The sequence below is a fragment of the Paenarthrobacter sp. NPDC057981 genome, assembly GCF_042886835.1.
In the GTDB taxonomy this organism is placed as follows: domain Bacteria; phylum Actinomycetota; class Actinomycetes; order Actinomycetales; family Micrococcaceae; genus Arthrobacter.
The window spans coordinates 1-44,568 of sequence record NZ_JBHVQI010000033.1 but is presented as its reverse complement, the minus strand read 5'-3'; the positions used below and the strand labels follow the sequence as shown (position 1 = coordinate 44,568).

The 44,568-nt window shown below is 62.8% G+C and carries 43 protein-coding genes; 20 read left to right on the top strand and 23 right to left on the bottom strand.

The window, feature by feature from the left end; genetic code table 11:
* Positions 1-44 precede the first annotated feature (44 nt).
* From ACFVSI_RS20390 to ACFVSI_RS20365, 6 genes are all read right to left on the bottom strand, one after another.
* Entirely contained in the window at positions 45-1,052 is a 1,008-nt protein-coding gene (locus tag ACFVSI_RS20390; protein ID WP_387827791.1) for an agmatine/peptidylarginine deiminase, read from the bottom strand.
* Between the two features lie 8 nt (positions 1,053-1,060).
* Positions 1,061-2,050: a nitrilase-related carbon-nitrogen hydrolase gene (locus ACFVSI_RS20385; RefSeq protein ID WP_387827788.1), complete on the bottom strand. Its 990-nt coding sequence runs from the start codon at positions 2,048-2,050 to the stop codon at positions 1,061-1,063.
* Between the two features lie 84 nt (positions 2,051-2,134).
* On the bottom strand, positions 2,135-2,740 hold the full coding sequence (locus ACFVSI_RS20380) for a TetR/AcrR family transcriptional regulator (RefSeq protein ID WP_387827785.1): 606 nt from the start codon (positions 2,738-2,740) through the stop codon (positions 2,135-2,137).
* The gene (locus tag ACFVSI_RS20375; protein ID WP_387827782.1) at positions 2,733-4,247 is read right to left on the bottom strand and encodes a purine-cytosine permease family protein; all 1,515 of its coding nucleotides are present in this window, start codon (positions 4,245-4,247) and stop codon (positions 2,733-2,735) included. Before ACFVSI_RS20375 ends, ACFVSI_RS20380 begins: the two co-directional genes overlap by 8 nt.
* A gap of 194 nt (positions 4,248-4,441) precedes the next feature.
* On the bottom strand, positions 4,442-5,005 hold the full coding sequence (locus tag ACFVSI_RS20370; protein WP_387827780.1) for a hypothetical protein: 564 nt from the start codon (positions 5,003-5,005) through the stop codon (positions 4,442-4,444).
* Between the two features lie 31 nt (positions 5,006-5,036).
* On the bottom strand, positions 5,037-5,540 hold the full coding sequence (locus ACFVSI_RS20365; RefSeq protein WP_387827777.1) for a MarR family winged helix-turn-helix transcriptional regulator: 504 nt from the start codon (positions 5,538-5,540) through the stop codon (positions 5,037-5,039).
* Positions 5,541-5,627: 87 nt separating this feature from the next.
* Between ACFVSI_RS20365 and ACFVSI_RS20360 the strand changes: the two genes are divergently transcribed.
* Positions 5,628-6,527 carry an EamA family transporter gene (locus ACFVSI_RS20360; protein WP_387827774.1) on the top strand — a complete coding sequence of 300 codons (900 nt, stop codon included), beginning with the start codon at positions 5,628-5,630 and terminating at the stop codon, positions 6,525-6,527.
* Between the two features lie 37 nt (positions 6,528-6,564).
* Here the strand turns inward: ACFVSI_RS20360 and ACFVSI_RS20355 are convergent, their stop codons facing one another.
* Positions 6,565-6,882 (bottom strand): hypothetical protein, encoded by a 318-nt coding sequence (locus ACFVSI_RS20355; protein WP_387827771.1) that lies wholly within the window; start codon positions 6,880-6,882, stop codon positions 6,565-6,567.
* On the opposite strand from ACFVSI_RS20355, the gene ACFVSI_RS20350 reads away from it, so the two are divergent.
* Positions 6,881-7,900 (top strand): serine hydrolase domain-containing protein, encoded by a 1,020-nt coding sequence (locus ACFVSI_RS20350; RefSeq protein WP_387827769.1) that lies wholly within the window; start codon positions 6,881-6,883, stop codon positions 7,898-7,900. The two genes, ACFVSI_RS20355 and ACFVSI_RS20350, sit on opposite strands and share 2 nt — an antisense overlap.
* Before the next feature lie 214 nt (positions 7,901-8,114).
* Here the strand turns inward: ACFVSI_RS20350 and ACFVSI_RS20345 are convergent, their stop codons facing one another.
* Positions 8,115-9,317, bottom strand: coding sequence for a YDG/SRA domain-containing protein (locus ACFVSI_RS20345; RefSeq protein WP_387827766.1), 1,203 nt, complete (start codon positions 9,315-9,317; stop codon positions 8,115-8,117).
* Positions 9,318-9,866: 549 nt separating this feature from the next.
* On the opposite strand from ACFVSI_RS20345, the gene ACFVSI_RS20340 reads away from it, so the two are divergent.
* Both ACFVSI_RS20340 and ACFVSI_RS20335 read left to right on the top strand, forming a co-directional pair.
* Entirely contained in the window at positions 9,867-11,258 is a 1,392-nt protein-coding gene (locus ACFVSI_RS20340) for an APC family permease (protein WP_387827764.1), read from the top strand.
* Positions 11,259-11,327: 69 nt separating this feature from the next.
* Positions 11,328-11,528, top strand: coding sequence for a hypothetical protein (locus ACFVSI_RS20335; RefSeq protein WP_387827762.1), 201 nt, complete (start codon positions 11,328-11,330; stop codon positions 11,526-11,528).
* Between the two features lie 25 nt (positions 11,529-11,553).
* Here ACFVSI_RS20335 and ACFVSI_RS20330 read toward each other — a convergent pair whose 3' ends face one another.
* On the bottom strand, positions 11,554-12,096 hold the full coding sequence (locus tag ACFVSI_RS20330; RefSeq protein WP_387827760.1) for a hypothetical protein: 543 nt from the start codon (positions 12,094-12,096) through the stop codon (positions 11,554-11,556).
* A 230-nt stretch (positions 12,097-12,326) separates the two neighbouring features.
* Between ACFVSI_RS20330 and ACFVSI_RS20325 the strand changes: the two genes are divergently transcribed.
* The 3 genes from ACFVSI_RS20325 to ACFVSI_RS20315 all read left to right on the top strand — a co-directional run bounded on the left by ACFVSI_RS20325 (position 12,327) and on the right by ACFVSI_RS20315 (position 13,572).
* Positions 12,327-12,947, top strand: a complete 621-nt coding sequence (locus ACFVSI_RS20325) for a dihydrofolate reductase family protein (protein ID WP_387827758.1) — start codon at positions 12,327-12,329, stop codon at positions 12,945-12,947.
* Between the two features lie 118 nt (positions 12,948-13,065).
* On the top strand, positions 13,066-13,341 hold the full coding sequence (locus ACFVSI_RS20320; protein WP_387827756.1) for a hypothetical protein: 276 nt from the start codon (positions 13,066-13,068) through the stop codon (positions 13,339-13,341).
* Positions 13,342-13,572 (top strand): hypothetical protein, encoded by a 231-nt coding sequence (locus ACFVSI_RS20315; RefSeq protein ID WP_387827753.1) that lies wholly within the window; start codon positions 13,342-13,344, stop codon positions 13,570-13,572.
* Positions 13,573-13,621: 49 nt separating this feature from the next.
* Here the strand turns inward: ACFVSI_RS20315 and ACFVSI_RS20310 are convergent, their stop codons facing one another.
* Both ACFVSI_RS20310 and ACFVSI_RS20305 read right to left on the bottom strand, forming a co-directional pair.
* Entirely contained in the window at positions 13,622-14,860 is a 1,239-nt protein-coding gene (locus ACFVSI_RS20310) for a flavin-containing monooxygenase (protein ID WP_387827750.1), read from the bottom strand.
* A gap of 50 nt (positions 14,861-14,910) precedes the next feature.
* Positions 14,911-15,234, bottom strand: a complete 324-nt coding sequence (locus tag ACFVSI_RS20305) for a hypothetical protein (RefSeq protein WP_387827747.1) — start codon at positions 15,232-15,234, stop codon at positions 14,911-14,913.
* A gap of 541 nt (positions 15,235-15,775) precedes the next feature.
* Between ACFVSI_RS20305 and ACFVSI_RS20300 the strand changes: the two genes are divergently transcribed.
* The 3 genes from ACFVSI_RS20300 (at position 15,776) to ACFVSI_RS20290 (ending at position 20,265) form a co-directional block, all read left to right on the top strand.
* Positions 15,776-15,979, top strand: coding sequence for a cold-shock protein (locus ACFVSI_RS20300; RefSeq protein ID WP_011773907.1), 204 nt, complete (start codon positions 15,776-15,778; stop codon positions 15,977-15,979).
* A gap of 402 nt (positions 15,980-16,381) precedes the next feature.
* Positions 16,382-18,928, top strand: coding sequence for a LuxR C-terminal-related transcriptional regulator (locus ACFVSI_RS20295; protein WP_387827742.1), 2,547 nt, complete (start codon positions 16,382-16,384; stop codon positions 18,926-18,928).
* A gap of 74 nt (positions 18,929-19,002) precedes the next feature.
* On the top strand, positions 19,003-20,265 hold the full coding sequence (locus ACFVSI_RS20290) for an APC family permease (protein ID WP_387827739.1): 1,263 nt from the start codon (positions 19,003-19,005) through the stop codon (positions 20,263-20,265).
* A gap of 236 nt (positions 20,266-20,501) precedes the next feature.
* On the opposite strand, the gene ACFVSI_RS20285 is transcribed toward ACFVSI_RS20290, so the two are convergent.
* The 4 genes from ACFVSI_RS20285 to ACFVSI_RS20270 form a co-directional block, all read right to left on the bottom strand.
* On the bottom strand, positions 20,502-20,915 hold the full coding sequence (locus ACFVSI_RS20285) for a hypothetical protein (RefSeq protein WP_387827733.1): 414 nt from the start codon (positions 20,913-20,915) through the stop codon (positions 20,502-20,504).
* 85 nt (positions 20,916-21,000) lie between these two features.
* Positions 21,001-21,588 carry a hypothetical protein gene (locus ACFVSI_RS20280; RefSeq protein WP_387827730.1) on the bottom strand — a complete coding sequence of 196 codons (588 nt, stop codon included), beginning with the start codon at positions 21,586-21,588 and terminating at the stop codon, positions 21,001-21,003.
* A 364-nt stretch (positions 21,589-21,952) separates the two neighbouring features.
* Positions 21,953-23,335, bottom strand: coding sequence for a UDP-glucose dehydrogenase family protein (locus tag ACFVSI_RS20275; protein ID WP_387827727.1), 1,383 nt, complete (start codon positions 23,333-23,335; stop codon positions 21,953-21,955).
* Positions 23,332-24,501: a glycosyltransferase family 4 protein gene (locus ACFVSI_RS20270; RefSeq protein ID WP_387827724.1), complete on the bottom strand. Its 1,170-nt coding sequence runs from the start codon at positions 24,499-24,501 to the stop codon at positions 23,332-23,334. Before ACFVSI_RS20270 ends, ACFVSI_RS20275 begins: the two co-directional genes overlap by 4 nt.
* Positions 24,502-24,680: 179 nt before the next feature.
* Between ACFVSI_RS20270 and ACFVSI_RS20265 the strand changes: the two genes are divergently transcribed.
* The gene (locus tag ACFVSI_RS20265) at positions 24,681-26,567 is read left to right on the top strand and encodes an FG-GAP-like repeat-containing protein (RefSeq protein ID WP_387827721.1); all 1,887 of its coding nucleotides are present in this window, start codon (positions 24,681-24,683) and stop codon (positions 26,565-26,567) included.
* 58 nt (positions 26,568-26,625) lie between these two features.
* Here the strand turns inward: ACFVSI_RS20265 and ACFVSI_RS20260 are convergent, their stop codons facing one another.
* Positions 26,626-27,042 (bottom strand): MerR family transcriptional regulator, encoded by a 417-nt coding sequence (locus ACFVSI_RS20260; protein ID WP_387827718.1) that lies wholly within the window; start codon positions 27,040-27,042, stop codon positions 26,626-26,628.
* A 142-nt stretch (positions 27,043-27,184) separates the two neighbouring features.
* On the opposite strand from ACFVSI_RS20260, the gene ACFVSI_RS20255 reads away from it, so the two are divergent.
* The 3 genes from ACFVSI_RS20255 (at position 27,185) to ACFVSI_RS20245 (ending at position 28,604) form a co-directional block, all read left to right on the top strand.
* The gene (locus ACFVSI_RS20255) at positions 27,185-27,607 is read left to right on the top strand and encodes an Hsp20/alpha crystallin family protein (RefSeq protein ID WP_387827715.1); all 423 of its coding nucleotides are present in this window, start codon (positions 27,185-27,187) and stop codon (positions 27,605-27,607) included.
* A 227-nt stretch (positions 27,608-27,834) separates the two neighbouring features.
* Entirely contained in the window at positions 27,835-28,230 is a 396-nt protein-coding gene (locus ACFVSI_RS20250) for a J domain-containing protein (protein ID WP_387827712.1), read from the top strand.
* Positions 28,227-28,604, top strand: a complete 378-nt coding sequence (locus ACFVSI_RS20245; protein ID WP_387827709.1) for a hypothetical protein — start codon at positions 28,227-28,229, stop codon at positions 28,602-28,604. Before ACFVSI_RS20250 ends, ACFVSI_RS20245 begins: the two co-directional genes overlap by 4 nt.
* An 11-nt stretch (positions 28,605-28,615) precedes the next feature.
* Here the strand turns inward: ACFVSI_RS20245 and ACFVSI_RS20240 are convergent, their stop codons facing one another.
* Positions 28,616-28,852, bottom strand: a complete 237-nt coding sequence (locus ACFVSI_RS20240) for a hypothetical protein (protein WP_387827706.1) — start codon at positions 28,850-28,852, stop codon at positions 28,616-28,618.
* Positions 28,845-30,314, bottom strand: coding sequence for a flotillin family protein (locus tag ACFVSI_RS20235; RefSeq protein ID WP_387827703.1), 1,470 nt, complete (start codon positions 30,312-30,314; stop codon positions 28,845-28,847). Before ACFVSI_RS20235 ends, ACFVSI_RS20240 begins: the two co-directional genes overlap by 8 nt.
* 482 nt (positions 30,315-30,796) lie before the next feature.
* On the opposite strand from ACFVSI_RS20235, the gene ACFVSI_RS20230 reads away from it, so the two are divergent.
* On the top strand, positions 30,797-32,128 hold the full coding sequence (locus ACFVSI_RS20230; protein ID WP_387827700.1) for a DUF6350 family protein: 1,332 nt from the start codon (positions 30,797-30,799) through the stop codon (positions 32,126-32,128).
* Between the two features lie 24 nt (positions 32,129-32,152).
* On the opposite strand, the gene ACFVSI_RS20225 is transcribed toward ACFVSI_RS20230, so the two are convergent.
* On the bottom strand, positions 32,153-32,602 hold the full coding sequence (locus ACFVSI_RS20225) for a hypothetical protein (RefSeq protein ID WP_387827698.1): 450 nt from the start codon (positions 32,600-32,602) through the stop codon (positions 32,153-32,155).
* Between the two features lie 11 nt (positions 32,603-32,613).
* Here ACFVSI_RS20225 and purN point away from each other — a divergent pair, with 11 nt between their 5' ends.
* Together purN and ACFVSI_RS20215 are read left to right on the top strand one after the other, a co-directional pair.
* Positions 32,614-33,192: a phosphoribosylglycinamide formyltransferase gene (purN, locus tag ACFVSI_RS20220; RefSeq protein WP_387827695.1), complete on the top strand. Its 579-nt coding sequence runs from the start codon at positions 32,614-32,616 to the stop codon at positions 33,190-33,192.
* A 120-nt stretch (positions 33,193-33,312) separates the two neighbouring features.
* Positions 33,313-34,248, top strand: a complete 936-nt coding sequence (locus tag ACFVSI_RS20215; protein ID WP_387827693.1) for a hypothetical protein — start codon at positions 33,313-33,315, stop codon at positions 34,246-34,248.
* Between the two features lie 57 nt (positions 34,249-34,305).
* Here the strand turns inward: ACFVSI_RS20215 and ACFVSI_RS20210 are convergent, their stop codons facing one another.
* The 3 genes from ACFVSI_RS20210 to ACFVSI_RS20200 are packed head-to-tail and all read right to left on the bottom strand — an operon-like array spanning position 34,306 to position 37,571.
* A complete protein-coding gene (locus ACFVSI_RS20210) occupies positions 34,306-35,658 on the bottom strand; it encodes an MFS transporter (RefSeq protein WP_387827690.1) in 1,353 nt (450 codons plus the stop codon).
* Between the two features lie 40 nt (positions 35,659-35,698).
* On the bottom strand, positions 35,699-36,649 hold the full coding sequence (murQ, locus tag ACFVSI_RS20205; RefSeq protein ID WP_387827687.1) for an N-acetylmuramic acid 6-phosphate etherase: 951 nt from the start codon (positions 36,647-36,649) through the stop codon (positions 35,699-35,701).
* Positions 36,624-37,571 carry an N-acetylglucosamine kinase gene (locus tag ACFVSI_RS20200; RefSeq protein WP_387827684.1) on the bottom strand — a complete coding sequence of 316 codons (948 nt, stop codon included), beginning with the start codon at positions 37,569-37,571 and terminating at the stop codon, positions 36,624-36,626. Before ACFVSI_RS20200 ends, murQ begins: the two co-directional genes overlap by 26 nt.
* 485 nt (positions 37,572-38,056) lie before the next feature.
* Here ACFVSI_RS20200 and ACFVSI_RS20195 point away from each other — a divergent pair, with 485 nt between their 5' ends.
* A complete protein-coding gene (locus ACFVSI_RS20195; RefSeq protein ID WP_387827681.1) occupies positions 38,057-38,737 on the top strand; it encodes an endonuclease domain-containing protein in 681 nt (226 codons plus the stop codon).
* Between the two features lie 362 nt (positions 38,738-39,099).
* Entirely contained in the window at positions 39,100-40,770 is a 1,671-nt protein-coding gene (purH, locus tag ACFVSI_RS20190; RefSeq protein WP_387827678.1) for a bifunctional phosphoribosylaminoimidazolecarboxamide formyltransferase/IMP cyclohydrolase, read from the top strand.
* Between the two features lie 76 nt (positions 40,771-40,846).
* Here the strand turns inward: purH and ACFVSI_RS20185 are convergent, their stop codons facing one another.
* A complete protein-coding gene (locus ACFVSI_RS20185; protein ID WP_387827676.1) occupies positions 40,847-41,842 on the bottom strand; it encodes a trypsin-like serine peptidase in 996 nt (331 codons plus the stop codon).
* Between the two features lie 318 nt (positions 41,843-42,160).
* Between ACFVSI_RS20185 and ACFVSI_RS20180 the strand changes: the two genes are divergently transcribed.
* Positions 42,161-44,380 (top strand): NADP-dependent isocitrate dehydrogenase, encoded by a 2,220-nt coding sequence (locus ACFVSI_RS20180; RefSeq protein WP_387827674.1) that lies wholly within the window; start codon positions 42,161-42,163, stop codon positions 44,378-44,380.
* The last annotated feature ends 188 nt before the right edge of the window (positions 44,381-44,568 follow it).

Here is a 44,568-nt window from a genome sequence, read left to right as displayed (position 1 = left end):
GCCGTCGTGCTTTTAATGCACGACGGCGGGCTGCCGCGACTACATCAGATGGCCGGTTGATGCTGCGTGATGCAGTGGATCCCGCCGCCCCGGGCGAAAATCGCGCGGGCGTCCACGGTGACTACCTTCCGTCCCGGATAGGCCTGCTCGAGGATCCTCCGGGCTTCGGCGTCGGCGGGGTCATCGAAGCTGCAGGCGATCACGCCACCGTTGACCACAAGATGGTTGATGTAGCTGTAGTCCACCCAATCGAGCTCGTCGCGCAGCGTGTCAGGGGCGGGTACCTCCACGATGTCCCACGCACGTCCCTGCGCGTCCCGGGTCCGGGCGAGCATCGCGATGATGTCCGCCGTGACCTCGAAGTCCGGGTGGGCAGGGTTGCGCTGGGAATGGACCAGTAGAACGCCCGGTGACGGGATGGCAGCGACGATGTCCACGTGCCCTCGCGTTCCCAGGTCCTGCCCGTCACGGGTCAGTCCCCGCGGCAACCAAATGACGTGCGTGGCGCCGATGGTTCGGGCCAGCTCGGCTTCGACGTCGGCCTTGCTCAGCTCAGGGTTCCGGAACTTGTCCAGTTGCACGGTCTCGGTGACCAACACCGTTCCCAGACCATCCACCTGGATCCCGCCGCCCTCGTTGACCAACGGGCTCTGGATCAGCTCGGCCCCGGCCTGGTGCACCACCTTCTCACCGACGTGCGAGTCCTTGTCCCAACTGGCCCAGTCCTGCTGGCCCCACCCGTTGAAGACCCAGTCCACCCCGCCCAGCCTGCCGTCGTCGCCGATCACGAAGGTGGGCCCGATGTCCCGCATCCACGCATCATCGAGGGGCGCTTCCACCAGATCAATCTCCGGCGAGAGGTAAGTCCGCGCGATCTCCACATCCGGCGGGTCCACCACCATGGTGACGGGCTCGAATTCCAGCACGGCGTGTGCCACCGCTGCCCACGCCGTGCGGGCCTCGTGGGTTTCCTCGGCAGTATTTCCTATCGAAGAACGCTCCGGCGGGAACGCGATCCAGACCCGTTCCTGGCGGGCCGTCTCGCTCGGCATCATCCAATTCATGACCGGCCCACGGTCTGAGCAGCGGACGTGGCGCCGTGCGGGTGCTCGAAGTCGACATCACGGGTGAGCTCGGCGTACGTGTCGGGACGACGGGTGGTCAGGAACGGGAACAGATCCAGCCAGTCCTTGCGCTGGTCCAAGTCGAGGTCGGCCACCAAAACGGCTTCCCGGTCCCGCGGTGCCTGGACCAGGACGCGGCCGTAGGGATCGGAGATGAACGAGGAGCCGTAGAAGGTAATGTCGCCCTCGTCGCCGGTCCGGTTGGGGACCACCATGAACGTGCCGTTCGTGATGCCGTGGCCGGTGATGACATGCTGCCACAGCGGCTGGTGGTCGAACTCAGGGAAGGTGGGCTCAGAGCCGATCGCGGTGGGGTAGACCAGGATTTCAGCGCCGCCCAGTGAATACAGCCGCGCGACCTCCGGGAACCATTCGTCCCAGCAGGTGGGGAGTCCGACGGCGGCATGGTCCAGTTCCGCTGGACGGTACACAGGGTAGGCATCTTCGGCAGGGCCGGCCCGGAAATAGGTGTCCTCGTAGTAGCCCGCGCTGACGGGGATGTGGGTCTTGCGGGTCCTTGCCAGCAGCTCGCCCTGGGGTGAGACGAGGATGGCTGTGTTGAACCCCAGGCCATCGCTTGCGTCTGCACGTTCGTAGAGGGATGCGTGGACTGTAACGCCATGCGTGCGGGCCGCGTTGGCGGCGAACTCGAAGGTGGGGCCGGTGAGCAGGTCTTCGGCATTGCGGCCGGGGTTCTTGTCGGCCCTAACGTTTGCCGGGTATTTCGAGAGGGTGAGTTCCGGCAGGAAGACGGCGGCAGCACCGGCGTCGGACGTTTGGCCGATCGCCTGGGTGAGCACCGAGGTGAGTTCGGCGGGGTCTTCCCGCCAGTGGTGCTGGACCAGGGCCACGCGGAGCGGCTTGCGGGTGGTTTCCTGGCTCCGAGCGAAGGATACGGGCGGTTCGGTGTTGACGATGATGTCCATTGTGGTGCGTCCTAACGGGACCCTAGGGGTCCTTGCATGATGGTTCGATTCCGGCGGAATCGCGTCGTTTGATGTGTGGAATGTTCATTTGCCCAGCCCCTGTGTTGCGGTTTGCTGGGGGCTCGCGGGGCGTGGTGCGGTGAGTGAGTCAATTGCGGTGGTCAGCAGCGAACGCGCGTGCTCGGTGGTGATGAATCCGTTGAGCCAGCGGCCGGAGATGCCCTCGACCAGGCTGGTGAGGATCTCCGCGGTCACTGCGGCTTCTTCCTCGCTGGTGCCTTCGTTGGCAGCGGCGAGAGCCTGTGCGATCTCGCGGTTCCACTCCGTAGTGGTCCGGGACAGCGGCTCTGCCAGTTCCTGTTCGAAGATGGTGCAGGCCCTGAGCTCGTTCCAGGCCACCGAATTCCTGCGGACGTCGGCGTCGTCCTTGATTTCGTCAAGGAGGAGGTGCCGCACGTGGCGGGAAGGATCCACGCTGTTGGGGGAGGAGGGGTCGTCCTTGCTGACCTGCTTGTTGATGTGTTCCAGCGTTGCGGCAAGCAGGCCGGCCCGGTCAGTGAAGTGGTAGTACAGCAGGCCCGGTGAAACTCCGGCCTCTGCAGCAACATCGTTGACTCGCATTCCCCGCACGCCGCTCCGGGCGATGCACGTGGTGGCGGCGTTGAGGATCCTGACTAATTTTTCACTCATGGTTTGACAGTAATACGTGCTCACCTCCTGCCTGTGCGGACTCGGTGCTGAGGGCAGTTTCCGGCCAGATCCACTCGGCGATCAGGTAGCCGGCGCCGCCTATCAGCGTGGACCCGATGAAGCTGAGGTCGATGCCCCCGGCGAGCTGCGAGAGGGGCCCGGTGTACAGGGACGTGTCTGTTGCCAGCAGGCCGAACACTGATCCGATGGCCCACGGGATGACGGCCCGCAGATTCCAGCCGTTGCTGAACCAGTACCGGCCACGCGGGCCGTTGGCGCGGAAAAGCTGCAGATCTTTGGCGTGGTACTTGCCGCGGCGGACCAGCAGGAAGCCCAGGACGTTGATGGCCACCCACGGCCCGGCGAATCCGTTGAGCACCAGCGTCATGGCGGTGATGGAGTCCACCGCGTTGAAGACGAACACCCCCAGGTAGAGCAGTCCGACGGCGATGACCGACGTGATGAGGGTGGTGTGGATGCGGCGGAGGCGGGGGAAGAGGGCTTCGAGGTCCAAGCCGCTGGCGTACAGGTTGAGCACACCCTGGCCGAGGCCGCCCGCCAACGCGATGATGAGGATCGGCAACAGGTACCAAGCCGGGGCCGAGCGCACGAGGTCCGCGACGTAGGAACCACCAAGCTCGGGGATGGCCGACGCCGTGAAAGCGCCGAACAGCGCTGTGACAAACAGGCCAAGGAAGACGCCGAGGCAGGTTGCGGCGACGACGGAACGGTCCGAGTGGTCCTTGCGGGAGATCCGCCGGCTGTAGTCGCCCAGCGTTGGGGCATAGGACAACGGCCCTCCCACGGAAATGACGGCGGACAGGATCCAGGTGGGCCAGAAGTCGCCCAGGAGGAACTCCGCGTGCACGTTCGTGGGGCTGAAGGTCGGAGCAAAAGCGACGACGCCGATGAGCAGCAGAATGCCGACGACGGGCGCCACAAATTTCTGCATGGCCACGACTGTGCCGTGGCCGAAGAGGGCTACGAGGACGATCTCCAGGGAGATCACTGCGTAGCCGATTGCCAGGGTGGTGCCGTCGATGGGTATTCCCAACAGCCGCTCGGCGGCAGCTACCAGGGCGTCCCCGGAAGTCCATACGGCGATGGCGGCGTAGGCGAGGGCGAACAACAGGGTGAGCCCGGAACCTATCAAGCGACCACGTGTACCGAAGTGCGCGGCGCTTGAAACGGTGTTGTTGGTGCCGGTCCGTGGTCCCAGCAGGGCCATGGGGGCGATGAGGGCTGTGCCCGCTACCAGTCCTGTGAGGCTGGCCGTTGCGGCGCCGACGAAGTCGAGGCCGAAGGTGATGGGAAGCCAGCCGAAAACGATGACTGAAAAAGCGAAGTTGCCGCCGAAGAAAACCGTGAAGAGATTCCGGGGGCGGGAGGTGCGTTGGTCGTCGGGAATGTACTCGATGCCGGCCGACTCAATGCGGCCAAAGCGGTCCTTGTGCGCGGATGCTGCACCGGCGGAATCCGCGTCTTTGCGAATGCGCGTGCTGATCATTGCAAGCCTTTCGTGAGCTGCATCACTCGATGCGATGGTGACAACTGTAATCCTGACTGAATTTTCAGTCAAGGTGGCACGGGTCGCTCCGACTGTCGGATGATGGGGCTATCTAGACTGCTTCCGTGCGTGGCAAAGGGCCAGGATGGGCAGCGCGTCAGCCGTGGAATGGGGAGGTTGGCGGGCCTGGGCGGCTATCGCACTCCTGGCGGCAAGCTCTGGCCGTGCCCAGCCATGAATCCGAAATCAATTCCGCCGTCGTCCGGTTTCGACTCGCGCTCCAGCTTCCGGACCTCGCTGGGCGTGAAGTAGCTTTTCGCGATTCCGCTTTCCGTTTCGAACGTGAAGGATCCGAAGATCGTCGGGTCAGCGCGGTGCCTCAGGAGGAGGGTGGTGTCCGCGCCTTTCACTTCCATGGCCATCGGATGATAGTTGTCCATGTCCCGGCCCCAGATGGGAAGGGATAGCGGGAAAGCCAACTGAACGGACTCAGGAAAAGAGCGTGGGATTTGCTCTATCGACATGACCCGCTGGCCCGCGTCAGTATCAAGAGTCAGCGTCCTCGGATCGAAGCTTTGGGTGCTTCCGTCCGACAACCGTGTGGCAGACCAGGTGAAACCTCTGGGGTTCGCCGAGATGGCGTACCGCTCAACGTGCCCACCGCCCTGGCAGAGGGACAGTGCCTCATAGGAAGTGCCGGCACCGCCGTTCATGGCCTTGCCGATGGCGATCGCCAGCTGTTCAGGGGAAGTGTCCACGCCTCATCCTTGCATGGGTGAGGCTGGCGCCTCAGGAGGGTTCGCCGTCGTTGTTCGCCAGGAGGAACTTCCGCAGGAGGTTCGCCAGCTGTTCGCGTTCGGTTTTGGAAAGGCCGTCGAGCATCTTCTGCTGGTTCTCCACGTGATGCTCCACCACTTCGTCGACCAGGGCGAGTCCCTCAGGCGTGAGGCTGACCAGTAGTTGGCGGCGGTTGTCGGGGTTGGTTTCGCGGTGAATCAGGCCGCGGTTTACCAGGCGGTCGACGCGGTTGGTCATGGCTGCGGAACCGATCATGGTCAGACTGGCGAGCCGGCCAGGGGTCAGGGGAGCCTCAGCTGCGGAGCGCCGCAGGGTTGCCAGGACATCGAACTCCCAAGGCTCCAAGCCGAACTGATTCATGAACTTCTGGATATCGAGCGATGCGAGGCGACTTGCCCTGCTCAGCCTGCCAAGGACGCCCATGGAGCTCACGTCCAGATCGGGCCGTTCCCTGTTCCATTGGTCAAGAATCGTGTCTACCGCGTCGCGTTTCATCGCCCTCCCATGCTTGACCTCAAACAGTACAACACCTACATTGTCATATAACAAATAGTTCGACATCGAAATGTATGGAAGTGAACAATGGCTAAAGCGTCTCCTCGCGACCTGCTCATCACCGCGCTTGCGCCAATGGTCTGGGGCTCCACCTATCTGGTGACCACGCAGTTCCTCCCCGCCGACCGGCCACTCCTGGCCGCAACCGTGCGGGCACTGCCGGCGGGCATCGTGCTTATGCTCGTCACCCGCACCTGGCCGCGGGGGAGTTGGTGGTTCAAGGCGGCAGCCCTGGGCGCCCTCAACATCGGTCTGTTCTTCTTCCTCCTGTTCTTCACGGCCTACCAACTGCCTGGTGGGGTGGCGGCGTTGGTTGGGTCGATTCAGCCGCTGTTCGTGCTGCTCTTGGGAGTGCCTCTGCTGGGGGAGCGGATCCGTATTGCGCACATCGTGGCGTGTGCTGTTGGCGCCGCCGGTGTCGGCTTGCTGGTCCTGCGGTCGGACGCGACGCTGACCGTCGTCGGTGTCCTCGCCGGGATGGCGGGCGCGCTGAGCATGGCGGCCGGCATTGTTCTCACCAAACGCTGGGGGAGGCCCGACGGCGTGGGGCTGCTTGGGTTTACCGGCCTTCAGTTGGCGATGGGCGGGGCGATGCTCCTGCCGGTGACGCTGGTGGTTGAAGGACTTCCGACGTCGGTTTCCTTGCCTAATGTTGCGGGCTTTGCCTACCTTAGCGTTATCGGCGCCTTGGTCGCTTACGCGGTGTGGTTTCGGGGGATCCAGCGACTGCCGACGATGGTGGTCTCGTTCCTGGGATTCCTGAGCCCGCTGGTCGCGACGGTGCTGGGGTTCGTGTTCCTTGGGGAGGCGTTGTCCCGGTGGCAGTTGGCGGGCGCGTTGTTGGTGCTGGCATCGGTGTATCTGGTGCAGCGGGCCGCGGCTGGTGCGGGTCGGCGGCAGCTGGTGAAGGAGGAAGCGCTCAGCTGACGCTGATACTTGTCCCGCGGGTGTCGTGGGAGGACGATCAACGTAGCTGCATCGCTACCTGTGCGGTGCGGAGCTGCGTTGTGGCGGCCATGAGCCGTATCCAGGAACCAGCGCTCATCGGCTCGTCGCAAGCCGGGGTCAGTGCTGGCTCCGAGGTCTGACATTCCGTCAAGGTTGGTGTGTCGATGAGCCGCCGGGGCTGGCTGATTCGGTTGACTGCACTTCTGGTTGCGACGGTTCTGGCGGGGTGCACATCGCCGGGCCCGTCGCCGTCGCCGTCGCCCTCAACCTCGTCGCCGTCGTTCGGTGACGCCGAGGCGATCGCCTCGCTGGAGTACGCGATGAAGGCCTTCATGGCCCAGGATGCTGTGGCCGTCCTGGCGCAGGTGCGCTGGCCGGGCGGTGAATGGTCGAAGGCCTACGGTGTCCGCGACCTTGACACCAGGCAGCCAGCCCAGCGGCAGGACCGGGTCCCGGTTTCCAGTGTTACCAAGACCATGACGGCGGTCTCTGTCCTGAAGCTTGTTGACGATGGATTGATCAGTCTTGATGCCCCTATCAACGGGCTGTTGGAGGGTTTCGGGGTTGGTCTCAAGCCTCCTGTCCCGATCACTTTGCGGCAACTGCTCTCCGACACGTCGGGAATGCCTTCCTATGGAGACCTGATGTTCCGGGGCGTGGATGACTTTGTATCCGGTTCCAACCAGGAGCTGACTGCGCTTGAAGCTTTGAGGCTGGCGGGCACGTTGCCTTGGGAATCGCGGACTGTCGGGCTGTTCCAGTACTCGGACTCGAACAACCTGGCGCTGGGGCTGATTCTGGAAAGGTTCCGTGGAAAGACGTACCCGCAGATACTTCGCGATGACATCATCAACCCCCTGGGGCTGAGCCACACTTCCGTCGACAAGGAGGTATCGGACGCGCCTGACTTGCTCAAGGGCTACGTCAGCATTGAGGGTAAACGTGTCACCGGCGACACCGCTTTGGAACGGCTCGGTTCCCCTATGCCCGGCGTGGTCTCGACAATGTCCGACATCAATGACTTTATGGCTGCCCTGTTTGGTGGTCGGCTCATCTCCGCCGGCGCTTTGGCGGAGATGAAGAAGGCTGTCATCGGCTCCTTCGCGCTCGGGGTCTACAAGTGGTCCCCGGACTGCAGTGGCGCACCGCGGTTCTTCGCCAAGGGCGGTTTCCTCGACTTCCGGACCATCGCACTCAGTTCCAGCGATGGGCGGTACGAAGCAACCATGACGGTTTCCCCAGCTCCTGAGCCATCGCCACGTCAGAGCCCTGGCACGCTGTACGAACGTGACCTGATGAGCAGCCAAATACTGTCGGCGCTGATGGAGGTGCAGGATCGGTTGTGTGGGTAGGGGTGAAGATGGGTGGTGAGCTAGGCCGACGGTGCTCGGAGTCGCTCGAGCCAGGCGCCCTCTGGGGACGCCCGGCCTCTGGATGGGGCCGTTGTTAGAGATATTTTCGGTAGGGAATGGCCAGTCAGAATGCCGGACAATTGCGATTGGTCCGCACAAACCGCAGCGGACAGCACCTTTCGGCCGTGCGGTAACCGCGATATGCCCGCCAGAACTAGACCCCGCGACCCGTGTCCCGACGTGCCGTGGTGGCACGTGCAGACTTTGCCGCCGAAAACTGCTCTTGATAAGCAAGGTGTTCGTAGTTTAACCCGTGTGACTCTGCCACCCTGAGCTTTCCTGTCGCAATCCCAAGATTCATGACCGTGCCGTCTGGCTGAACCGTCAGAGCATGTCCGTCAAAGAGAGCATGACAGTTGGGACAGAGGCAAAGGATGTTTTCCAAGGTGTCCGGCCCGTTATGAGGGATCCCTAGCGGGCGGATATGTGCCCCCTGGGAATATGGTCCCGCAGCTGTGACAAGCCTTGTGCTGCACATCTGGCAGGTGTTGTCGTATAAGCGTTTCACCGACTCAGCTACGCCGTAGTCGCGGATGATTTGATTTACGTGCATGCTGCGGCGAGCCGGCGCCACGTCTTCTCCTCGGACGAGTGACATGGCAACCTCGGACGGGATGAGACTCTCGCCAGCAACTGCCCGGAGTTGATAGATGAGTACTTTCCATCCGTCTCGCGTACCCCAGCCCCAGCTGGTGACGGTGAACAGCCCCAGGTATATGTACTCCTGGCTGGACTTTCTGCGTGTGAGCACAGACTCTTTGACCAGGACCCGTACAGGCCTGCCGAGTTTGTAATTCTCGACGAGGCCAAGGTTGCCCATTTCCAGCTTCTGATCCGCTATGTGCCGGCCCGTGTTAGCGTCCCGGCCACCAAAGCCGGTGTAAGTAATCAGGTCGCCCTGCACCGCGTCATCGGAGTATCCGTCGGAAAGGCAGATGGATTGTGTTCCGCTTGCCTGACCAGCGATGCCTGCCTGCGTCGTCCTGTGAACGCCGGCGTCGTAGGCTTCGCGCCGGTCCCTGAACGCCGTCCCAGGGGGACAATCCGGGATGTCCCCATAAACCCGCGCCGGTGTGTCTCCGGTCTTTGAGACGAGCTCGATCCCGAACTGTCTCAATGCTCTGCGAGTCTGCTCTCCACCCGAAAATAGGCGGACAGACAAAGGTCCTCGCTCGGGATGCTGGATCCCGTACGCAACGGCCAGGAGCGGTTTGGAGTCAATCAGGGTGCCGTCAGCTTCAGCGAAGTAGCGCACAGACGGTTGTTGACCGTGCTTTGCAAGGAAAGCCTCCCGCCCCAGAGCCCTGAACTCATCGATTGCTTTCGAAATTGCTGATGGATCGGTCAGCTCCGACAATGCCCCCACAATTAGCCCCAATGTTGTTGTCCCTTTTGTCGCCGGCTACGGCCTGAGAACGCGAAGCGGCGGATCGTCTGAGTACTGGCGCAGGCGCCGACGATCTAGTGTCCAAAATATACGAAGATCCGCGTCACGAAACGACTCTTCCTCCCACTTATATTGGGGATCTATGTCTCGGGTTACGGAGAAGCGCGGTGACAAGTGCGGTTAGGGCGGGGCTTTGACTCACGTGTTTGGAAGAGGCCAGGATTTGGCGTCGAAGATTTGCGTCGCCATCATTCGGTTTTCGGCATGACGGCGCTCTGGGTCGACCCCGTTCTGTGGATGGGTACCTAGCCCGTCACATATTGACTGTGACCCGGCTCACCGTAACAATAAATGAACGCTATTCATTTCCAGTTCATATGGCCTGCGATCTCCATCCATATCTCGCCAGCCACCCCCAGCACTTCAGGATCTCGGCCACCCCGTAGATCCGGTCGCTGCTACGAAGTTCTGCAGCGCCGCAGCTTCTAAGCACATCAGCATCACGACCGAGGACCCAAAATGACCCCGACATCTAATACAGACACACCAGCAGGCGAGAAGCCTGTGGGGCCGGCATCCAACCAGCCAACCGCGCAAGGTTGGCGCCGCGTCCTTGGCGTTCCGTCGCTGGTCCTGCTGGGCTTGGTTTACATGGTGCCGCTGACCATCTTCAGTACCTACGGCATCGTCGTCGAGCTGACCGGAGGGCGCCTTTCCGCAGCGTACGCCGTGACGTTGGTAGTCATGCTGTTCACTGCCCGCTCCTATGGCCGGATGTCACAAGCATTCCCGTTCGGGGGATCCGCGTACACATACGCAACCCGATCCTTCGGAGCCGGACTGGGCTTCATGGCCGGCTGGTCCCTCCTCCTCGATTATCTGTTGCTACCGATGATCAACTACCTGCTCATCGGCATCTACATGGAAGCCGCCTTCCCGGCCATCCCCGCCTGGGTGTTCATGATCGTCTCCATCGCGGCGGTGACAGTTCTAAACATCCTTGGCATTACGGCGATCGCCAAGGCAAACTTCGTTGTCGTCGGACTGCAAGGGCTGTTCATAGTGCTGTTCGTCGCCCTGGGGCTCTCGTCCATCACAGGCGCGGGCACCGTCGACTTGTTGGCGCCCTTCACCGGCGTCGACGGCGCCGACGGTCTCTCGCCGATCTTCGCCGGCTCCGCCATCCTCTGCCTCTCCTACCTGGGGTTCGACGCCGTCTCGACGTTCGCCGAAGAGACCAAGGACCCGAAGCGAAACCTGCCCCGCGCCATCATGATCACCACGGTTCTCGCTGGCGCGATCTTCCTGGGACTCGCGTACATCAGCCACCTCGTTCTCCCGGTCAGCACCTTTAACGACGTCGACGCTGCCGCGATCGAAGTGATTGGCGCAGCCGGTGGCAACCTGTTGGTCGCCTTCTTCACTGCTGCCTACATCGCAGGCAGCCTCGGGTCGGCCCTGACGTCCCAAGCATCGGTCTCGCGCATCATCCACTCCATGGGTCGCAGCGGCGTCTTCCCAGCAGCCCTGGGCAAGCTGCACGAACGATTTCGCACGCCCGTGCTGCCAATCCTTTTGACCTCCGCCGTTTCGCTTCTGGCCTTCGTTTTGGACCTTCTGACCATTTCATCGCTCATCAGCTTCGGCGCGCTGGTTGCGTTCTCCGTGGTGAACCTCGCGGTGATCAAGCACTACTTCATTGATGAGAAGGCCCGCGGAGCCAGGGGAGTCGTTCACAACCTGGTGCTGCCCGCTATTGGGTTCGCGCTGACGGTCTGGTTGTGGACGAGCTTGAGCGGGTTGTCGATCGGCTTCGGCCTCGCCTGGGCTGCAGTTGGCTTGGCCTGGCTCGCCTACTTGACCCGCGGGTTCCGTCGACCGGCACCTCAGTTGGACCTGAAGGAAGCCTAGAAAGTCGTTGCCTCCCGCAGATAACGTTAGGCTTCTTGGACGACATCGTTGGGGGGAACGATCTTGAAAATGACTACTACGCGCAAGATCCGCGTGCTGAATATTGCAACTTCAGTCCTGCTGATAGCTGTTGTGACTCTGCAATTCACCAAAGTGATCGACGGGTTTTGGAGCACCGCGCTCCTGGTGGTCATCGCTGTCGTAACGACAGTTGCTTGGGGACTTCTTGAGCGGCGCCAGGCCGCGGAGAAAATGCGAGGCGGGGCTTAGGCCACCGACCCTCCAGCGTTCGTCGCTACGAGGGAGGCTTGCGGCCGATGTGAATGCCTCTGCCTGAAAAGTGCGTCCAAAATGTGTCGGGATCCACGTGCACACTCCGGCCCTCTTTCGGATCTTGGCTGGATGGCCGATGCACAATTACGTCACCGGACTCCGAGAAGCCGGCAACCACAGCGAGGTGTCCAGCGGGGCCTTCGTCGTCAAAGGAACTAGCAATCGAGACAATCAGAAGGCCGGGGGCCGTCGCTGCCATCCACAGGTCGTCAGGCCGCGGAATGTTCAGAAGTTGGGCCGTGAACCCGCGGGCTCGGGCATGACGTGCCAAGCCCAGATGACTCCACCCGCTGGCTTCCGAGTAAGCGCCGATTCGGAGGAGCTCCTCGGTCAGGGCAGCGGGCAACAATTTGTCGGTCGGGGCGAGGTAGCCGTAGGCCATGCGCAAGCACGCTACACCGCATGAACGCGTGTCCCAGAACCGGGCCACTTCCTGAGACGGGTATCCAAGAGCCTCCCAGTTGTGGCTTGCAAAGGAGCCATAGAACGGAACAAGCGACTTCATGCGCGCCTCCCACCTGTTGTGTGTCCGCTATTCCTGGGCTTATCTTTGCGTCCGAACCCAGCTATTCCCTCCACGTCTTAGGTGGCCGTCACCCGAGGTTCGTGACGCGCCGGCTGTTGTGCCGCCGTCGTTCTTCTCCGTTAACCCATTGCCTGACAGTCCCACCTGTGGAACCCTCGACTTGATCCTGTCGCCGGGGTGTCGACGGGCAGCTCGGAAGGAACCCGCGCATGGGACGCATCCATATTGACCTGTTCACCACACTCGACGGCGTCGCTCAGGCACCTGGAGGGCCGGAAGAAGATCCAACCGACGACTTCGCCTTTGGGGGCTGGCAGGCTCCACTTATTGACGAGGTTGTTGGCGAGCAAATCGATTCCGGTATGGAGGGGATGGACGCGCTGCTCCTTGGACGACGGACCTACGACATCTTTGCCGCGTACTGGCCCCACCAAGGTGGTGAAATCGCCGAGCTGTTCAACCGCCTTCCGAAGTACGTTGCCTCGCGGCAGTCGCCAACGCTTGAGTGGGCGGGGTCCAGTTGGCTCGGCGCCGACACGGTGGCGTCTTTGGGGGAGCTGCGCGAGAAGCACCAGAACATTCACGTCATCGGCAGCCTCGATTTCGTTCAGACTCTTTTGGCTGAGCGCCTGTTTGATCGGCTCAACCTCTGGGTTTATCCGATCCTTCTGGGCCGCGGGAAGAAGGTGTTCGCCGATGGGGTGGTGCCAACGAACCTTCGGCTTATCGAGCCCGTGGTGGCCTCACCGAAGGGCGCAGTGATGCAACGCTACGCATTGGTTGAGGGGACGCCGGCGGTGGGCAACATGGCGGAGATCGATGAGGCGTAAGGGCTGGGGTTGGAATGCGGGCGCGGATGGGGTGAAGCCCCTCAACAGCTGGGTCAAGGTACGAGTTAGACCCGCGGGCTTCTAGGATGGTGTGACGGCCACGGACTGAAGGGGGACCATGTCGCTTGGATTCGTGTTCATGGCGATTGGCTTGGTGTGGCTGCCGTTCAGGAAGTGGATTGCCCGCCGGCAGTACTTCATCTCATCAGAGATGCTCGGACGGAAGATGGCAGCCTCTGAATCAGACTCGATTGAAGCAGACCCGGAGCTGTATGAGGAACGGGTTCGGGGCTTCGAGATGCTCGGTGTTTTCTTCTGTGCAGTCCTCTTCGTCGGTGGCTTAGTGATTGTGGTGCTGACCCTAATCTTCAGGCCACCGTGGGCCGGAGCGTAGATGGGCGACCCGTTCCTCGCCGTCGTTGGAGGCTTCCTGATACTCAGTGGGCTGGTTCTGTACCTGATGCGCGACTTGATGGCACGTGCCGGTGTGGACGGTTGGTCGTGGCTGCCTGAGAGTGCACCGTTCAAGACGTATGAATATCAGCTCGCCCTCTCAAAGGTGGCAGCCGCTATTCCGGCCGTCGCCGGGCTGGTCTTCATAGGGATCTTCCTATGGCCGAGGTAGAGCCGGGCGGCTCATCGACGGGGAAGAGGGCCGCGTTAACAGCACGCCGTCAGTCCGCAGCAACCCGCCTTGCCACGTACTCCGCGTCCAGCCCTACGCCCCCAACAATCGACGAGTAGTGCCGGGTCAGCCACGGCAACCCGACCACATACAGCCCGGGAATCTCCGTGACACCCCGCGAGTGCTTCGGGTAGCCCCACTCATCCACCAGCGGCAGGTCCACGAACCCAAAATCCAGCTTGTATCCGGATGCCCACAGGACTGAGGTAATGCCCGCCTCGGCCAGGCCCACTCGCGAAGGCTCCGCAGGCAGCCAGTCATCGGCCGCCTCAGCCGCCTGCGTCGGCGCATCAATCCCCGCCGCCGCAATGTACGCATCAATGGCCTTGCCCGTCCGCTGTCCGAACGCGGCCTCAACTGCTGCGAGGCGTTCGGGGAGGTCGTCGCTGAAGGTGATGGCGCCGTCGTCGACTGCTTCAAAGTGACCGTGCAGGTGCATGCCACGGCGGCCGAGTTCGCGGAGATGGATGCTGTGGCCGCCGTCGGTGCCGGAGAGCAGGGGATTGGGTGCAAACCGCAGCGCGGGGGAGGGCAGGGCTTCGCGGGTGAGCGCGTGAATGCCGTAGTCGGGTCCGTGTTTGCCGGTTTCAAGCATCCAGTAGATGAGGTCCTGGCCGCGGTATCGGCGCGGAGCTTCGGGGACGACGGAGATGGCGAGGTGGACGTCGCGGCCGGCGTCGTGGAGCTCCTCGGCGATCTGCCCGCCCGACTGCCCAGTCCCCACGATCAACACCGCGCCTTCGGGCAGCTGCTCAGGATTGCGGTAGTCGTGTGTGTGCAGCTGGGTGACGCCCGCCGGGAGCCTGGCGGCTGGAACCTTGGGTACTTGATACGCGCCCGTCGCCAGAACCACCTTCCCGGCCCGTAAGCTCCCCAGCGACGTCTCCAGCAGGAACCCGCCCTCCGGTGCGGCGGACAGCCTTGTCACGTCCACGCCGGTATGAACGGGCGCGGCAATCAGCTCGGCATACCGCCTGAAAAGGTTCACCGCGGCGTCGCGGGGGATGAACGCGTCCCGGTCACCGCCGTCGAACGGCATCCCCGGAAGGTCCAGCGAAAGGTTGGGCGTATTCATATAGAAGCCGTCCCAGCGATCCTGAAAGGCACCGCCCAAGGTCTCCCGACGCTCCAGCACCTGATGCTCCACGCCCAGCTGCGACAGCCAGTAACTCGTTGCGAGGCCGGCTTGGCCTGCGCCGATAACCACCGTGTCCGGGGTGCGTCCCATGAGGTGGACTTTACGCCTGGGGGCAGCACGCGAACAGGGGATCGTGGACCCTAAATCTGCTGGCCGCGGCCCGGTTTTTCAAGCTGTTCGCGGAGCACAGCCTCCACCCCAGGAGCGATCGACGGCACCTTGCCGCCCAGCTCAAACAGGGGCAAGTAGCCCATGTGATGGGCGGCGTGGTTCGCCATGGTGAGGGGCCCGACGTCGGCCGCCGACAACGGTTCGCCGCGCAGCAGGCGCCGAGCCCCGCGCTCGCAGCCGGAGATCTGCACGATGACCTTCAGGTCAAAGTCCCTCAGCACATGACCAGTACCGAAACTCCTAAGGCCGGGCATGGACGGCAGTCCGCCCTGCGGGATTTCGGTGGTACTCAATGTGACTGGCCCCCTGACGCTCGCGGTGTTCCTGTAGGAAGAGTGCGGGGTAAGGCGTGGTCGTGACGCGGATGCCGTCATATCTTGCCGCGTCGGACCACTCATCAGAGGTGCCTTGCGACAGAAAAGGGCACTCGACAAACGGGCCATCACGACGGCGGCACGTCGCCACGCGGGGCGTGTTGCCGTCTGTCCGGGCGGCGCCATGGTGCTAGGGCGGATGCAGTGGGCATCGAACTGGTGAACTCGTGCGAGGCACCGGTGTTCGCCTGTCCATTGGAAGGGGGCCCTCACGGCAACGGTCCGTTTCGCAGCCTGGGTTCCGGCCTGCCTGCAACATCCGATGGATTAAACATTTCCCAGCACTAGCCATACGGACGAATCCCTGTAGACTTGACGGTGTTGTTGTGTTTGGCATTTGGTAGTTCAGGCAGTCCCGCGGTCCCTCCGGATCGCGACCTTCTGAAGTAACGGTGGAGAACACCCCACACCGGAGACCCGAAAGTCGGGAGCATCTCCACCTTCAGTAAGGACTGAAAAAATGGCTACAGGTACCGTGAAATGGTTCAACTCCGAAAAGGGCTTCGGCTTCATCTCTCCTGAAGATGGCAGCCAGGACGTTTTCGCTCACTACTCTGCGATCAACTCCTCGGGTTACCGCTCCCTCGAAGAGAACCAGAAGGTTTCCTTCGACGTCGAGCAGGGCCCCAAGGGTCCCCAGGCAGTAAACATCCAGGCTATCTAGTCTTCGGATAACGCAAAAAGCAGGGCCGGTCACTGACCGGCCCTGCTTTTTTGTCGCCCTGATTTGGGAAGATATGTACTAGTTTCCAAATCCTGATTCGAACACATATCCACATAGCGAATTACACCCATGTAATTCGTGCGGCCCGGGCCGTAGCGTCGATCGCAAGAGACCATGACGCGAGGGGTAACCGATGATCTGCCTGAACACCCGGCACAGGCGCGAACTGTGCCGCGAGCACCTAGTTGATGCCTCCCACAACCCGGATTGGCCCGAAACACCACCTAGATTTGGTCGCTTTTGCCTGTGCAAGCCATTTTCAGCACCTAGTCCGCTGTTCAAGATCTAGCCTGCGAGGTGAGCCGAATGTCGGTCATGCACAGAAGCAGAAGGTTGGATCGGGTGTTCGATGTAGAGGTCCAGCGCGTCCTGGACTACATAGCGCACGGCATTGGTGTGCGCATAGTTGGGGTACCCGGCAGTGGAAAAAGCACAGTAGTGCGCAACGTTGTAGCCAACCTTGAGAAGTCCGGGGCGATGGTTCACGTCATCGCAGGGCTGCGGACCCACAAGAACATCCCTTACTCGGCTATCAAGACCCTGGGTTTGGATCTGCGTCCAGGCCGCAGTGGAGTATTGGATCTGGCCGACGTCCTTTCAAGTCACCTGGCCGTGAACGGCAAGCACATTCTGGTGGTGGATGACATCCACTTTGTAGATAATGAATCCCTGGCTGTCCTTGAAGCCGTCCGCAGGCGCTCGAGCAGCCCGTTGATCGCTTCGGCGCCTGAGACCCTCAGCTATTCAAAGGGCCAATTGGCTGTCCTCAACCATGGGAGGGAAGCTGTTCTTCAGCTTGACCCGCTTCACTACGAGCAAGTCCACACCCTCATATCGCAAGTACTCGGTGGACCAGCCGACGCCGACACAACAGCGCAGATTCTCACCAAGGCTGCGGGCAACCCGCGCCTTATCGTGAAGATCGCAGAGACCGCCTCGCTGAGCGATCTGCTGGTCAGGCGTGGCGGGCTGTGGCGGATGACCAGTGAGACGCTCTGGAGCGATCATCTTCGCGGAACCATCGAGGCTTTGTTGGCTGAGCTCACCCCGGAAGAGTTCACGGGTTTGAACACCATGGCCCTTCTGGGTACGGCCCGCATCGATGTCCTGCAGAAGATTGTGCATCCCGACGCGCTGGATGCACTTGAACGCAAGGGTCTGCTGTCCGTCATGGAGGACCACCACAACGGCCCCACAGCCGCTGTCAGCCCGCCTGTGGTTGCCGACTACTTCAAGGGCCAGAAGTCCCTGCGGGACAGGCACCTGCTGCGGAGCAGGATCGCCGGTGTGCTGGAGTCAACGCCAGCGGCAGTCGAAACCTTCACCACAGCCGATTGCCTCTCGCGCGTGCTCACCTCACTCCGCCAGGAGCGGAGCAGCGACGACGCCGTCACCGCCAGACACTTTCATGAACACAGCACAGTCCGTGAGCGGACCCGGTTTGAAAGGTGGGAAGCCGACAAATCGGTCACCAATGCGGCAGCGCTGCTGCGCATCTATTGGGGCGCACCTGTGGATGTAAAGCGCGCCCAGCGCGTTTGTACGGAAACATCAACTCACGACGCCGACCCTTCGGACCTGCTGTTGTTCACCATCTCAAAGGCCCTCCTCGCCATCAACGCAGGCAGGGGCTTGAACGCGGCTGTAGAGGTTCTGAATAACCTGCGTAAAGCACATCCGGGACTGAAGGCAGGTGCCGACGCTGCAATTCTGTTCATCAGTGGATCGCACGGTCGTGTCCCTTCATCCCGGCCCGAGGCCGGGGCCGGCCAGGTCCAGGGGATCGGCAAGCTGATTCAGGGCCTCATGCATCTCTACCGCCTCAATCCGACGAGTGCTTTGGAAGTCATCAAGGACGCGAAAGACGACGAGACTTTCCCGCACCTGCGCCCATTTATCCATGGATTCTCACTCTTTGCCGCCGGCAGGATCGACGAATCGCTGGTATTCGCGCTGGATTGGCGTGCCGAAGCCCGCAAGAACCTCGATCAATTCGGAGTGGTCACCAGCAGCTACATAGCGGTGCACGGATTGCTATACCGCGGCTACTTCGAGGAAGCCGAATACTTGATGAGCAGCGTGTTCGCTATGGGGCGGCCCGGGTTTGTGGTGGACGTCCTCTACGATGCCATGCTGCGTCTTGCAGGCCTGCGGCACGCTACGTCCTCAGCGGCGCCGGAACTATCAATCGTCACACAGGCGCGGACGGAAGTACCCGACGTCGGCCCGTTGCCGGGGGTGGGTAAAGGGGCTTACGTCCTGGTCGCCGGCAGCCACGCCGATCCGGTGGGTTTTGATCGCCGCGCCTTACAACTGATCAAGCGGCAACTGAAGAGCGGCTACGTACTGGAAGCCATGATGACGGCGCTGCTCTGCACCTGCCTGAGTCCGGGGCGCCCGGTGCTGGACCTACTGAAAAAGATCCTCAGAGAAAGCAACATCACTGTTCACCAACAGTTCCTGGCCATCGCGACTGCTGTGGCGGAGGCAGACCATACGGTACTCGGCGAACTTTTAAAGAACTACGAACCGGACATCAACCTCTACCAGGTTGGCATGCTGCTCCAAGGCGGCCTCAAACGACAGGTCCTGGAAGGGAAGGCCGACACGGCGGAATTCCTGGTGGCGGCGTCGTCACAGTTCGCGGCCGGCTTCCCCGCAGCATTCGACCCTCTGTCCTTCAGTGCCGCGAAGGCGATGCTCCTCACGGAAAGGGAAACAGAGATAGCCGTTCTGGCGGGCTACCGCTCCAATGTTGAGATTGCCGAACAACTCGGCATCAGTGCCAGGACAGTGGAGAACCATATTTCCAACGCTTTGCGAAAGACCGGTGCAACTTCGCGCAATCGTCTCTTCATTCTCGCCAGAAATTCACTGCCGCCCGAGTGACGCTGGATATGCTGGCAGCATCCCTCTCCCGCGCCCGCACATGCGGCCGGGAGCCCGATGCTGAAAGGGCCTTTGTGAATCAGCCACCGACGTTGGCCAGGCGTCTCGGTACCTTCGACGCTTCCCTCATAGGCTTGGGCTCCATGATCGGCGCCGGGGTTTTCGCCGCGTTCACGCCAGCGGCCGCCGCGGCAGGATCGGGGCTGTTGATCGGACTGGTGGTGGCTGCCTTCGTAGCTTTCTGCAACGCCACCTCGTCCGCCCAGCTCGCTGCTGCGTACCCCGCCTCCGGCGGTACGTACGTCTACGGTCGGGAACGGCTTGGACCGTGGTGGGGCTTCCTTGCCGGCTGGGGATTCGTCATCGGCAAAACGGCCAGCGCCGCAGCCATGGCGATGACGTTCGCCGCCTATGCCGCCCCTGAAGGTTGGGAACGCCCGGTGGCGATTGCCGCCGTCGTACTTTTGACCGCTGTGAACTATCACGGCGTGACCCGAACCGCAGGGCTGACGCGGGTGCTGGTCGTCGCTGTGTTGCTGGCGTTGGCCATCGCCCTGGCCGCAGTGTGGGGCGGTTCGGGCCCCGACTTCGGCGGGATTATTGGGGAGGGGTTGCTGGCGCACGGCTGGTATGGCGTGCTGCAGTCAGCGGGCCTGTTGTTCTTTGCCTTTGCCGGGTACGCAAGGATTGCGACGATGGGTGAGGAAGTACGCGAGCCCCGGCGAACCATTCCCAAAGCGATCACCATCGCGCTGGGAATCACGATTGTCATCTATTCAGTCATCGCGATCACCTTGCTTGGAGTTCTGGGCCCGGAAGGAGTGGCCGGAACACCGACACCACTGGCCGACGCCGTAGGTGCGGGCTCCATGGCGTGGGCAGCTCCCGTGGTCAGGGTTGGTGCGGCAGTGGCTTCATTGGGGGCACTGCTGGCTCTTGTTGCTGGCCTTGGTCGCACAAGCCTGGCCATGGCCCGGGAACACGACCTTCCGCCCTGGCTCTCGGCCGTGCACGCGAAGTACAAGGTTCCTCATCATGCAGAGATCACCATCGGTGCGGTGATCTGTGTGGTTATCGCCGTCGCCGATCTCCGCGGTGCTATCGGGTTTTCCTCATTCGGCGTGCTGCTCTACTACCTGGTGGCAAACATTGCCGCGTTCACGCAACCCGCTGACGCTCGTCGCTACCCGAAGGCGCTGCAGGTGGCTGGCGCCATCGCGTGTGTGGTTCTGGTGACCACCTTGCCGCCCTTGTCTGTGGGGTTGGGTGTCCTGATGCTCGCCGTCGGCATCTTGTACCGCTTCCTGCGCTTGCGCCGGAGCCAACCCAGCGCGTAAAACAGCCGACTGGGCACGACCCCACCTGGGGGTAGTCAGGTGGAGCCGCGCCGTAGTGCCGCCAACGCCTGGAGCGGGTGGGGTAACCCGCCGGACACCGGGATTCCCGCTCCGGAGGCACAAAAGAAGACTATGGCCGGGTTCTGCCCTCTAGGTGTTCGAACTCCAAAAATAGGTGGTGCTGGGAGCGCAAAAGCAGCCAAAAGTCCCAAAAATGAGTGGTGATTGTGCGCCGTCTAGGTGTTGGCCCGGCGTCGGGCATTCCGACGCTCGATGGATTCCATAAACGTGACGATGCTGGCAAGGGTGACAGCGACCGAGCACGTCACCGCCATAGCGGTGGGGGTTTCCTGAAACGGCACCACCAGCAGGGGGCTCAGCATCATGGCATTCCCAAATGCTGACGCCGCAAAGACGCAGGCTTTCAGCAGCAGGCATCTGAGCGGGTCCATGATCATCATGGACACTGGTGCCACGACGCCCAACGCCATAGTGAGTATCACCGCCGTCGTCCGCAGGTCTGCGGGATCGAGCACCTTCAACCCCTCCGGAGGCGGCGCGGTGCCGAGCAGGGTGGCCGCTACTGCCGAACAAACCGCCACAACGCTGGTCAGGATGCGCAGGGTGGCTGGGTAGAAGTGCGTGATCACAGGAAGTCCTCATCGTTCGTTGGCACTACCCCCGGATATAGGGGTAGTGCCACGAACTGCGGGCGTATGACGCGAAATCGGGAGGCTACTTTTCGCAGCCGATCCCGTCGTGGTCGTTGTCGAGGCCGTAGATGTCCGAACCGATCACGGTCACAGGACCCCTCACGTACGCGGGACCATTGCCCTTGCCGCCAGCACAGTCGACGTCAGACGCGATCGGCACGCAGGCACCGGCATAGTTCGGGTCGCACCCGCTTTGGGCGGGCGCTGCCGGTGCAACCGGAGCCGCCTTTGGTGCCGCCTTGGCTGCATTCGCAGCGGCTTGGTCGGCCGCGGCCTGGGCAGCTGCAGCCTGATCCGCAGCTGCTTTGTCAGCGGCCGCCTTGTCCGCCGCTGCCTTGGCCGATGCGGCTTGGTCTGCTGCTGCCTTGTCGGCTGCGGCTTTATCGGCCGCCGCCTTCGCCGCTGCCGCGCGCTGGTCATTCAGGGCCTGAGCCGTGGCTGAGTCCAACCACGACAACTTTCCGGCCTGGTCCACGGCGCAGACGTAGCTCTGGCCTGCAAGGACTTGGGTCTTCTTCTCTGTGGTGCACGGTGTGCCGGCGATTTTGCTCGGCGTCGGCGTAGGTGTGGCTGACGAGGTGCTGGACGGCGATCCGCTGGAGCTGCTCACTGAGCTGGCAGCTCCAATCGGCGCGCAAGCCGTTAGTGCGATGAAAACTGATCCGATGGCGGCGATGCCAATAGCTTTGGAGCGAGGAGCCCAAGCCGATCCTGACCGTTTTTTGGCGCGCGAAATTCGTGTGTTCAATGTAGTGCCCCCTTTTTAGTGCGCCGATGCGATGGCGCGTGCTGTGACCCTAACACCCGCAGGAAGGGCGCGACAGAAAAAATCGCATATTACGTGCCAGATGAGTTTGCTTGTCCTGTGCCATCGTGGGTGGATGCCTGGGGAGACTGAAACGACGACAACACCCATCCAGGACAGCCCACGTTGCTGACGTCGGAGGAAGCCGCCGAGCGCCACAGCTAACGAGCTACGCCCGCGCGTGCTTCTTCCTGTCGACGGGCTTCACCGGGCCATTCGCATCAACCACTGAAGCGCCCGTGCCCAAGCCGCGCACCGTCCATCCGGCGCTCCGCCAGGCATCCGCGTTCAGCACGTTTCGAGCGTCCAGCACCATCCGGCGTCGTACCAGCGATCCCGCAACGGAAGGCGACAGCGACACGTATTCGTCCCACTCCGTAAGCAGCAGCACCAGCTCGGCGCCCTCGAGCGCGCGCTTGGTTGATGCCTCGAAGCGGATCTGCGGGTAGCGGATCCAGGCGTTGTTGATGGCCTTGGGGTCGGTGACGGTCACGTGGGCGCCGGCATCGGCGAGTTGCTGGGCGACGTCCAGGGCGGGGGAGTCGCGGATGTCGTCGGTGTCCGGCTTGAAGGCCGCACCGAGGATGGTGACGGTGCGGCCGGACAGGAAGCCGCGGCACATGTCGCGTGCGATCGCCACAGTCCGTGATCGCTGATCCAGGTTCACCGAATCCACCAACGCCATCCACTCATCCACGGACGGCACGTCCAGTTCCCGCGCCTGGGCACGGAACGAGCGGATGTCCTTGGGCAGGCAGCCGCCGCCGAAGCCGAGCCCGGCGTGCAGGTACCGGTTGCCGATGCGCGGGTCGAGTCCCATGGCCTCACTGAGCTCGCTGACGTCAGCACCCGACGCGTCGCACAACTGCGCCATCGCGTTGATGAAGCTGACCTTCGTGGCCAGGAAAGCGTTCGACGCTGATTTGATCAGTTCCGCCGTCGCAAAATTGCAGACCAGCCGCGGGATTCCGGCCGCGATCAGGGGCTCGTACACAGCATCCAGCACAGCAGTAACAGGTGCACCTGCAGCGGCGCCCTTGCCGCCCGGCACCCCGTACACCAGCCGGTCGGGCACCAGCGAGTCCTTCACCGCGGTGCCCTGGCGCAGGAACTCCGGGTTCCAACCGAGCAACACGTCCGAGCGTCGGGCCAGCACCGCGCGGAGCGTCTCCACGCTGCCTACCGGCACCGTTGATTTACCGACGACGGCGGCCCCCTTCGCCAGATGCGGCAGGAGGCTCTTTGTGGCGCCCATCAGGTAGGAAAGGTCCGCGGTGTCCGAGGTTTTGGACTGCGGGGTGCCCACGCAAAGGAAGTGCACTTGAGCATCCGCTGCCTCGGCGAAGTCCGTGGTGAACGACAGCCGACCCGTGGTGCGGCCGTCCTTGAGGAGTTCGTCGAGGCCAGGTTCGTGGAAGGGGGCCAGCGCCTTGTTGAGCTGCTCCACCTTGGAGGAATCGACGTCGATCCCCACAACGGTGTGGCCCATGGAGGCGAGCGTGGCTGCGTGGACTGCGCCCAGGTAGCCGCAGCCGATCACGGAAATCTTCATGAGGACGGTCCTTTGCTGGAGGTGAGTTCTGAAGGGCCGGCTTCGCGTGTGGGAGTGCCGGAGATGACTTCGTTGTAGTGACGGACCAGCTCCGCGCTGAGCACCGGCCACGTCCGGCCCTGAACCGAAGCGGTGGCTGCCGTTGCGAACGCGCGGCGCTTGGCGTCGTCGCCCATCAGGTCCTGGGCGTAGTCGCGCAGTTGGGTGAGGTTGCCCGGCTCGTACAGCCAGCCGGTGCGGGAGTTCTCCACCAGATCCAAGGGGCCGCCACGACCGGTGGCAACCACCGGCACACCCGACGCCATGGCCTCCTGGATGGTTTGGCAGAAGGTCTCAAACTCGCCGGGATGGACGAAGAGATCGAAGCCAGCCACGGCTTCCGCTAGGGCATCGCCCCCCAGGAAGCCGGCGAAATGGGCGTTGGGCAGTGCGGCTTGGAGGGCTTCGCGCTGTGGGCCATCGCCAACGATCACCAGCTTGGTGTTTGGCATATCCGCCAATACCGCGAGGTCCTCGACCTGCTTCTCGACGGCGAGCCGGCCGACGTAGCCGATGATGCGTTGCCCGTCGGGCGCGACCGAGCTGCGCCACGCCGTCGAACGTTTTGCGGGATTGAAGCGCGCGGTATCCACACCGCGCCGCCACATGTCCACGCGCAGGATGCCGCGTCCGCGCAACTGGTTCAGCGCGAAGGTGGACGGCACCAAGGTGCGGGTGGCCAGGAGATGGATGTTGTCCACGCGGTTCCAGGCCCAGTTCTCCAGGAACGGCACTCCGTAACGGCCCGCGTAGCCGGGAACTTCGGTTTGGTAGATCGCGACGGTCGGGATGCCGAGCTGGTGGGCGGCCTGCACGGCGCGCCAGCCGAGGACGAACGGTGAGGCGAGGTGAACGACGTCGGGGGCGAAATCGGCAAGGATTCGCTTGACCCGATTCACACCACCCAACGCAACCCGCACATTCGTGTATCCGGCCAGCGGCACCGAGGGAAGCCGGTGCACATACGCACCTTTCTCGACGCTCGAAACATCAGTGTCCGACGTCGACGGCGCGATCACCATCACCTCATCCCCGCGCTCCTGCAGATGCTCCAGCACCCGCAGTATCGAGTGGGTTACCCCATTCATCAATGGCAGGAATGATTCGGCGACGATTGCGATCCTCACGCCTTCAACGGTGGTCCCGGCGGTTGGCTCACGGGGTGCGCGGGGGTGGCCGGTGGGGGAAGAGTTGGTTAACAGGTGGGTTGGGGGTTTGCTGAAGCACTCAATGCTGGGAGTTACCTGTGCGCGCTGTAGACTCCGCTCAACGACGCGACAGTCGCGTCTCAATTTATGGGGGTCCCATGAGATCTGTCGCGCTCGGAACAGCTGTGTCCGGAGCCAGGAAAAAATATAGAAGGATTACGACGGCGGCCCTTGCCGTTGCCGGAGCGCTTGCAGCTTCGCTGTTGCTCAGTCCGCCTGCGGTGGCTGACGTGCTCGTGGCGGATATACCGGTGGGAACGGCGCCTCATGCTTTGGCTGTCGGCCAATTCGGCGACGATAAGGTTTACGTTGCTACAGATTCTGGCGTGTCCATCATAGAAAAGGGTACGCACAAGGTCACCACCGTGGACGTCGGCGGAGTTCCTCAAGACTTGGCCGAGCACCACGGGCGAATTTATGTCAGCGTTTCCGCTGGTGCGGGCCAGCCGGGAACAGTCGTGTTGATTAGCGCCCTGACGGGTCAGGTTGCTCGGACCTACCCAATAGGCGTGGATCCACGGCAAGTAGTTGTCAATGAGACGACCGGTAGTATCTACGTCTCTTTCAAAACCGGCGTGATGGTGTTGCAGGTCGGTCTGCCTGATGAAACGGTGACGGTGACCCTGCCGGAGACGCCGAAGGACATGGCCTACAGTCCTCGTGATTACAACCTCTATGTTGCCCATGGCAACTCGGTGACGGTCATCGACAAGAATACAAACGCGCCGACCACTATTGACCTCGGTGTTCCGGTTGAGCGAGTGGCCGCGGGCCATGTCGGTGGCAATGTTTTTGCCACCACAGCGAGCCAAAGTAACTCCTCGGTTGTGGCCATCGATGGGTTTACGCACGCTGTAAGTACCGTGGTTGAGACTTTCAGGAAGCTCGGGGACATCTTCACGGATGGCAATTCCCTGCTCAATGTTGCCGTGTCGGACGGCGCAAACGGCGGCTCCGTTATGGTGTTCGACGTCGAATCCAAGACAAAGGTCGCAGAGGTGCGCACCAATGGTGAATCGGGCAACATGGCCGGTCTTCGAGGCCAAAACAAGGTATTCGTCCCAAACTTGGCCGGCGGCGTCACCATCATCGACTATTACTTCGCCACAAGCACTGTTCGAACGGGGATCAATCCTGTAGCAGCCGCCGTCGATATGGACAATCGAAAGGCCTATATCGCCAATAAAGGCAGCAACACGGTGACGATCATCGACGCCAACATTCCGGCGCCAGTTAAAAATGACTTCAACGGCGACCGAAAAACTGACGTACTGGCGCGGGATGCCGGCGGGCTGCTTTGGCTGTATCCAGGCAACGGTGCAGGCGGCTGGTTGCCGAAGGTTCAAGTGGGCTCAGGCTGGAATGTCATGACGGCTTTGATCGCTCCAGGTGACTTCAACGGGGATGGAACCTCAGACGTCCTCGCCCGCGATGGTGCGGGTGCCCTTTGGCTATATCCGGGGGACGGTGCAGGCGGCTGGCTTCCGCGCAAACAGGTGGGCGCCGGATGGTCTGTCATGACCGCCATTGCTGCTGCCGGCGACTTTAACGGCGACGGAAAGGTTGATGTCCTGGCCCGGGATGGTTCCGGGCTCTTGTGGCTGTACCCGGGCAATGGGTCAGGCGGTTGGCTGTCACGCGTTCAGGTTGGCTCTGGCTGGACTGGAATGTCAGCGATCATGGGCGTCGGCGACTTCAATGGCGACGGTACGGCTGACGTCGTCTCGCGTGACGGTGCCGGCACCCTCTGGCTCTACCCCGGGAACGGATTCGGTGGATGGTTGGCCCCCCGCAAAACCGGCTCGGGGTGGAACGTCATGAACACCCTGGTGGGACCGGGTGATTTCAGCGGCGACGGTAAGGCTGACATCCTGGCCAGGGACTCCGCCGGGGTCCTCTGGTTGTACTCCGGCAGTGGTGGCCCCGCTTGGCCCATCCCGACGAAAATCGGGCAGGGTTGGGAAGGTATGACGGTAATTCTGTAGTCACCGCCCGTAGGCAACGAAAAACTCCTCCTAAGCGAATTAGCTTAGGGGGAGTTTTTTAGCCCCCACCCCGCGCCGCCTTCAAATCCTTCCGCAGCCCCCGGTTGTCCGCCCGGAGCTCCTCGTTGTGCTCACTCAGCCCCCGGTTGTCCTCGGTCAGCCCCCGGTTCGCCTCCTCCAGCTCCAGCACACGTTTCACTCCGGCCAGGTTCAGCCCTTCATCGAGCAACACCCCGATCCGACGCAGGGTCGCGAGGTCGTTTTCGCTGTAGCGGCGAGTGCCGCCGTCGGTCCTTTCAGGAGTGAGCAGGCCCTTGCGCTCGTACTGCCGGATGTTCTGCTGCCCGGTGCCCACCAGTTCCGCTGCAACCGAGATCGCGTAAACGCCCCGTCCGTCATCGGAACCCGCGCCCGAAGCGGAGGCGACCAGACCGCCGTCGTGCTCCCCGGCCGCCGAGCGATCCGAACCCGCCATCAAAACCTCCGAAAAAATCGCTCAAAACCTACTTGCACCACTCTCTCATCAGTGCTATAAAAAATCTATACCAACCACCACAGATCCGGAGGCTGGTAGCAACAACAGAATCAGCATCAAGATCCAAAGGAGTGAGAACCAAATGCTGATGCGCACTGACCCGTTCCGCGAATTCGACAGGCTCGCCCAACAGGTTTTTGGCACAACAGCACGCCCGGCCGGAATGCCGATGGATGCATGGCAGGAGGACGGACAATTCGTTGTTGCCTTCGATCTGCCAGGTGTAAGCCCTGATTCAGTGGAGTTGGACGTCGAACGCAACGTCCTCACCGTAAAGGCCGAACGCAAGTCGCCCGCGGGCGAGCACACCGAGATGATCGCCGCCGAACGCCCACAGGGCGTCTTCAGCCGGCAGCTCATCCTGGGTGACACCCTGGATACCGAAAACGTCCAAGCCAACTACGACGCCGGTGTGCTCACACTCCACATCCCGGTCGCCGAGAAGGCCAAGCCGCGGCGCATCGAGATCACATCCAGCGGGCAAAAGCAGGAGATCAACGCCTGACCCACCCCGTCCTGCCGGAAGCTCACCCGGGGGTGGCCGACCGGCAGGGCAGTGACCGGGAACAACGGAGGCGACCGCATCGGAATAGTTGGGCGCAGGCTTCGTGCCACGTCACAGCGCTTTTTTAGCGCACATGAAAGCGGTCCCCGCCCGTCGTCTCCCGACGGATGGCCCCCGGCTCAGGCCGGGGGCCATCTCCTGATCAGCAGCATGAACCGGACACAGCAGTGAACACGCAACCCGACCACTACGCCACCCTCCGCGTCGCGCCCGACGCGACGGCCCGTGAGATCGCCCGCGCCTATCGCACGCTGCTTCGGACCCACCATCCGGACACCCGCCCAAAGGTCGACGACGGCGACACCACCTCCGAGGCCGACCTCCAGGAACTGCACGCCATCATGCAGGCGTACGTCGTTTTGTCGGACCCAGGAAAGCGGGCGGCATACGACCGGGCGCGGCGGAGCGGTTTCGGCACGGGCGGGACGCCGGTGAACGTCCGGGTGCACAAGCGTGCGCAGCAGCCGTCACGGAACGACGGCGGGCAGTCACCTTTGTCCTTCGGGCCACCCCGTTGGGAACCTTCGTCCAGAAACCTGAGAACACCAAGGAGCAATCCATGAGTGCTTGGCGTCCCTATGACGACCACATCATTCCTGCGTTCTACGAACGGTTCGAACAACGCTGGGGGAGAGGGACCGCGCCGTTCCTGGACCCCGAAGTCCACGAACAACCCCTGCCGCGCGCCCAGTGGATCAACCCTGACACAGGGGCCGCGATCGCCGTCGTACCCATCTGGACCGACGACCCCGAACACCGCTCCTTCGGCGTGTTCTACCTGCCGCCAGCGGGCGACATCTGGATGCTGCGCCCCGGCCCAACCACGTTCGTGGAACCGAGAGGGGAAGCCAACAAGGAACAGGTGACACTCCGCAACGACGCGTTCAAGAAGGCCGTCAACCATGCGAAGGAGTTCATCTACGGGCCGCAGCTGTGACCGCGGCGGGCCTATTCCCGCAGAAGCTCCGGGAGCTCATCTACAAACACGGTCTGAGGCGGCTCGTAGTAGATCACCAGCACCTTGTCACCCACAGGAAAGGTGCTGGTCTTGTCGAAGGGGTACGCGAAGAATGCGCTGGTGCCGCCATGGAAAGGGAGCATTACCTCGCCGATGGTGCCTGGCGCGATGGTGCCAGTCACCCTGCCGATCTTGCCGGTGAGGCTCCGGTCAACCTCTTTATGCATCGGGTTCCTTGGGCGGGGAAGGCGGCTGCTTTACCGGGGTTTGGCGCCGGGATGCGACAGGTGCTTCCTTCCCCCGTAACGCCGAAGCCAGGGACGGCAGGAAACTCCCCACCTGGGACAAGATTCCGCCCACCATGCTGTTCAGTCCCTCGCCGCCGTTGAGCACGGTCAGCTGCCCTATTCGTGAGAACGGCTCTGCTGCTGCCGAAACAATAGCGGGCATGTTCTCTGCGATCTGCTGCGAGATGACTGCATCCTGATTCGTCTCCAACGCTTCGCCGCGGGCCTTGATGCCTTCAGCTTCAGCCAACGCCTTGGCCTTCACTGCAGAGGCGGCCGCATTGCCGCGGGCCGTCGTCGCAGCGGCCTCAGCCTCACCGGTCACTCTTGTCGCTCCCGCCATGGCTGCGGCAGCACCGGCAGCCGCTTGGGCCTCCAGTTCCACCCGCCGCGCGTTGGCCTGCGCTTCGAGCTCGGTCCTTTTCGCCAGGGCCTCGGCGGCACTGATATCTGCCGCTTTCTTGGCCTCGGCGTCGGTGCGCTGTGCGTAGGCCCGGGCATCGGCTGGCTTGCGGATGGTGGTCTGCAGCTTCTGCTCTTCACGGTCAGCTTCGAGCTTGGCAACCTCTGTCTCCTGAACCACAACCTGTTGGCGGGCTGTGGCCTCGGCCAGCGGCCCTGCCTGCGCGGCCTGGGCCCGGGCTTGCTCGGCATTTGCTTGTGCTGCTGATTGCTTGATGGCGGACAGGCTTTGCGCGTCCGCGATCAACGCCGCGGCTTCCGCTTCCTTCTCCGCGGCTTCCCGGTTGCGGGTAGCCTCTGCGATGCGGGCCTCCATTTTGACCTGCGCAATGTGAGGCTTGGCAAGGTTCTGGATGTAACCTGTGGGGTCCTGCAGGTCCTTGATCTGGAGGGAATCGACCACCAGGCCGAGCTTCTCCATTTCCACTCCACTGGCACTGCGGACGAGCGAGGCAAGCTTGTCCCGCTCGCGGATGATCTCCTCTACGGTCATGCTGCCGATGATCGAACGCAAGTGCCCTTCAAACACGTTGTAGACCTGGCTTTCCATCTTCGGCTGCTGACCAAGGAACCTCCGGGCCGCGTTGGCGATGAAGGGGGGAGCGTCTCCGATCTTGTAGATCACCACGCCATCAACCACCACCTGGATGCCCTGTGAGGTCACGCAGGAGACTTTCAGTTCGGTCTCGTTCAGCGTTAGGGCCAGGGGACGAACCGTCTGAAGCCCCGGGATCACCAGGGCGCCCTTGCCAGTGACGATCTTGAAGTCCATGCCGTCAGTATTTTCCAGTGTTCCCCGGGTGAGCCCCGAAATGATGAGCGCCTCGTTCGGTTCGGCCACCTTCCACATGGCTTTGGTGGCAAGCCAAATGAAACCGATCACCAGAATTACGCCAAGAATCACTGCGATCAGAGGAAAGAATGCCGAGAGGTCGTCCATTGACCTTGTCCCTTCAAACGGTGTGAGCACCGCACTTTGCTTGACCCCCCATAGGCCAAATGGTTGCTCGTGTACACAGTTTCGTTCTGCCAGAGACAGGAAGTCCAGCACATTTGTGCGTCATTTGTGCGGGCATTTTGGCGTGCTCGTGAGGGGTGGGGTCTCGACCGAAAGACGGCCCAAAGAGTTGAGGGCTGACCCCTAGGCGCAAAAGAAGGCTGGTGCAGCCTGGGAAAAATCCTAAGGCGGCTGCACCAGCTGCTAGTACGACTTTCTGTTAGAAGTTGTGACACCTGTCCATTGGCCGCTCCTAGTTCCCGGCTTCGATTATTTCCGGGCCTTCAACACCAGTTGGGGGCGCTCGCTGCCCCGGGAGAACACCTCCCATCTTACGGCGGCCCACAGGAAAAAGCGCTGGAATTCGCGGTATTTCAGGGGCGCCTGACGAGGTACGAGAGCTCGTCGTGGCACGATGGATCACGATGAAACTGCGCGCTGATCAGACCGGAAACCGTGGCCTCCCTATGCCCCTTTGGCTGCAGGGTGGTTTGGAAGCGGCCCAGGCGGCGTTCATTTCCGCCATCGTGGTGGTGCTTCCGCTGGTTGGGGTGTGGGCGACCGACGGTTTCCAGGACCGGAATATCGAATCCTTGGCACGGCTCGGCGGCCAGGCATGGTTGCTGATCCATGGCGTTCCGTTGGAACTCGCCCACGTGAACATCGGCACCGCCGCCCATCCGGGATCAGGGCTCCTTTCCTTGATTCCCCTGGGCCTTACCCTCATCCCGTTCCTGTTGGCGTGGCGGGCAGGCCGGCGCTTGGCCCGCGCCTCCTACACCGACCAGCTGTGGCAGGCCTTCTTCGGAGCTTTCCTTGTTTACGCGGCCTTTGGCGCCGCCACCGGATTCGTGTGCCGCACTACTGAGGTCGTCATCAACCTGTGGTTGGCCATGGCTATCCCGCTCATTTCATTTGGTTTGGGCATGATCGTTGGCGCCCGACGCGAGGCGGGCTCGTGGAGCCGGCTGATCGGCGTCGACGCCGTTGCCTGGCTCGCTAAAACCAGCCAGCATTCACGGTGGGCCGGTTCGTATGTCGGCTCTGCGCTGAAGGCCGGCTTCGTGGCAGCCATGGCCGCCGTGTGCCTGTCGGCTGTGCTGCTGGCCGTCACCATCGTGTGGCACTGGACCGACATCATCGCGGTGTATGAAGGCCTGAAGGCCGGGGCTTTGGGTGGCGCCGTGCTCACCATTGCCCAACTCGGCTTCCTGCCGAACCTGGTGATCTTCGCTTTGGCGTGGTCCTCGGGGGCGGGTTTCTCGCTCGGCATCGGCTCCACAGCTGGTCCTCTGGGCACGGCAGTCGGACCGCTTCCCGCCGTCCCCATCCTTGGCAGCCTGCCCGCTGGCCAGCTCGATTTCGGAGCCATGGCACTGGCTTTGCCCGTTGTGGCAGGAGTCCTGGCCGGTTGGTGGTTCCTGCGCGAAGGCGAAAACCATTTTGACGAGTGGCTCTCCATCAAGATCAAGGCCCGCTGGTTCACGGCCACTGTTTCGACTCTCTTCCTCGGAGCCTTCGTCGGCGCCGTCGCGGGCCTGCTCGGTGGGGCTCTGGCCTGGATCGCGCGTGGTTCCGCCGGCATTGGGCGGCTCACGGAAATTGGACCCCACCCGTTGTGGACGGCAGTCTGGCTGGCCGCGGAAGTGGGGATCGGCGTCGTAATTGGCTACGCAGTGGGGCCGTGGCTGGAACGCAGCCAGAAGCTGCGCGAGGCGAACCTGGAAGAAAACGCGTACGACGACGAGCACGCCTGAGCGGTCAGCTGAAGTAGCGTCGGGCTACCTGAGCGACCCCGGCATGGACTTCTCGAGCTGCATCAGGCACTGCGTCTTGGCCGACTCCGTGAGTGCTGAGCGGGCGCAATCCTGGTAGGTGCTGACCTGCCGGAAGAAGAGGGCTGACGTCAGAACCAGCAGGCACATGATGGCGGTCACCACCAACCCCGAGATCGTGCCGAACAGAATCAGGCGGGGGTGCTTGTACTTGATGGTCCGCACCAGCACCACGATGCCCAGCACCAACGCCGCGACCGTCAGGATCCCGCTCAACCACACGTAGTTCACGTTCAGGGAGAACACGAAGAACGCTCCCACCGCCGAAAAAAGGAAGGCGCGGAACAGGATCTGGGTCACACCGAGGGCGGACTTTTCAGCCTCGGAGCGAGGTTGCTGGCTCGGCGCGGAACCGACGTCGGGATTCATGTTTTCCAGCCTACGCGAGCCGCCCATAAGCTAGTGCAATGCGCATTGTTGTCCTCGTCTCCGGTACCGGTTCCAATCTTCAGGCAGTCATCGACGCCGTGAAGTCGGGTGAGCTGGATGTCGAGATTGCCGCTGTTGGCGCCGATCGTCCCGACACCTACGGCGTGGAGCGCTCTGACGAGGCCGGCATCGAGACGTTCGTGGTCAACTTCAACTCCTTCGAAACCCGCGCCGAGTGGGATGCTGCCCTGCGCGACAAGGTGCTCTCCTACAACCCGGATGTCGTGGTTTCTTCCGGCTTCATGAGGATCGTGAGTGCCGACTTCATCGATGCCTTCGGCGGCAAGTACGTCAACACACACCCGGCCCTGCTGCCCTCGTTCCCCGGAGCACACGGAGTCCGCGACGCCATGGCCTACGGCGTGAAGGTCACCGGCTGCACGGTTCACTGGGCCGACGCCGGCGTGGACACGGGGCCCATCATTGCCCAGGAAGCCGTCACTGTGCTTCCCGAGGACACCGAGGAAAGCCTGCACGAGCGCATCAAGGTAGTGGAGCGCCGCCTGCTGGTCCAGACCCTGGCCGACCTCGCCGCCGCCCCCCGCGTACCCAACTAGGGGACAGCAAACGTTCCACTGACGCTTCATTGGGCCCGGATCTGTCCCCTGGTTTTACATTCGTGCTGCTGGCCTGTGGATAACCGAACGGGCGCCCGCTGATTTTGCCAGCATGGGTCCATGAAGATCCCACGGCCACTGCCGACCACCCTGGCCTCCAAACCGTTCACCAGACAGGAAGCGCTCGACGCCGGTGTATCGGTTGGGCGGCTCCGTTACCGGGACCTTGACTCACCGAGCCGGCAGATCCGCATGCCTCGAACAGTCACGGAACCGGATCTTGCTGAACGTGCCCGGCCTCTGACACTGGTGACACCGTTTTCCGCCGCGTCGCATGCAACCGCTTTCCTGCTCTGGGAGTTCCCCGGGTTCTTGCCCGGGAGCAACCTACCGGGCATCCACATCTCGCGGCCCGACACAATGGGAAGACCGCGAAGGAGGGGCGTCATCGCACACAAGGGACAGTTCTTCGAGGACGAGATCACCATGCTCAACGGCCTGTACATCACCAGCCGCGCGCGAACCTGGTTGGATTGCGCGCGGAAGATGGACATCGATGAGATCACCGTCGTGGCGGATCACTTGCTCCGAATCCCCAGGCCTGAGTTTGAGAACCGTACAGAGCCATATTGCACGCTTGCCGAGCTTGAGGAGATGCTGGACCGCCATTGGGGAACACCCGGAATCCGAAAGGCGCGCTTGGCTCTGGAGCAGGCCCGCGTTGGTGCCGACTCGGCCCCGGAAACGCGACTGAGGCTGGCACTCGAGCGGGCTGGGCTGCCCACGCCGGAAGTCAACGTGCGCACCGAACTTGGTTCCGGCGTCGTGCGTCAACCTGACCTGGGGTACCTGGAGTGGCGCGTCGCAGTCGACTACGAAGGTGAGGGTCACTCCGAGCCCGGGCAAATCGTGCGGGACATCCAAAAGGAGGAAGACTTCACCCGGGCTGGGTGGATCCTTGTCCGCATCGCAAAGCGCCACATGTCCACGGACGCAGTCACTGCCGTACGCAAGGTCAGCCGGGCGCTTGAGCAGCGCGGCTGGTCACCCAAGTAGGGGACAGCAAACGTTCCTCTGAGCAGTCAGTGGAACGTTTGCTGTCCCCTAGTTGGGCTACGAGAGTTCGCGCTGCTTCGTTTCCGGGGCGAAGAAGGCCATCCACAGCACGGACAACAGCACGAGCCCACCTGCCAGGGCAAAGGACGTCGCCAGCCCGAACTCCGGCCAGAAGAACGAGGCAAACACCAGCGGCCCAAATCCCGCGCCAATGCGGGAGAACGTCGACGCCCACCCGAAGCCCGAACCACGGAGCTCGGTCGGATAGAGCTCGGAAACGTAGGCGTACAGGACGGGGATGGCCACCTGCACCACGAAGCCGAACGTCAGAAGCCAGAACACGGCCGCGGAAGGCACATCAACCACCAGGGCCACGATCACCAGCGTCGCCGCGGACAACGGACCGGTGATGGCCAGAATCCACTTGCGTCCCACGCGCTCCACCAGGACCGCTGCGACTACCACGCCCAAAAGGCCGACGGCGGCCATTCCCGCCGTCGTGACGAACGCCTTGTACTCCTCGAACCCTGCACCAATGAGAATGCGCGGCATCCAGGTAAGGGACAGGTAGTAGACCAGGAGCACGGAGAAGAAGAGTGCCCAGGCGGCTGTGGTGATCTTCCAGTTGAACGTCCAGATGTTGCGGAGCTGGGCCCAAGCACTGCCGGGGGACAGGCGCGGAGCAGCCTGCGGATCGGGGAGACTGTAGGCGCGCGGAGAGGCCCCGGTCGCTTCAACCAGGCCGTCAATCACGGCGGCAGCCTCGGCCCGGCGACCCGCCCGGATCAGGAACAACGGAGACTCAGGCACTGAACGCCGGACCCAGAACACCAGGAGCGCCGGAACCACCATGACCAGCATGGTGAGCCGCCAATCCCCGTACAAAGCCACGAGCCCAGCCGAAACAAAGCCGCACAAAGCAGCACCCACGGGCCACCACCCATCCATGGCCGTCAGCACTTTGCCGCGTTGCTTACGGGGCGTGAACTCACCCACCAGGGCGTAATCCACGGGAATGCACCCGCCCAGCCCGAAACCGGCCATGAAGCGGAAGATGCAGAACCACACGATGTCCGGCGAGAACGCACCCAGGACCGTGAAAATGCTGAAAATCAGGAGGGTGGCGGTGAAGGCCTTCTTACGCCCGATGGTGTCCGCGATGGTGCCCCACGCGAACGCGCCCACAGCCATGCCGATGAGGTTTGCCGTCCCGATCCACGCTGCGTCAGCCGGCTGCAGCGACCAGTGTTTGGACAGCAGCGGGATGAGGATGCCGTTCAGCGTGACATCCCAGGCATCGAACATGAACCCGAGCCCGCCGATCAGGAAAATCCTTCCCTGGACCTTCCACCGCCACGGCAGTTCCTGCACTACTTGCTCGCCGCTGGGTACGGCAGTGTATGTATTCATTGGGCCTCCTGCATGCAACTTTATGCGCTGCGGGGCAACGTTACTTCTGGTTCTCGATGGCCCTACGCAGGAAACCGCCGGCTTCTTCGAGCGACCCCTTGGCCTGAGCGGCGTCGATACCCGTGAGCACCACCAAAATAGCCGCCTTCACCGATCCGCCCACCGAGTCCAGCGCCGCAGCGGCTTCCTCGGCGGAGACACCAGTTGCATGCTGCACGGTGCGCTGGGAGCGGGCCAACAGTTTCTCGTTGGTTGCCCGCAGATCCACCATGAGGTTGCCGTAGGTTTTGCCCAGTTTCACCATCACCAGCGTGCTGATCATGTTGAGGACAAGTTTCTGCGCAGTCCCCGAATTCAGCCTGGTTGAGCCTGCAATGAACTCCGGGCCCACCACCACCTCGATCGCCACATCCGCCAGATGGCTCACGGCCGAGCCCTTATTGCACGCCAGCGACGCCGTAAACGCGCCCTTCTTCCGTGCTTCCTCCAGCGCGCCGATCACGTATGGCGTCCTCCCGGAGGCGGTGATACCCACGACGGCGTCCGCTTCCGTCACGTTGATATCGTGCAGGTCCCGCGCACCGGCGGTTGCGTTGTCCTCGGCATACTCAACGGGCTTCTGGATGGCTTGGGTGCCGCCCGCGATGAGTCCGACGACGAGTCCCGGCGGCGTGCCGAAGGTCGGCGGGCACTCGCTCGCGTCGAGCACACCCAGACGCCCGGCCGTCCCGGCTCCCACGTACAAAAGGCGGCCCCCGCGCTGAAGTCGCTCCGCAACGGCGTCGACGGTTGTCACGATGGCGTCGCTGGCCGCTTCAACGGCCGCGTGAACTCCTGCACTGTGGGCAAGCATGGCGGAAACAAGTTCCTCGGTGCCCAGGATGTCCAGGTCCTTGAGGTTCTCGGCCGCGGCTTCGGTCTGCAGCCCGGCAAGCTCCGTACGGAGGTCCGCGAGTTTGTCCGCGTCAGTCCGGCCAGTTTGTTCCGTCACGGTGGATGTACCTTTCCTGGATGAGCCCGCGGCGCGTCGCAGCGAGGGCAGCGCCGTCCAAGCCATCGCCGAGCGGGGCCACCACCTCAATCCCAGCCGAAGCCAGGGACTTCCGCAAGAGCTCGGCGAAGAACTCTGAACTGACCACGCCTCCCAGCAGCGCAACGCGCGGCGAGGCGTCTTCGCCGCCGGATGCGAGCTGGACCGTGCGGGTCAGGATGCGGCATGCCTGCCCGATGATCTCATGCGCGACGGCGTCACCCGCCTCCGCTGCGTGCAGAACCAACGGGGCGAACCGGGCCATCGCCCTGTACGGGTTTTCCTGTTCCGCCAGCCATCCCGGCAGCTGCTCCGGTGACTCCACCAGAGCCCCGGCCGCAGCCGACAACGACGTGGAGGGGCCGCCGTCGTGCGCTTCAAGAACTGCCTGCAAACCACGTTGGCCGATCCACCGCCCGCTGCCTTGATCGCCAAGGTAGGGTCCCCAACCGTCGGCACGGTGCAGGATGCCGGCCTGGTCAAAACGGAACGCGACGGCGCCTGTTCCCACTATCAACGTAGTTCCGGGCGCGCCTTGGAGAGCACCGAGCTGCGCGGCCGTGGCATCGGAGAGGACAGCCGCTGGGACACCGAACCTCTGAGAGAGCATCGTGGCAAGCTCGCGGGACTTTTCAGCTGATGCTTCCACGCCAGCAACGGCAGCACCGATTCCCGTCAGGGTGCTGACCGGGAGCCCGGGCGGGAACAGGCTGACCGTCTCAAGGAGGAGATCGAACGCTTGGGTGGGCCCGTTGTCCACGTGTACCCCGGCGAAGCCGTGTTGGTTGGCGGCGCCCAGTAGCTCGTCACCGCGGCGCAGTTCCACGCGGCAGCGGCTTTTTCCTACATCGGCGACAAGAATGACCTCATTGGGGGATTCCATGGCTCAACCCTATGTTGCGGGGCCTGGTCTGCGTGCTTAGGCGTGGGCTAGCAGCGCAAAGCGGGCCTCACAAAGGGCAGCCCTCTCGTTGCGAGGCCCGCTCTACGTCCTATTCGTCCGCAATGAAACGCAGACCGGGCCTCGCAACGTCTGTGGAGGAGAAGTCCCAGCACCTCATTGGTGCGATTTCTGTGGATAACTGAATGCGGACCATCGTTTCCCGCGAGCATTGTTCAATGCGGAAACCTAAACCTTTGCCGATAAACGTTGACCCTCGGGGCTTCCTCGTCGCTGAGGCCTACGCCGCTGGTGTGCCTCGTTGGCGGCTCCAAGCCAATGAGCTTGTGACCCCCAGTCGTGGCATTCGACTGGCAAAAGCGGGGGAACGCGATCTTGCCATGCTGGCTCGGCTGCATACGGCTGTCACTCCGAGATGCGCAGTCAGCCACATCACGGCAGCTCTCCTATGGTCAATCCCGCTTCCGATGTACCTGGAAGACGAGGGGGCAACCGGGCCGATCCACGTCACTCGCCGGCACGAGATCGGTCGAGTGAAGCGTCGCGGCGTGGTCGGACATCGGGCGCCGCTCCTGGCTAGGGATGTTCGGGTGGTGAATGGAGTCCAACTCACCTCGCCCGAATGGACTTGGGTCGACCTGGCACGGCATCTTGGGAGGTCATCGCTCGTAGCGGCCGGGGACGCGCTGCTTAAGCGTAAGGAACCGCTCACCTCAATTGAAGCCATTCAAGAAGTCATTGACCGCCGCCCAAAGGTTAAAGGCATTCAGATGGCGCGGGCTATCCTTCCTTTGCTACGAGCCGGTGTCGACTCGCCCCGGGAGTCACGTTTGCGTCTAATGATTCTCGACGCCGGTTTCCCGGAACCTGCCGTAACGCGGCCAGTCTTCGATGATCACGGAAATTACATTTCGACTCCTGACCTGCAATACAAGGAGTACAAGATCGCCCTCGAATACGAAGGCGATCACCACCGATCAGACCCAATCCAATGGGGCAAGGACATTGAACGCGACGACCGGCTGCGGGCGTTGGGCTGGACCGTGCTCCGATTCTCAGACGTCCAGATGAAGGGCGGCTGGGGCCATGCCGAAAAGAAGATCCAGGACGCTTTGCTGTCGCGTGGGTGGCGGCGCCTGCCTTCGTAAGTCGGTGGCTTGCGCAGAGTGGGCCTCGCATGAGTGGGGGTGGATTTGTGGGGCCTGGTCTGCGTGCCTTACCGAAGTGGTGGAGCGCAGAGTGGGCCTCGCAAGGGTGGGGTTGGATTTGCGGGCCTGCTTTGCGTGCCTTACCGAAGTGGTGGAGCGCAAAGTGGGCCTCGCAAGGGTGGGGGTGGATTTGCGGGGCCTGGTCTGCGTGCCATACCGAAGTGGTGGAACGCAGAGCGGGCCTCGCAACGCAGGGGCAGCGACGCAAATCCAGCCGCGCAGCGAAACACGATAAACTCTCCGTATCCCACCCCTACGCGACACCACCCGCGACATCTACGCGAACTAAGACGGAGACTTTTGTGAGCTTGACGCAGCTTGACCGTGTTCCCATCCGCCGTGCACTGATCTCGGTTTACGACAAGACGGGACTGGAGGAGCTCGCGAAGGGCCTGCACGCAGCCGGCGTTGCCATCGTCTCCACCGGCTCCACCGCCAAGAAGATCGCCGCCGCAGGCATCCCGGTCAAGGAAGTCGAAGAAGTCACCGGCTCCCCGGAAATGCTCGATGGCCGCGTCAAGACCCTGCACCCGCGCGTGCACGGCGGCATCCTCGCCGACCGTCGCGTCCCGGCCCACATGGAAACGCTGGCCGGCATGGAGATCGAAACGTTCGATCTCGTGGTGGTGAACCTCTACCCCTTCGTGGAAACCGTCAAGTCCGGCGCTGCCCAGGACGAGGTCGTCGAGCAGATCGACATCGGAGGCCCGGCCATGGTGCGCTCCGCCGCGAAGAACCACGCCTCCGTCGCCATTGTCACGGACCCCAACTTCTACGGTGCTGTTGTCGACGCCGCAGCCCATGGCGGCTTTGACCTGAACACCCGTCGTCGCCTGGCTGCGAAGGCCTTCGCCCACACCGCCAGCTACGACAACGCCGTGGCAAGCTGGACCGCCAGCCAGTTCCTGGACGAGGACGGCGACGGCGTCATCGACTGGCCCGCCTACGCAGGGCTTGCCCTGGAGCGCTCCGAGGTCCTCCGCTACGGCGAAAACCCGCACCAGCAGGCCGCGCTCTACGTGGACAAGGCAGCTCCGGCCGGCATCGCCCAGGCCGACCAGCTCCACGGCAAGGCCATGAGCTACAACAACTTCGTCGACGCCGATGCCGCCCTCCGCGCGGCCTTCGACTTCGCTGAGCCCGCCGTCGCGATCATCAAGCACGCCAACCCGTGCGGCGTTGCTGTCGGCTCGGCTGACGCTGCCGACCCGATCGCCGACGCCCACGCCAAGGCCCACGCGTGCGACCCCGTGTCCGCGTTCGGTGGCGTCATCGCGGCGAACCGCACCGTTACCGCAGGCATGGCCCGCACGGTGGCCGACATCTTCACCGAGGTTGTCATCGCCCCGGACTTCGAGCCGGAAGCCGTGGAAATCCTCTCCAAGAAGAAGAACATCCGCCTCCTCGCCCTGCCCGAAGGCTACGGTCGCTACCCCTCCGAGATGCGCCAGGTTTCCGGTGGCGTCCTGGTCCAGGTGAGCGACAAGGTGGACGCCGACGGCGACAACCCCGCCAACTGGACCCTCGCCGCCGGCGAAGCCGCTGACGAGAAGACCCTTGCCGACCTCGCCTTCGCCTGGACCGCCTGCCGCGCAGCGAAGTCCAACGCCATCCTCCTCGCCGACAACGGCGCGGCAGTGGGCATCGGCATGGGCCAGGTCAACCGCCTCGACTCCTGCAAGCTGGCCGTCGAGCGCGCCAACACGCTGGGCGTCCAGGTGGAGTCCGACGTCGACGGTGCCGGCGGTGCCTCCAACGCCAGTGGTGCCAACGCACCTGAGCGTGCACGCGGTGCGGTCGCAGCCTCGGATGCGTTCTTCCCGTTCGCTGACGGACTGCAGATCCTGATCGACGCCGGTGTCCGCGCCGTGGTCCAGCCCGGTGGCTCGGTCCGCGATGAGGAAGTCATTGCCGCAGCAAACGCTGCCGGGATCACGATGTACTTCACGGGCGCACGCCACTTCTTCCACTAACAGCAGCCCAACGCAACGGCGGCCGCCCCACAAGGGGACGGCCGCCGTCGTATTTAACAGGGACTTGCCAAAAAAGTTACGAAGCCGAGGCGGTGTTGTAGGTGGACTGGATCACGGTGCCCCAGTAAGGGCCGTACATGGTGGTGGAGTTGCTGCCATAGCCGTAGGAGTTGACCGAGTTCTGGTAGCCCGTGGAGCTGTTGCCGATGAACCACGGACCGCCCGAGGAGCCACCGGTCATGTTGCAGGGGATGCCTTGAGTGGCGAACTGCGGGTTGTAGGGATCGTTGGTGGCGGTGCCGGAGCAGCTCTTCAGCGATTCGCCGTTGAAGGGTGAGGCTGCCGGGTAGCCGAAGGACTTGTAGCTCAGGCCGCGGGCGGCATTGAACTGGACACCGGAGGAGCCCACGACGTCGGCGAGCTTCTGGCCGTTGAGGGTGTTCATGACGGCGAAGGCGGTGTCGTACTGCATGTTGCCGTTGGAGGCCCACTGGCTGGGGGAGTACAGCGCCTTTGCCGTCCACTTCCCGTACGGTGCTGCGCCGTTGAGGTAGGCGGGCACGAAGACGAAGTTGGTTGCGTAAGCGCCCGGGCCTTCATTGACGCAGTGGCCGGCGGTGGACACTGTGCTCTTGTTGGCCGCCGTCACGGAGTTGCCGGAGCAGACGTAGTTGGAGCCGCCCAAGGTGAAGAAGATCTTGCCGATGTGCTTGACCGGGGTTTCGCTTTGGTTGACCTTGCGGTCGATGCTGGTGGAGTCAGTGGCCGCGGGCTGGCCGGCGATGCTGCTGATGGCGCCCGGGGCTTCAGTGACCGGGGCTTTGCCGGGGTTGAGCAACCGGCCGCGTTCGAGGGCCTTGGCGCCGAGGATGTCGCCGGACTTGGCATTCTTCATCCGCTCCGGCGTCCAGTAATCTGCAGCGCCGGCGTCGGACACTGCATGGCTGCTGACCGACGCGCCGCCGGAGTCTGCAACCGGTGCTGCGTTGGCGCTGGTGGTTCCAACCAGCGCCAGGATTGCGGCAGCGGACAGACTCAGCAGGCTTGTGGCCAGGGTCTTGGTTTTTGTCACGTTGTTCCTACCTATCGAGGGAGTGAGGCGGCCAGTGATGGCGACCGCCGACTGACGGAATCGAAGCTACCGGTCGTGTGACAAGTTTGTAAAGAGATGTTTCAGAGTTTGTGATAATTTACTGTCACTTGCTTGTCATGCTGACGGAATACGTGGACGACGCCGGCAGGCGGCGGCGGTGGGCGGGTCGCCGTCGGGCGTTAATCACCGGAACCGGGTAACGAACACGTGATCCCGGACACGAAGAACCGCCAAAACGGTCTACTCGGGTAAGTTAGGAGTGTTGAAATATGCAGACTTTCAGGGAGAACCCCGCCAATGGCCAAGATTATCTATACCCACACAGACGAAGCGCCGATGCTGGCAACCTACTCATTCCTGCCGATCGTGGAAGCCTACGCCTCCACCGCAGGAGTAGAGGTTGAGACCCGTGATATCTCATTGGCGGGCCGCATCATTGCCGTCTTCGGCGACTTCCTGACTGAAGAGCAGCGCACGGGCAACGCCCTTGCCGAGCTTGGCGAACTGGCAAAGCAGCCCGAAGCCAACATCATCAAGCTGCCCAACATCAGCGCCTCCGTTCCGCAGCTCAAAGCCGCCATCGCTGAACTCCAGGCCCAGGGCTTCGCCCTCCCGGACTACCCGGACAACCCCTCCTCGGACACCGAGACGGACATCCGCTCGCGCTACGACAAGATCAAGGGTTCCGCTGTAAACCCTGTTCTCCGCGAAGGCAACTCCGACCGCCGTGCACCCCTGTCGGTCAAGAACTACGCCCGTCAGAACCCGCACTCCATGGGTGCCTGGACCGCTGACTCCAAGACCAACGTTGCCACCATGGGCCAGAACGACTTCCGCTCCAACGAGAAGTCCGTTGTCGTCGAAGCCGACGACGCCCTGAGCATCCAGCTGGTCCGTGAAGACGGCACCACCAAGGTCCTCAAGAAGGACTTCCCTGTCCTCGCCGGCGAGGTTGTTGACGCCACCGTCCTGCGCGCTGACGCGTTGGACGAGTTCCTCAAGGCCCAGGTTGCCCGCGCCAAGGAAGAAGGCATCCTCTTCTCCGCGCACCTGAAGGCCACCATGATGAAGGTTTCGGACCCCATCATCTTCGGCCACGTCGTCAAGGCCTACTTCTCCGAGCTGTTCGACACCTACGGCAAGCAGCTCGCAGCCGCCGGCATCAGCCCGAACAACGGCCTCGCAGCCATCCTCAGCGGACTGGAAGACCTCCCTGAGGACGTCCGCGAAGGCGTCAAGGCAGCCATCTCCAAGGGCCTCGAAGACGGCCCGGCACTGGCCATGGTCGATTCCGACAAGGGCATCACCAGCCTCCACGTTCCCTCGGACATCATTGTTGACGCTTCCATGCCGGCAATGATCCGTTCCTCCGGCCACATGTGGGGCCCGGACGGCAAGGAAGCCGACACCCTGGCAGTCATCCCGGACAGCTCCTACGCCGGCGTGTACCAGGTTGTACTGGACGACTGCCGTGCCAACGGTGCGTTCGATCCCACCACCATGGGCACCGTCCCCAACGTGGGCCTCATGGCACAGGCGGCCGAAGAATACGGCAGCCACGACAAGACCTTCGAAATCCAGGCAGCAGGCACCGTCCAGCTCGTGGACAGCAAGGGCAACGTCCTCACCGAACACCAGGTCTTCCCCGGTGACATCTGGCGCGCCTGCCAGACCAAGGACATCCCGGTCCGCGACTGGGTGAAGCTGGCCGTGACCCGTGCTCGCGCTTCCCAGACCCCGGCCGTGTTCTGGCTGGACGAGGGCCGTGCACACGACGCCAACCTCATCGCAAAGGTCAACGAATACCTCAAGGACCACGACACCGAGGGCCTCGAGATCAAGATCCTCTCCCCGGTCGAGGCCACGGCCTTCACCCTGGAGCGCATCCGCAAGGGCCAGGACACCATCTCCGTCACGGGCAACGTGCTCCGCGACTACCTCACGGACCTGTTCCCGATCCTCGAGCTCGGCACCAGCGCCAAGATGCTCTCCATCGTTCCGCTGATCAACGGCGGTGGCCTGTTCGAGACCGGTGCCGGTGGATCTGCTCCCAAGCACGTCCAGCAGCTGGTCAAGGAAAACCACCTCCGCTGGGACAGCCTGGGCGAGTTCCTGGCTCTGGCAGTGAGCTTCGAACACCTGGCCACCACCACGGGCAACGCCCGCGCACAGGTTCTTGCCGACACGCTGGATCGCGCCACCGGCACGTTCCTGCTGGAAAACAAGTCCCCGCGCCGCAGCGTCGGCGAGCTGGACAACCGTGGAAGCCACTTCTACCTGGCCACGTACTGGGCCCAGGAGCTGGCCAAGCAGTCCTCCGACGCGGAGCTGGCAGCAGCCTTCGCACCGATCGCGGACGCCCTGACCTCCAACGAAGAGGCAATCGTCGGCGAGCTTGCCGCAGTCCAGGGCTCCGGCGTCGAACTGGGTGGTTACTACCGTCCGGATGCCGCCAAGGCCGCTGAGATCATGCGCCCGTCGGCTACGTTCAACAAGGTGCTCTCCACCCTGAAGTAGTCCTTGCAAAAAGACCCCGCGGGCATCAAGCCCGCGGGGTCTTTTTGCGTCCCGCCCTTGGAGTTTCTGTACAGATAACGCCCTTAAACGCCCGGCGGTTTCAGGTGGCCAGTGCAACGCCCTGTAGTTGGAGGGTGTCATGGTGAAGAAGAAGTTGCCGTGGTCAGTTCGTGCGTGTGCGTATCGCC

Excerpts from the sequence above, each read along its gene's own strand:
- ACFVSI_RS20215 (WP_387827693.1), top strand. The coding sequence starts at position 33,313 with ATGAAGATCCCACGGCCACTGCCGACCACCCTGGCCTCCAAACCGTTC.
- ACFVSI_RS20230 (WP_387827700.1), top strand. The coding sequence starts at position 30,797 with ATGAAACTGCGCGCTGATCAGACCGGAAACCGTGGCCTCCCTATGCCC.
- ACFVSI_RS20380 (WP_387827785.1), bottom strand. The coding sequence starts at position 2,740 with ATGAGTGAAAAATTAGTCAGGATCCTCAACGCCGCCACCACGTGCATC.
- ACFVSI_RS20275 (WP_387827727.1), bottom strand. The coding sequence starts at position 23,335 with ATGAAGATTTCCGTGATCGGCTGCGGCTACCTGGGCGCAGTCCACGCA.
- ACFVSI_RS20385 (WP_387827788.1), bottom strand. The coding sequence starts at position 2,050 with ATGGACATCATCGTCAACACCGAACCGCCCGTATCCTTCGCTCGGAGC.
- ACFVSI_RS20265 (WP_387827721.1), top strand. The coding sequence starts at position 24,681 with ATGAGATCTGTCGCGCTCGGAACAGCTGTGTCCGGAGCCAGGAAAAAA.
- ACFVSI_RS20210 (WP_387827690.1), bottom strand. The coding sequence starts at position 35,658 with ATGAATACATACACTGCCGTACCCAGCGGCGAGCAAGTAGTGCAGGAA.
- ACFVSI_RS20360 (WP_387827774.1), top strand. The coding sequence starts at position 5,628 with ATGGCTAAAGCGTCTCCTCGCGACCTGCTCATCACCGCGCTTGCGCCA.
- ACFVSI_RS20325 (WP_387827758.1), top strand. The coding sequence starts at position 12,327 with ATGGGACGCATCCATATTGACCTGTTCACCACACTCGACGGCGTCGCT.
- ACFVSI_RS20255 (WP_387827715.1), top strand. The coding sequence starts at position 27,185 with ATGCTGATGCGCACTGACCCGTTCCGCGAATTCGACAGGCTCGCCCAA.
- ACFVSI_RS20335 (WP_387827762.1), top strand. The coding sequence starts at position 11,328 with ATGACTACTACGCGCAAGATCCGCGTGCTGAATATTGCAACTTCAGTC.
- ACFVSI_RS20260 (WP_387827718.1), bottom strand. The coding sequence starts at position 27,042 with ATGGCGGGTTCGGATCGCTCGGCGGCCGGGGAGCACGACGGCGGTCTG.
- ACFVSI_RS20315 (WP_387827753.1), top strand. The coding sequence starts at position 13,342 with ATGGGCGACCCGTTCCTCGCCGTCGTTGGAGGCTTCCTGATACTCAGT.
- ACFVSI_RS20390 (WP_387827791.1), bottom strand. The coding sequence starts at position 1,052 with ATGCCGAGCGAGACGGCCCGCCAGGAACGGGTCTGGATCGCGTTCCCG.
- purN (WP_387827695.1), top strand. The coding sequence starts at position 32,614 with ATGCGCATTGTTGTCCTCGTCTCCGGTACCGGTTCCAATCTTCAGGCA.
- ACFVSI_RS20245 (WP_387827709.1), top strand. The coding sequence starts at position 28,227 with ATGAGTGCTTGGCGTCCCTATGACGACCACATCATTCCTGCGTTCTAC.
- ACFVSI_RS20355 (WP_387827771.1), bottom strand. The coding sequence starts at position 6,882 with ATGAAGGCCTTCATCGCGTACTCCAGCGAGGCGATCGCCTCGGCGTCA.
- ACFVSI_RS20240 (WP_387827706.1), bottom strand. The coding sequence starts at position 28,852 with ATGCATAAAGAGGTTGACCGGAGCCTCACCGGCAAGATCGGCAGGGTG.
- ACFVSI_RS20235 (WP_387827703.1), bottom strand. The coding sequence starts at position 30,314 with ATGGACGACCTCTCGGCATTCTTTCCTCTGATCGCAGTGATTCTTGGC.
- ACFVSI_RS20330 (WP_387827760.1), bottom strand. The coding sequence starts at position 12,096 with ATGAAGTCGCTTGTTCCGTTCTATGGCTCCTTTGCAAGCCACAACTGG.
- ACFVSI_RS20310 (WP_387827750.1), bottom strand. The coding sequence starts at position 14,860 with ATGGGACGCACCCCGGACACGGTGGTTATCGGCGCAGGCCAAGCCGGC.
- ACFVSI_RS20320 (WP_387827756.1), top strand. The coding sequence starts at position 13,066 with ATGTCGCTTGGATTCGTGTTCATGGCGATTGGCTTGGTGTGGCTGCCG.
- ACFVSI_RS20225 (WP_387827698.1), bottom strand. The coding sequence starts at position 32,602 with ATGGGCGGCTCGCGTAGGCTGGAAAACATGAATCCCGACGTCGGTTCC.
- ACFVSI_RS20195 (WP_387827681.1), top strand. The coding sequence starts at position 38,057 with ATGTACCTGGAAGACGAGGGGGCAACCGGGCCGATCCACGTCACTCGC.
- ACFVSI_RS20375 (WP_387827782.1), bottom strand. The coding sequence starts at position 4,247 with ATGATCAGCACGCGCATTCGCAAAGACGCGGATTCCGCCGGTGCAGCA.
- ACFVSI_RS20340 (WP_387827764.1), top strand. The coding sequence starts at position 9,867 with ATGACCCCGACATCTAATACAGACACACCAGCAGGCGAGAAGCCTGTG.
- ACFVSI_RS20365 (WP_387827777.1), bottom strand. The coding sequence starts at position 5,540 with ATGAAACGCGACGCGGTAGACACGATTCTTGACCAATGGAACAGGGAA.
- ACFVSI_RS20200 (WP_387827684.1), bottom strand. The coding sequence starts at position 37,571 with ATGGAATCCCCCAATGAGGTCATTCTTGTCGCCGATGTAGGAAAAAGC.
- ACFVSI_RS20350 (WP_387827769.1), top strand. The coding sequence starts at position 6,881 with ATGGCCCAGGATGCTGTGGCCGTCCTGGCGCAGGTGCGCTGGCCGGGC.
- ACFVSI_RS20300 (WP_011773907.1), top strand. The coding sequence starts at position 15,776 with ATGGCTACAGGTACCGTGAAATGGTTCAACTCCGAAAAGGGCTTCGGC.
- ACFVSI_RS20180 (WP_387827674.1), top strand. The coding sequence starts at position 42,161 with ATGGCCAAGATTATCTATACCCACACAGACGAAGCGCCGATGCTGGCA.